This window comes from Pararobbsia alpina, from assembly GCF_902859895.1.
In the GTDB taxonomy this organism is placed as follows: Bacteria; Pseudomonadota; Gammaproteobacteria; order Burkholderiales; family Burkholderiaceae; genus Pararobbsia; species Pararobbsia alpina.
The window spans coordinates 57672-114898 of the sequence record NZ_CADIKM010000003.1; the positions used below are offsets into that span (position 1 = coordinate 57672).

Annotated in this window: 50 protein-coding genes, 1 other RNA gene and 2 pseudogenes (2 of these 53 cut by a window edge); 17 read left to right on the forward strand and 36 right to left on the reverse strand. The window is 64.0% G+C overall.

Annotated elements, in window-relative coordinates:
- A protein-coding gene (locus HV670_RS04305) for an ABC transporter substrate-binding protein (protein WP_246256982.1) crosses the window boundary here: on the reverse strand, window positions 1-182 show its beginning. 973 nt of this gene lie to the left of the window's left edge; 182 of the gene's 1155 nt are visible here — the first part of the coding sequence; the start codon lies at window positions 180-182; its stop codon lies off the left edge, out of view.
- 707 nt (window positions 183-889) lie between these two features.
- Window positions 890-1702: a formate dehydrogenase accessory sulfurtransferase FdhD gene (gene fdhD, locus HV670_RS04310; protein WP_175103418.1), complete on the reverse strand. Its 813-nt coding sequence runs from the start codon at window positions 1700-1702 to the stop codon at window positions 890-892.
- 170 nt (window positions 1703-1872) lie between these two features.
- Between fdhD and HV670_RS04315 the strand changes: the two genes are divergently transcribed.
- Window positions 1873-2343 (forward strand): nitrate reductase associated protein, encoded by a 471-nt coding sequence (locus HV670_RS04315; protein ID WP_175103419.1) that lies wholly within the window; start codon window positions 1873-1875, stop codon window positions 2341-2343.
- Window positions 2344-2419: 76 nt separating this feature from the next.
- On the opposite strand, the gene HV670_RS04320 is transcribed toward HV670_RS04315, so the two are convergent.
- On the reverse strand, window positions 2420-2821 hold the full coding sequence (locus HV670_RS04320; protein ID WP_175103420.1) for an acyl-CoA thioesterase: 402 nt from the start codon (window positions 2819-2821) through the stop codon (window positions 2420-2422).
- Between the two features lie 445 nt (window positions 2822-3266).
- Here HV670_RS04320 and HV670_RS04325 point away from each other — a divergent pair.
- The 3 genes and pseudogenes from HV670_RS04325 to HV670_RS04335 all read left to right on the forward strand — a co-directional run.
- A pseudogene (locus HV670_RS04325) lies at window positions 3267-5144 on the forward strand (ABCB family ABC transporter ATP-binding protein/permease); the annotation flags it as partial.
- Window positions 5145-5295: 151 nt separating this feature from the next.
- Window positions 5296-6273 carry a LysR family transcriptional regulator gene (locus HV670_RS04330; protein ID WP_175103422.1) on the forward strand — a complete coding sequence of 326 codons (978 nt, stop codon included), beginning with the start codon at window positions 5296-5298 and terminating at the stop codon, window positions 6271-6273.
- 148 nt (window positions 6274-6421) lie between these two features.
- On the forward strand, window positions 6422-7714 hold the full coding sequence (locus tag HV670_RS04335) for a Glu/Leu/Phe/Val family dehydrogenase (RefSeq protein WP_175103423.1): 1293 nt from the start codon (window positions 6422-6424) through the stop codon (window positions 7712-7714).
- On the opposite strand, the gene HV670_RS30850 is transcribed toward HV670_RS04335, so the two are convergent.
- Entirely contained in the window at window positions 7705-8691 is a 987-nt protein-coding gene (locus HV670_RS30850) for a class II glutamine amidotransferase (RefSeq protein ID WP_246256983.1), read from the reverse strand. The genes HV670_RS04335 and HV670_RS30850 overlap by 10 nt on opposite strands.
- A gap of 115 nt (window positions 8692-8806) precedes the next feature.
- Here HV670_RS30850 and pyrC point away from each other — a divergent pair, with 115 nt between their 5' ends.
- Together pyrC and rnpB are read left to right on the forward strand one after the other, a co-directional pair.
- Window positions 8807-9952 (forward strand): dihydroorotase, encoded by a 1146-nt coding sequence (gene pyrC / locus HV670_RS04350; protein WP_175103424.1) that lies wholly within the window; start codon window positions 8807-8809, stop codon window positions 9950-9952.
- Window positions 9953-9977: 25 nt separating this feature from the next.
- Window positions 9978-10376, forward strand: an RNA gene (gene rnpB / locus HV670_RS04355) — RNase P RNA component class A.
- A gap of 138 nt (window positions 10377-10514) precedes the next feature.
- On the opposite strand, the gene HV670_RS04360 is transcribed toward rnpB, so the two are convergent.
- Window positions 10515-10937 (reverse strand): OsmC family protein, encoded by a 423-nt coding sequence (locus tag HV670_RS04360; protein WP_175103425.1) that lies wholly within the window; start codon window positions 10935-10937, stop codon window positions 10515-10517.
- Between the two features lie 401 nt (window positions 10938-11338).
- On the opposite strand from HV670_RS04360, the gene HV670_RS04365 reads away from it, so the two are divergent.
- The 4 genes from HV670_RS04365 to erpA all read left to right on the forward strand — a co-directional run bounded on the left by HV670_RS04365 (window position 11339) and on the right by erpA (window position 13103).
- The gene (locus HV670_RS04365; RefSeq protein WP_217478356.1) at window positions 11339-11743 is read left to right on the forward strand and encodes a hypothetical protein; all 405 of its coding nucleotides are present in this window, start codon (window positions 11339-11341) and stop codon (window positions 11741-11743) included.
- Window positions 11715-12143, forward strand: a complete 429-nt coding sequence (rplM, locus tag HV670_RS04370) for a 50S ribosomal protein L13 (RefSeq protein ID WP_175103427.1) — start codon at window positions 11715-11717, stop codon at window positions 12141-12143. The genes HV670_RS04365 and rplM overlap by 29 nt, the downstream gene beginning before the upstream one ends.
- A gap of 12 nt (window positions 12144-12155) precedes the next feature.
- A complete protein-coding gene (rpsI, locus tag HV670_RS04375) occupies window positions 12156-12548 on the forward strand; it encodes a 30S ribosomal protein S9 (protein WP_175103428.1) in 393 nt (130 codons plus the stop codon).
- A 189-nt stretch (window positions 12549-12737) separates the two neighbouring features.
- On the forward strand, window positions 12738-13103 hold the full coding sequence (gene erpA, locus HV670_RS04380) for an iron-sulfur cluster insertion protein ErpA (RefSeq protein ID WP_175103429.1): 366 nt from the start codon (window positions 12738-12740) through the stop codon (window positions 13101-13103).
- Between the two features lie 142 nt (window positions 13104-13245).
- Here erpA and HV670_RS04385 read toward each other — a convergent pair whose 3' ends face one another.
- Window positions 13246-14364, reverse strand: a complete 1119-nt coding sequence (locus tag HV670_RS04385) for an anhydro-N-acetylmuramic acid kinase (protein WP_175103430.1) — start codon at window positions 14362-14364, stop codon at window positions 13246-13248.
- Between the two features lie 429 nt (window positions 14365-14793).
- Between HV670_RS04385 and tyrS the strand changes: the two genes are divergently transcribed.
- Together tyrS and HV670_RS04395 are read left to right on the forward strand one after the other, a co-directional pair.
- On the forward strand, window positions 14794-16035 hold the full coding sequence (gene tyrS / locus HV670_RS04390; protein ID WP_175103431.1) for a tyrosine--tRNA ligase: 1242 nt from the start codon (window positions 14794-14796) through the stop codon (window positions 16033-16035).
- A gap of 130 nt (window positions 16036-16165) precedes the next feature.
- A complete protein-coding gene (locus HV670_RS04395; protein ID WP_175103432.1) occupies window positions 16166-16909 on the forward strand; it encodes a histidine phosphatase family protein in 744 nt (247 codons plus the stop codon).
- An 8-nt stretch (window positions 16910-16917) separates the two neighbouring features.
- On the opposite strand, the gene ruvB is transcribed toward HV670_RS04395, so the two are convergent.
- From ruvB to HV670_RS04445, 10 genes are all read right to left on the reverse strand, one after another.
- Window positions 16918-17973: a Holliday junction branch migration DNA helicase RuvB gene (gene ruvB, locus HV670_RS04400; RefSeq protein ID WP_175103433.1), complete on the reverse strand. Its 1056-nt coding sequence runs from the start codon at window positions 17971-17973 to the stop codon at window positions 16918-16920.
- A gap of 33 nt (window positions 17974-18006) precedes the next feature.
- Window positions 18007-18585, reverse strand: a complete 579-nt coding sequence (gene ruvA, locus HV670_RS04405; protein WP_175103434.1) for a Holliday junction branch migration protein RuvA — start codon at window positions 18583-18585, stop codon at window positions 18007-18009.
- A gap of 46 nt (window positions 18586-18631) precedes the next feature.
- Window positions 18632-19174, reverse strand: coding sequence for a crossover junction endodeoxyribonuclease RuvC (ruvC, locus tag HV670_RS04410; RefSeq protein ID WP_175103435.1), 543 nt, complete (start codon window positions 19172-19174; stop codon window positions 18632-18634).
- Window positions 19175-19222: 48 nt separating this feature from the next.
- Window positions 19223-20800, reverse strand: coding sequence for a bifunctional phosphoribosylaminoimidazolecarboxamide formyltransferase/IMP cyclohydrolase (gene purH, locus HV670_RS04415; protein ID WP_175103436.1), 1578 nt, complete (start codon window positions 20798-20800; stop codon window positions 19223-19225).
- 227 nt (window positions 20801-21027) lie between these two features.
- Window positions 21028-21261, reverse strand: a complete 234-nt coding sequence (locus HV670_RS04420) for a Fis family transcriptional regulator (protein ID WP_175103437.1) — start codon at window positions 21259-21261, stop codon at window positions 21028-21030.
- On the reverse strand, window positions 21258-22325 hold the full coding sequence (gene dusB, locus HV670_RS04425; RefSeq protein WP_175103438.1) for a tRNA dihydrouridine synthase DusB: 1068 nt from the start codon (window positions 22323-22325) through the stop codon (window positions 21258-21260). The genes HV670_RS04420 and dusB overlap by 4 nt, the downstream gene beginning before the upstream one ends.
- A 250-nt stretch (window positions 22326-22575) precedes the next feature.
- Entirely contained in the window at window positions 22576-23790 is a 1215-nt protein-coding gene (locus HV670_RS04430) for a UbiH/UbiF/VisC/COQ6 family ubiquinone biosynthesis hydroxylase (RefSeq protein ID WP_175103439.1), read from the reverse strand.
- Window positions 23787-25202 carry an aminopeptidase P N-terminal domain-containing protein gene (locus HV670_RS04435; protein WP_175103440.1) on the reverse strand — a complete coding sequence of 472 codons (1416 nt, stop codon included), beginning with the start codon at window positions 25200-25202 and terminating at the stop codon, window positions 23787-23789. The genes HV670_RS04430 and HV670_RS04435 overlap by 4 nt, the downstream gene beginning before the upstream one ends.
- Window positions 25199-25942, reverse strand: a complete 744-nt coding sequence (gene murU, locus HV670_RS04440) for an N-acetylmuramate alpha-1-phosphate uridylyltransferase MurU (RefSeq protein WP_246256986.1) — start codon at window positions 25940-25942, stop codon at window positions 25199-25201. The genes HV670_RS04435 and murU overlap by 4 nt, the downstream gene beginning before the upstream one ends.
- Window positions 25943-25974: 32 nt before the next feature.
- Entirely contained in the window at window positions 25975-27069 is a 1095-nt protein-coding gene (locus tag HV670_RS04445; protein WP_175103441.1) for an aminoglycoside phosphotransferase family protein, read from the reverse strand.
- Between the two features lie 325 nt (window positions 27070-27394).
- Between HV670_RS04445 and HV670_RS04450 the strand changes: the two genes are divergently transcribed.
- The 4 genes from HV670_RS04450 to rsmA all read left to right on the forward strand — a co-directional run bounded on the left by HV670_RS04450 (window position 27395) and on the right by rsmA (window position 33267).
- The gene (locus HV670_RS04450; RefSeq protein ID WP_175103657.1) at window positions 27395-29755 is read left to right on the forward strand and encodes an LPS-assembly protein LptD; all 2361 of its coding nucleotides are present in this window, start codon (window positions 27395-27397) and stop codon (window positions 29753-29755) included.
- Window positions 29756-29886: 131 nt separating this feature from the next.
- On the forward strand, window positions 29887-31269 hold the full coding sequence (locus tag HV670_RS04455; RefSeq protein ID WP_175103442.1) for a peptidylprolyl isomerase: 1383 nt from the start codon (window positions 29887-29889) through the stop codon (window positions 31267-31269).
- Window positions 31270-31306: 37 nt separating this feature from the next.
- On the forward strand, window positions 31307-32317 hold the full coding sequence (pdxA, locus tag HV670_RS04460; RefSeq protein ID WP_175103443.1) for a 4-hydroxythreonine-4-phosphate dehydrogenase PdxA: 1011 nt from the start codon (window positions 31307-31309) through the stop codon (window positions 32315-32317).
- Window positions 32318-32463: 146 nt separating this feature from the next.
- Window positions 32464-33267 carry a 16S rRNA (adenine(1518)-N(6)/adenine(1519)-N(6))-dimethyltransferase RsmA gene (gene rsmA, locus HV670_RS04465; RefSeq protein ID WP_425511387.1) on the forward strand — a complete coding sequence of 268 codons (804 nt, stop codon included), beginning with the start codon at window positions 32464-32466 and terminating at the stop codon, window positions 33265-33267.
- A gap of 16 nt (window positions 33268-33283) precedes the next feature.
- Here the strand turns inward: rsmA and HV670_RS04470 are convergent, their stop codons facing one another.
- The 13 genes from HV670_RS04470 to glpK all read right to left on the reverse strand — a co-directional run bounded on the left by HV670_RS04470 (window position 33284) and on the right by glpK (window position 48538).
- Entirely contained in the window at window positions 33284-34597 is a 1314-nt protein-coding gene (locus HV670_RS04470) for a hemolysin family protein (protein WP_175103445.1), read from the reverse strand.
- Window positions 34598-34622: 25 nt separating this feature from the next.
- Entirely contained in the window at window positions 34623-35555 is a 933-nt protein-coding gene (locus tag HV670_RS04475; protein WP_175103446.1) for a M48 family metallopeptidase, read from the reverse strand.
- A 174-nt stretch (window positions 35556-35729) separates the two neighbouring features.
- Window positions 35730-36536, reverse strand: a complete 807-nt coding sequence (locus tag HV670_RS04480; RefSeq protein ID WP_175103658.1) for a lysophospholipid acyltransferase family protein — start codon at window positions 36534-36536, stop codon at window positions 35730-35732.
- A 16-nt stretch (window positions 36537-36552) separates the two neighbouring features.
- On the reverse strand, window positions 36553-37113 hold the full coding sequence (gmhB, locus tag HV670_RS04485) for a D-glycero-beta-D-manno-heptose 1,7-bisphosphate 7-phosphatase (RefSeq protein WP_175103447.1): 561 nt from the start codon (window positions 37111-37113) through the stop codon (window positions 36553-36555).
- Complete coding sequence (gene glyS, locus HV670_RS04490; RefSeq protein ID WP_175103448.1) at window positions 37113-39230, reverse strand: glycine--tRNA ligase subunit beta; 2118 nt, start codon at window positions 39228-39230, stop codon at window positions 37113-37115. The genes gmhB and glyS overlap by 1 nt, the downstream gene beginning before the upstream one ends.
- Window positions 39231-39260: 30 nt before the next feature.
- Window positions 39261-40223, reverse strand: coding sequence for a glycine--tRNA ligase subunit alpha (gene glyQ / locus HV670_RS04495; protein ID WP_175103659.1), 963 nt, complete (start codon window positions 40221-40223; stop codon window positions 39261-39263).
- A gap of 227 nt (window positions 40224-40450) precedes the next feature.
- Window positions 40451-42181 (reverse strand): apolipoprotein N-acyltransferase, encoded by a 1731-nt coding sequence (gene lnt / locus HV670_RS04500; protein WP_246257024.1) that lies wholly within the window; start codon window positions 42179-42181, stop codon window positions 40451-40453.
- Window positions 42182-42200: 19 nt separating this feature from the next.
- On the reverse strand, window positions 42201-43088 hold the full coding sequence (locus HV670_RS04505; RefSeq protein ID WP_175103450.1) for a CorC family transporter: 888 nt from the start codon (window positions 43086-43088) through the stop codon (window positions 42201-42203).
- 206 nt (window positions 43089-43294) lie between these two features.
- Window positions 43295-43870, reverse strand: coding sequence for a gamma-glutamylcyclotransferase (locus HV670_RS04510; RefSeq protein ID WP_246257027.1), 576 nt, complete (start codon window positions 43868-43870; stop codon window positions 43295-43297).
- A 231-nt stretch (window positions 43871-44101) separates the two neighbouring features.
- Window positions 44102-44560, reverse strand: a complete 459-nt coding sequence (gene ybeY, locus HV670_RS04515) for an rRNA maturation RNase YbeY (protein WP_175103452.1) — start codon at window positions 44558-44560, stop codon at window positions 44102-44104.
- Between the two features lie 3 nt (window positions 44561-44563).
- Window positions 44564-45622 (reverse strand): PhoH family protein, encoded by a 1059-nt coding sequence (locus HV670_RS04520; protein WP_175103453.1) that lies wholly within the window; start codon window positions 45620-45622, stop codon window positions 44564-44566.
- A complete protein-coding gene (gene miaB, locus HV670_RS04525) occupies window positions 45619-46977 on the reverse strand; it encodes a tRNA (N6-isopentenyl adenosine(37)-C2)-methylthiotransferase MiaB (protein WP_175103454.1) in 1359 nt (452 codons plus the stop codon). The genes HV670_RS04520 and miaB overlap by 4 nt, the downstream gene beginning before the upstream one ends.
- Window positions 46978-47026: 49 nt before the next feature.
- Entirely contained in the window at window positions 47027-48538 is a 1512-nt protein-coding gene (gene glpK, locus HV670_RS04530; RefSeq protein WP_175103455.1) for a glycerol kinase GlpK, read from the reverse strand.
- A gap of 650 nt (window positions 48539-49188) precedes the next feature.
- On the opposite strand from glpK, the gene HV670_RS04535 reads away from it, so the two are divergent.
- Window positions 49189-49992, forward strand: a complete 804-nt coding sequence (locus HV670_RS04535) for a ferritin-like domain-containing protein (RefSeq protein WP_175103660.1) — start codon at window positions 49189-49191, stop codon at window positions 49990-49992.
- A gap of 71 nt (window positions 49993-50063) precedes the next feature.
- Here the strand turns inward: HV670_RS04535 and HV670_RS04540 are convergent, their stop codons facing one another.
- The 7 genes and pseudogenes from HV670_RS04540 to HV670_RS04570 form a co-directional block, all read right to left on the reverse strand.
- Entirely contained in the window at window positions 50064-51854 is a 1791-nt protein-coding gene (locus HV670_RS04540) for a DEAD/DEAH box helicase (RefSeq protein ID WP_175103456.1), read from the reverse strand.
- 117 nt (window positions 51855-51971) lie between these two features.
- Window positions 51972-53270, reverse strand: coding sequence for a c-type cytochrome (locus HV670_RS04545; RefSeq protein WP_175103457.1), 1299 nt, complete (start codon window positions 53268-53270; stop codon window positions 51972-51974).
- Window positions 53271-53287: 17 nt separating this feature from the next.
- Complete coding sequence (locus HV670_RS04550; protein ID WP_175103458.1) at window positions 53288-54040, reverse strand: c-type cytochrome; 753 nt, start codon at window positions 54038-54040, stop codon at window positions 53288-53290.
- 553 nt (window positions 54041-54593) lie between these two features.
- On the reverse strand, window positions 54594-54794 hold the full coding sequence (locus tag HV670_RS04555; protein ID WP_175103661.1) for a YodC family protein: 201 nt from the start codon (window positions 54792-54794) through the stop codon (window positions 54594-54596).
- Window positions 54795-54928: 134 nt separating this feature from the next.
- Window positions 54929-55237, reverse strand: coding sequence for a hypothetical protein (locus HV670_RS04560; RefSeq protein ID WP_175103459.1), 309 nt, complete (start codon window positions 55235-55237; stop codon window positions 54929-54931).
- A gap of 560 nt (window positions 55238-55797) precedes the next feature.
- A pseudogene (locus HV670_RS04565) lies at window positions 55798-56676 on the reverse strand (cytochrome c oxidase assembly protein); the annotation flags it as partial.
- A 112-nt stretch (window positions 56677-56788) separates the two neighbouring features.
- Window positions 56789-57227, reverse strand: the 3' portion of a protein-coding gene (locus HV670_RS04570) for a hypothetical protein (RefSeq protein ID WP_175103460.1). It continues 149 nt past the right edge of the window; 439 of the gene's 588 nt are visible here — the last part of the coding sequence; the start codon falls outside the window, past its right edge — the gene reads right to left on this strand; the stop codon is at window positions 56789-56791.

A 57227-nucleotide genomic window follows, 5' to 3' on the forward strand; every position in this document is an offset into this window, starting at 1 on the left:
GCTTCCCTGAACACTGCCAGTGCACCCGCGCGTATGCCTTGACCCAATGCCGATGCCTCACCGGATTGGGCGTTGACCATCCCCAGGCGAACCTCGGTGTCGGTAACGCCCGGCTCGGCAGCATAAAGCCGACCGACGGACATTAAGCCAGTCACAAAGAAAATGAGGAATTGCCTGATCATGAATTGCCCCTTTTACTCTCCGGTTCGTCGGTCGACAAAGCCTGCCAGACATCGATCGCAACACGCACGGTCAGCCGACATTTGCCCGTATCCATTGGCAAGGGCAGAAGCCTCATTTAGATCGGATTGTCACGGTGCTGCGAAATCTGTTAATCCAGCCACTGACCCGCTCATCTGGTCGGGGAAATTCGGCGCCGTCGAGGAAATTTATTCACCGAGAATGCGCAGTCTTTACTATCTGCTACCGGAGACGGTGATTCATGGCGCCTGCAATCGCATGAATTGCCGCACACTATTTAGATGCGACCCGGCCACTTAGGGGTCTCTTTCAATATCGGCGGAATGTGCCGGATATTCATAGGGAGAAACGTTACTTGACAAGCTTGCGAAATATTGGAATTTCGACAGCGTCAACTGGAAACGACAAATGGCACAGGAGGACGTATTCTGGCGCAGAGACAATACCTGCTCCCGTTGAACACAAGTACGCCACCTTGCGCTATAACGCCGGCAACATGTATGGGGTAATCGCGGTTTTCCGAGATATTTCGGAGAGAAAGAGATCTGAGCAGCACATCATCTATCTCGCCCAGCAGAAAAAAATCCCAGTCGCGACGACTAAACTAAGTGCCTTAATTCTTTGGTAGGCAGGGCGGGACTCGAATCCGGGGCCAACGGATTAAAAGTCCGTAAAAGTTGCGCGACCTTTAGCCCGACGTGTACTCGACAAAGCCGTCGCCGCGGCAGAATGCGACGAGGCGAATACCGGCCTGCTTCGCGATATTGATCGCGAGCGAGGTCGGCGCGGAAATCGTCGCGATCATCGGCACGTCGACGCGCGCCGCCTTGCGGATGAGTTCGTAGCTTGCACGACTCGACAGGAACACAAAGCCGTCCTGGCTCGATTCGCGTGCGAACGCGATCTTGCCGATCAGTTTGTCGAGCGCATTGTGGCGCCCGACATCCTCGCAGACATGCACGATGTCGCCGGCCGCATTGCACCATGCGGCGGCGTGAACACCACCGGTCTGTTTCTGGAGTACCTGCCGCTCGGGCAAGGCCGCGGCCGCTCGTGCAACGGCCTCGGGATCGAGGCTCGCCAGGAAATGGCCCGGCTCGATCGGCTCGGCTTCGAGGTCGAGCAGTTCGATGCTTTCGATGCCGCATACGCCGCAACCCGAACGTCCGGCCAGGCTGCGCCGCTTGACCTTGAGTTCGGTAAACGCGTGCTGGACCAGTGTCATCTGGACCTCGGCGCTCTGTTCATGCCATTCGATTTCGAGTTCCACCACGTCGCTGCGCCGCGCGACCAGGCCTTCGGTCAGCGCGAAGCCGAGCGCGAAGGCTTCGAGATCGGCGGGCGTACACATCATGACGGCATGGGATATGCCGTTGCAGACGATCGCTACCGGCCATTCCTGCGCGACCTGGTCGGTCGTCGCGGCGGCTTGCCGGCCCCGGTGCCGGACGACCGGCACGATGGTGGTGGTGTGGGATTCGAAGGTAATGAGATCGCTCATGCTTCACGTCCTGTTTCGGGTCACAATGCGCTCGTGCGAGCTGTATGCATCCTCCGCGGCCTTTCATGGCTGCGACGGCCGAGATGATCGAGACTGCGGTGGCGAGCGCGATTTGCGCGATTAGCACGATAGTCCAGCCGTATGAATGCCCTACATTTTAGACGCCGATCATGACTTTTGCTTCCCAGCCTTATCTGTTCTCTTTCGAAACAGCGCATGCCGAACCCCTGGCGTTCATCCCGCTAGGCGTACGCTTCTATCTCGACCGCTGCGGCATGCGCCTGACACTCGCTCAATGGCAGGCGCTGCCGGAGCCTGCCCGGGCGGCGCTCGCAAGTCCCGAACCGTCGCTCGACGACGGCGCCGCGCGAGCCTTCGAGGATCTGCTCGAGGTCCATGTGCGCGCTCATGCGCTCGGCGTCGTCGAACGTCAGCCACCCGCCGCCCTCGATGAACTCTCGCCGCGCGCGGTGCCTGAGTCCGTCGTGAGCCAGGCCGCCCAGCACGGGCAAGAACGGCCGTCCCAGGCCGCCTGGGACGGCCTGTCCGTTGCGCAGCGCTATGCCTTGACCAAGCTGGCCCGCAAGGCACGCCGCAGCGACGATTTCGCCGCGGCCGCACATGAATTCGGCATGAGCTGATTCACAAGGCCAAGGCCAAGGCCAAGGCCAAGGCCAAGCCCAAGCCCAAGCCCAAGCCCAAGCCCTGGCCCCGGGCTTAGGCGAGCGGCGGAAGTTCTCGCGGGCGGCGGTTCTCACCGGTCGCGACATAGGTCAGCGTTGCTTCGGTGACCTTCACGACGTCGTTGGCAAGACGCATGCGCTGCGCGAATACCTCGACCTCGACCGTGATCGACGTGCGTCCCGTTTTCAGAATCGTTGCGTAAAAGCTCAGCAGATCGCCGACGAACACCGGCTCGCGAAACACGAAGGAATTCACCGCGACGGTCGCGACACGCCCGTTCGCGCGCCGGCTCGCCGGAATCGAGCCGGCGATGTCGACCTGCGACATGATCCAGCCTCCAAAGACATCGCCATGGACGTTCGAGTCGTGCGGCTGCGGCATGACGCGCAACGCGGGTTCCTGATGTGTGGGGAGCTGAGTCGGAAGCGTGTCCATCGATACCTTCTTCAATAAAATGCGTTCGCGGTGCTGCCTGTCGCGTCAACGCGCAGGCGAACCCCGCGGGGAGGATTGTCGAAACGGAACCGCGAAGCGGCGATCCCGCGCGACCCGACGCCGCTTCTGCGACAATGTCGGTGCCTCGCGATTGTAAGGGAAGCTGGTATTTGCTGCGCTGCACGATCAGGACCGGGTTCCGATTGCAGCGTTGACCGGAGGGCTTAGAGCCGATCTCCGGACAGGTTGTCCAGCAGACTGTCTGAAAATCCGGGCGGCCGGCTCCGGTCAGAAAGGCGGCTTTGCAAAGTGGCTTCAAAGGCGGCTTCAAAGAGGCCACTCATCCAAGCCCCTGCGACCCGCCATCCGACAGCCCATGCACCCATCCTTCGCCTGTCGTCCGATTCTTCGGCCCCTGTCTCGTGTTTTCTTTTCCTGGCTTCTCATGCGTCGTGTTTCCGCACCTCCCGAGCCTGGCATCCCGGCTACCCCCGGCGCCCCGCGCAATGACTGGCAGACCATCCGCGCGCTGCTGCCCTATCTCGCCGACTATCGCGGCCGGGTCGCGCTCGCGCTCACTTGCCTGATCGGGGCGAAGCTCACGAACCTCGGCGTGCCGATCGTCATGAAGGCGATCATCGACCATCTGTCGGCCGCGCGGCACCTGACCGATCTCGCCCGCACCCAGCACCAGTCCAGCCTGAGCGTCCTCGGCGGCCTCGGCGCGCTCGTCATCTCCTATGCGGCTGTGCGCCTGTCGACCTCGCTGCTGACCGAACTGCGCGAAATCCTGTTCGCGAAAGTCACGCAGAGTGCCGCACGCAAGATCGCGCTCCAGGTGTTCGAACACCTGCATGCGCTCTCGCTGCGCTTTCATCTCGATCGGCAGACGGGCGGCATGTCGCGCGATATCGAGCGCGGCACACGCGGGGTGCAATCGCTGATCTCGTATTCGCTCTACAACATCCTGCCGACGATCGTCGAAGTCACGCTGGTGCTCGGCTTCTTCATTTTCAAATACGAGCCGTACTACGCGATCGTCACGTTGATCGCGCTTGCCGCGTATATCTTCTTCACGATCCGCGTGACGGAATGGCGCACGCATTTCCGCCGCACCATGAACGAGCTCGATTCGAAAGCCAACGCACGTGCGATCGATTCGCTGCTGAACTACGAGACGGTCAAGTACTTCGGCAACGAGCGTTACGAGGCAGAACGCTATGACGTGAACCTGCAGCACTATCGCCGCGCGGCTGTCCAGTCGCAGCAGTCGCTGTCGATGCTGAACCTCGGGCAGCAGGCAATCATCGCGCTGTGCATGGTGCTGATCCTCTGGCGCGCGGTGAACGGTGTGATGGCCGGTCATCTGACGCTCGGCGATCTCGTGCTGATCAATACCTTCATGTTGCAGTTGTATATTCCGCTCAATTTCCTTGGTGCCGTCTATCGCGACCTCAAGCAGAGCCTGACCGATATGGACCGGATGTTCGGTCTGATCAACGTCGCGCGAGAAGTGGCCGACAAACCCGATGCGCCGGCGCTCGCCCTCGCGGGCGGGACGGTGCGTTTCGATCGTGTGAATTTCTCGTACGAACCGGCGCGCAGGATTCTCAAGGACGTCGACTTCACGATCGCCGCGGGAACGACGACCGCGGTCGTCGGTCACAGCGGCTCGGGTAAGTCGACGCTCTCGCGGCTGCTGTTTCGCTTCTACGATCTCGATCTCGATCGCGCAAGCGGCGGCGGCATTATGATCGACGGCCAGGACATCCGCGACGTCACGCAGGATTCGCTGCGCGCGGCGATCGGCATCGTGCCGCAGGACACGGTGCTGTTCAACGATACGATCTACTACAACATCGCCTACGGACGCCCGTCGGCGACCCGGGACGAAGTGATCGCGGCCGCGCGTGCCGCGCATATCCACGATTTCATCGAGGGCCTGCCGGCCGGCTACGAGACGACCGTCGGCGAACGCGGCCTCAAGCTGTCCGGGGGCGAAAAGCAGCGCGTCGCGATCGCGCGCACGGTGCTCAAGAACCCGTGCATTTTGATCTTCGACGAAGCGACTTCGGCGCTCGATTCAAAGTCGGAACGGGCGATTCAGCATGAACTCGGCCACATCGCGCAGAATCGCACGACACTGATGATCGCGCACCGGCTGTCGACGATCGTCCACGCCGAACAGATTCTCGTGATGGATCACGGCCGCATCGTCGAGCGCGGCACGCATGACACGCTGCTCGCGATGGGCGGACTCTACGCGCAGATGTGGTCGCTCCAGCAGCGCGCGCAGGCGGCGACGGAGCAGGCCGTGGAAGCGCTCGAAGCGGCGGGGGAAACGTTGGGTGGTGAGTCGGCGGCCAAGGAAGGGGATGCCGGCGCAAAGGTTGCCAGCAAGAAGGCTGCGGACCAGGCCGCGGATGCACGGACCAGCCCAGTGATCGAAGCCGGCGTCGGGCGATGAGGGTGCGATGGAACTGAAATGGCTCGAGGACTTCGTCTCGCTTGCCGAGACACGCAGTTTCAGCCGCTCCGCGGCGCTGCGCCATGTGACACAGCCTGCCTTCTCGCGCCGGATCCAGGCGCTCGAGGCATGGGTCGGCACCGAGCTGATCGACCGCTCGACCTTTCCGACTCGGCTCACGCAAAGTGGTGAGGTCTTCCACGCGCAGGCACTGAGCATCCTCTCGCAGGCTCACGAGGCGCGTGCGCTGTTGCGCAGCCAGGAGGGCACGCCCGCGGCGACGATCGAGTTCGCCGTGCCGCATACGCTCGCGCTCACGTTCTTCCCGCAATGGCTCTTGGGAATCGAAGCTGAGTTGGGCCGCCTGCATACGCGGCTGCGCGCGCTCAATGTGCACGATGCCGTGTTGATGCTGGTCGAGGGTGGCGTCGATCTCGTAATGGGCTATCACCATCCGGGCCAGCCGAGGCCACTCGATCCGGCGCGCTATGAGTCGGTCGTGATCGGCATGGAGCACGTCGCGCCGTTCAGTGCGCTCGATGCCTCGGGCAAGCCGCGCTTTACCTTGCCGGGGACGCCGCAGGCGCCGACGCCATACCTGTCGTACACACCGAACGCCTATCTCGGCCGGATGACACAACTGCTGCTCAGTAAGGCCCCCGAGCCGATCTATCTCGACAAGGTCTACGAGACCGATATGGCCGAAGGTCTCAAGGCGATGGCGCTCGCGGGGCACGGCGTCGCGTTTCTGCCGCATAGCGCCGCAGCTGATGCGGTCGCGAGTGGCCGGCTCGCGTCGCTCGACTACACGGATTCGGGCACGGCGGCCCCGAAGCCGGTCGGCGGTTTGTCGTTGACGATGGAGATCCGCCTGTATCGCGACAAGCTCGCGGTGCCGTCCGACGAGAGTCGACGCACGCTGGTGGACAAGCTCTGGCGGCAGGTGGCCGCGGCGCATGGCGAACGCTATGCAGAACTGACATAGCGATATGTAGAAACAGCATTGGCTTTGCACGACCTGGGTTCTCACAATGCGTTGAGCCGTCGGATTCGTTCGACTGAAAAGCGCGGGCGCGCCGTGTCGTCACCTATCGAGACGATGCGGGGTCGGCCCGAGACACCCGGAGAAGCGAATGTCCATCGAACAACAACATGCACTGCCGTCCTATCTCAGGCCCGACCATCTCGGGCCATGGGGCATCTACCTTCAGCAGGTCGATCGTGTCGCCCCGTATCTCGCACCGCGTCTGCAGCGCTGGATCGAGACGCTCAAGCGTCCCAAGCGCGCGCTGATCGTCGATGTGCCGATCCATCTCGATAACGGCACGGTCAAGCATTTCGAGGGATATCGCGTCCAGCACAATACGTCGCGCGGTCCCGGCAAGGGCGGTCTTCGTTTTCACCAGGACGTGACCTTGTCCGAAGTGATGGCGCTTGCCGCATGGATGTCGATCAAGAACGCCGCGGTCAATGTGCCTTACGGCGGTGCGAAGGGCGGCGTGCGTGTCGATCCGCGCCAGCTTTCACTGAGTGAGCTCGAGCGGATGACGCGCCGCTACACGAGCGAGATCAATGTGATCATCGGGCCGAACAGCGATATCCCCGCTCCCGACGTCAACACCAATGAACAGGTGATGGCATGGATGATGGATACCTACTCGATGAACCTCGGCCATTCGTCGACCGGCGTCGTGACCGGCAAGCCGGTCTCGCTCGGCGGCAGCCTCGGGCGGCGCGAGGCGACCGGGCGCGGCGTGTACGTGATCGCCTGTGAGGCGGCGCGCCAGATCAATGTCGAGGTCGAAGGCGCGCGCATCGCGGTGCAAGGTTTCGGGAACGTCGGCAGCACGGCCGCACGGCTGTTCGTCGAGGGTGGCGCGAAGCTCGTCACGGTCCAGGATCATACGGGCACGGTGATGAACCTCGGCGGGCTCGACGTCACGGCGCTGAGCAAGCATGTCCTCGACACCGGCGGCGTCAGCGGCTTTGCCGGCGGCGAGAAGATTCCCGACGCGGACTTCTGGTCGATCGAGACTGAGTTCCTGATCCCGGCCGCGCTCGAGGGGCAGCTCACCGAACTCAATGCGCCGAAGATCCGTACGCAGATCGTCGTCGAAGGCGCAAACGGACCGACCACCCCCGAGGCCGATGACATCCTGCGCGAGAACGGCATCCTCGTGATTCCGGACGTGGTTGCGAACGCGGGTGGCGTGACCGTCTCGTATTTCGAGTGGGTGCAGGATTTCTCGAGCTTCTTCTGGAGCGAAGACGAGATCAATCTGCGTCTCGACCGGGTGATGCGTGAAGCCTTCGCAGGTGTCTGGCAGGTCTCGCAGGAGAAGAGGGTATCGGTGCGGACCGCGGCGTTCATCGTCGCGTGTACGCGGATCCTGACCGCGCGGGATATGCGCGGGCTCTATCCTTGAACGGTGATCGTGCCGGCCGCGCAGAGATCTTGCGCGGCCTTGGCACGCACGGCGGCCGGCACGGGCAGATTGACCTTGCCGGCGGCTTCGCCGTCCTGGAACATCACGAGGTCGCCGGGTTCGAGACGCGTCCAGACTTCATTGTCCGTCAGCGGCTGGGTGGCGATGACGGCGACCCGGTCTTCGGGTGTCGTGTAGTTCGCGAAGTCGACCGTCATGTCTTCATCGATCAGATGCGCGGTCGAGAACGGCCATTGCCGCACGAGGTAGTACAGGTGCGTCGAGCAATGGGCGAACAGCGCCTGGCCATTCGAGAGCAGGAAGTTGAACACGCCGTGGCGCGACACTTCGCGCGTGAGTTCTTCGATCGCCTTGAACAGCACGGGCAGCGCCGGCTGCGCATCGGGAAACCGCTCGCGCAGGCCCTGCAGGATCGCGCAGAACGCATACTCGCTGTCGGTGTTGCCCACGGGCTGGAAGACACCGGAGAGGGCCGGCTTGAATTGAGTCGGCTGAACGGTGACGACGGGGGGCGAAGCCGAGGTCGATGGTGCTGACGTCGAGGCCGTATTCGACATCGGGTTACGCTCCGCGCTGTCTTCCACCCTCCCGCCTTCGGGGAGATCCGCGAGTGGTTCGCGTTGCAGGTCGCCGTTATGCGCGAAGATCCAGTGCCGTCCCCACAGCTCACGCTGGAAGGGGTGGCAGTTCTCGAGCAGGATGCGCCCCTGCGTCGCCTTGCGGATATGCGCGATGGTGTTTTTGGACTTGATCGGGTAGCGCTTGACCAGTTCCGCGATCGGCGAGGTCGCCGACGACTCGTGGTCGATGAAGAGGCGGCACGCCTTGTCTTCAAAAAACGCGATGCCCCAGCCGTCCGCATGATGGTCGGTGACGCCGCCGCGCTTGGCAAAGCCGGTGAACGAAAACGTTACGTCGGTTGGTGTCGCGCAATTCATTCCTAACAGTTGGCACATGATGCAGGCGGGCGAGTCGCAAACGGTAAAGAGGCGATTGCGAGCAAATCGAAACCGATTGCGGGCAAGCCGGTAAAATATGAGTTTGTCCGAGCATAGCATCCGACCGAACCCCATGAGCACGATCTTTACGCCCCCCGTCTCGCCAGCTACGCCGAGCGCGAGCGATACCGCCGCATCGGTCCAGACCCTGACCCTTGCGCGTCCCGACGACTGGCACTTGCACCTGCGCGACGGCGCGACGATGGCCGCCGTGCTGCCGCATACCGCACGGCAATTCGGGCGCGCGATCGTGATGCCGAACCTGAAGCCGCCGGTCACGACCGTCGCTATGGCCGCTGCCTACCGTGCGCGGATTCTCGCTGCACTATCGGCCGCACCTTCAGGCGCACCCTCGGTCGCGACTTCAGGCGTCCCGTCGTTCGAGCCGCTGATGACCCTGTATCTGACCGACAACACCCCGGCCGACGAAATCCGTCGTGCCGTGGAGTCGGGCTTCGTGCACGGGGTGAAGCTTTACCCGGCCGGCGCGACGACCAACTCGGATGCTGGCGTGACAAGTCTCGCCAAATGCGCACCGGCCCTCGAGGCGATGCAGGAACTCGGCCTGCCGCTGCTCGTGCACGGCGAAGTCACCGATCCCGCGATCGACCTGTTCGACCGGGAAAAGGTCTTCATCGACAAGGTCATGATTCCGTTGCGGCGAGACTACCCGGCACTGCGCGTGGTGTTCGAACACATCACGACCGCCGAGGCGGCCGCCTACGTCCGCGACGCGGAGGCGACACCGGGGCAGCTTGGCGCGACGATCACCGCACACCATCTGCTCTACAACCGCAACGCAATCTTCCAGGGTGGCATCCGGCCGCATTATTACTGCCTGCCCGTGCTCAAACGGGAAACCCACCGGCTCGCGCTCGTCGAGGCGGCGACCTCGGGCAATCCGCGCTTTTTCCTCGGCACCGACAGTGCGCCGCACGAGAAGGGCACCAAGGAAAACGCGTGCGGCTGCGCCGGCTGCTACACCGCGTTGCATGCGCTCGAACTCTATGCCGAGGCATTCGACCACGCCGGGGCGCTGGCCCGACTCGAAGGCTTTGCGAGCTTCTTCGGCGCGGACTTCTACCGATTGCCGCGCAGTCGCGAACAGGTCACGCTGCGCCGTGAATCGTGGGCCTTGCCGGCCGAAGTGCCGATGGGCGAGGGCGCCAAGCTCGTGCCGCTGCGCGCGGGCGAGCAAATAGCCTGGCGGCTCGCCTGACGCTGCGTGCTAAACTCGCGTCCGCAGAGTGGGCCAGGCAGTCGCCGCCTTCGCAAGAAGGGGGAGGAAAGTCCGGACTCCAAAGGGCAGGGTGATGGCTAACGGCCATCCGTGGCAACACGCGGAACAGGGCAACAGAGAGCAGACCGCCGATGGCCCCGGGCGCAAGCCCGGTGGATCAGGTAAGGGTGAAACGGTGCGGTAAGAGCGCACCGCGTCTGCGGCGACGCAGACGGCACGGTAACCTCCACCCGGAGCAATTCCAAATAGGCAGGCACGCACCCTCGCGGTGCAGGACGGGGCCCCCGTTCGTCTGCGGGTAGGAAGCTTGAGCGCGTCAGTAATGGCGCGTCTAGAGGAATGACTGCCACGCGTGCCGGTAACGGCGCGTGCACAGAATCCGGCTTACCGGCCCACTTTGCCTTTTCGATTCAGACTGCCGCGACCCGCTTTTCGAGCGGGTCCTTGATCGGCTTCTTCGATTTTCTTCTTTGACCCGCTGGTTCGATCTGCTTTCGCGACCCGCTTCTTCGGTCGACTTCCCTGACCCGCCTGATCCGATTCAGCCTTCGACGATCTCGAACGAGTGCGTGAGCTCAGCCGTCTTCGCGAGCATGATCGATGCCGAGCAATACTTGTCGTGCGAGAGATTGATCGCGCGTTCGATCGTTGCCGGATTCAGATCATGGCCGGTCACCACGAAGTGGAAGTGGATCTTCGTGAATACCTTCGGGTCTTCCGAGGCGCGATCGGCCTTCAGCGACACGGTGCAGCCGCGGATATCCTGCCGGCTCTTCTTGGCGATCATCACGACATCGTAGGCGGTGCAGCCGCCCGTGCCGAGCAGTACCATTTCCATCGGCCGCGGCGCGAGGTTGCGGCCGCCGCCTTCCGGCGCGCCGTCCATCGTGACGAGGTGACCACTGCCCGTCTCCGCGGCGAACGCCATGCCGTCCTTGCCCATCCAGCTGATCTTGCATTCCATTTCTTCGACCCCTGCGTGTGTCCAGGCAGGCATTGTAGCGGGGCTGCGCAAGCCGGGTGCGCGAGCCTGGTTTGGTGCGTTGCGTCATGACACCGCACTGCGGGGTTTCCCTTGCCTTCTGGCTGCCCCGTCGGTGGTGCGGCGCAACCAGCACGAGGTCTTCTCGTTGAATTCGGCGATTTTGATGGGCAATGCGGAAGAATCCACTCGCCGGTAATTATCCTGCTATGAAAATCAGAATTCGTAAACTTGGTCATCTTGCATCGCACAACGCGGCTCTTTATAATTCCTTCCATTGGTTGGCGCAGCTTGCCACCTCCGCATGTCTCCTCCACCCTCCTCCAAGAGTGGATTAAGCCCGAACCCCGCGTTTGGGCTTTTTTTCGCCCATGCGCACGGCATTGAGCATCCAGGCCGCTGTTGGCTCGATGTCGATCCCTGGCATGGGATGTCGTGCGGAAATCGCGATTCAAGCCGTGGTTTTGCGACCGCCGCAAGGCGAAACCATTGTCCGCAAGCAGTTTCGGCTTGCTCCAGACGGCCAAATTCCTTTAGAATTCAGGGTTTTCCGCAAATGCCCGCGGAAAAAGTTTCAGGGAGAGCCTGCGCGGATCGCGAGCGCGACGCTCCGAAACGCCCGATTTCCGCGGTATCCAGCCGGACCTAAAAAGTCCGCGCAAGGTTGCCGGACGGGAGCCGGGCAGATCGGAAGACGTTTAGCCGACGGCCACCAACAAGCAGGAAGCAAGCAGGGCACTGACTTATTTTGGATCGATCATGAAGACTTTTTCCGCCAAGGCACATGAAGTGCAGCGCGAATGGTTCGTGATTGACGCGACGGACAAAGTTCTCGGCCGTGTCGCCAGCGAAGTGGCACGCCGTCTGCGCGGCAAACACAAGCCTGAATTTACCCCGCACGTCGATACGGGCGATTTCATCGTCATCATCAATGCCGGCAAACTCAAAGTAACCGGCAACAAGACGACGGACAAGAAGTACTACCGCCACTCGGGTTACCCGGGCGGTATCTACGAAACGACGTTTGGCAAGATGCAGGAACGCTTCCCGGGCCGTGCGCTCGAAAAAGCGGTCAAGGGCATGCTGCCGAAAGGCCCGCTCGGCTACGCCATGATCAAGAAGCTCAAGGTCTATGCTGACGCGACCCACCCGCATTCGGCTCAACAGCCGAAAGTGCTCGAGATCTAAGGGAGCCCCACTGTGATCGGTAATTGGAACTACGGTACGGGCCGCCGCAAGAGCGCGGTAGCGCGTGTCTTCATCAAGGCAGGCAAGGGCGACATCGTCGTCAACGGCAAGCCCATCGCTGACTATTTCTCGCGCGAAACGTCGCTGATGATCGTGCGCCAGCCGCTCGAACTGACGAGCCACGCGACCACGTTCGACATCAAGGTCAATGTGACCGGCGGTGGCGAAACGGGTCAGGCAGGTGCGGTTCGTCACGGCATCACGCGTGCGCTGATGGACTACGACGCTACGCTGAAGCCGCAACTGTCGAACGCCGGCTTCGTGACGCGCGATGCGCGTGAAGTCGAACGTAAGAAGGTCGGTTTCCACAAGGCACGTCGCAGGAAGCAGTTCTCGAAGCGTTAATCGCTTCGGTCGCGCAGGTTCCCGCGCCGGCTGGCGGGTTCCTGGCAGCGAAACGAAAAAAGCCGCAAGTTCAAAACTTGCGGCTTTTTTTTGTGACTGACACAGGGGGCCTGCACTTGAAAAACCCCTTTGCCGACATGACGTTGCGATAAAGCCTACAATGGTGTCCAAAGCCTCTGGGAGAAGTCCATGAATGCAGTAACCGATACCGCTGTCGCGGAAATGCCGATGCCGCTGGTGTTCACCGATAGCGCCGCTGACAAGGTCAAGCAGTTGATCGATGAAGAAGGCAATCCGGCACTGAAGCTCCGCGTATTCGTCCAGGGTGGCGGCTGCTCGGGCTTCCAGTATGGATTTACGTTCGACGAGGAAGTCGGCGACGACGATACCGTCATGACGAAGGCCGGCGTCCAGCTGTTGATCGACTCGATGAGCTACCAGTATCTGGTCGGCGCCGAGATCGACTACAAGGACGATATCAACGGTGCTCAGTTCGTCATCAAGAACCCGAATGCAACCACGACCTGTGGCTGCGGTTCGTCGTTCTCGGTTTAAGAACAAGTCAGTGGTTGAGTGGGGATGACGACGCGCTTTCGTCATCAGTCACGTTAAAAAAACGCCTCTCGACGAGGCGTTTTTTTGTTAACTGTCAACTGCTGCTTCGCCTCTCCTGTATCCCTCTGCCTGCGGCTCGCGGCTAGCGGGGATAAAGCGCACCGAGCACGCGTGGACCTCTTGCGCCCGTGACCGTCACGAGGTTGCCCGGCTCGCGCCGCGTGAACCGGTAAGCGAGCCATGCGAACGCAAAGGCCTCGACATGATGGGGCGGCACGCCGAGCGCGGCGGTCGAATTCACCTCGGTACGCAAGCCCTTGCGGTTCAATGCTTCGTCGAGCATCGCCATCAATGCGGCGTTGTGTGCACCTCCCCCGCATACATAAAGCGCCGTGCAACCCTCCGCGTGGCGCGCGACATCGTTGGCAATCGTCTCCGCGGTCAATGCCGCGAGTGTGGCCTGGACATCGGCCGGCTCCGGCAGCACGGCGACTTCGCCGAGCCGCTGTGCAAGCCAGTCGGGATTGAAAAGATCGCGTCCCGTGCTCTTCGGCGGCGTGGCAACGAAATACGGATCGTCGAGCAAGGCGTCGAGCAGGTCCTCATCGACCGTGCCGCTTGCGGCAAATGCGCCGCCCTCGTCATAGGGCGTGCCGCGATGCTTCCCGACCCAGAAATCCATCAAGGCATTGCCGGGGCCGCAATCGAAGCCGGCGACCGAGCCGTCGGCGCGCAGTACCGTGATGTTGCTGATGCCGCCGATATTGCAGACCACACGCGTCTCGCCCTTGCGGCCAAACATCTTCGCGTGGAAAGCCGGTGCGAGAGGTGCGCCGTGACCGCCAGCGGCAACGTCGCGGCTGCGGAAATCGGCGATCACGTCGATGCCGCAGAGTTCGGCCAGCAAGGCGGGATTGTTGGTCTGCCGCGTGAAGCCGAGTTCAGGCCGGTGACGGATGGTCTGCCCGTGGACGCCGACACCGCGCACGTCGGCGGCGGCGAGGCCTGTCTTTTCGAGCAAGGCATGGCAGACCGCCGCATACCGTTCGGCCAGAGCATTGGCGGCTCTCGCCTCGTGCTGGATTTCATCCGGCCCCGGGGCCTGGAGGCGATGCAGCAGGGTCTTGAGGTCCGCTGGAAAATCGGCGAAAGCTTCCGCCAGCACACGCGGATGCGCCGCATCGGCAAAGTCGACCGCGAGGCCGTCGACGCCGTCGAGGCTCGTTCCCGACATCAAACCAAAAAACACCTGCTGGGCCATGGCTGCTCCTGGGAGTCGATCATCGGCGGAGCCAGGGCGCGCATCAGGGCGATCTGCCCGGTCAAGCGTTCGGTCTGCCGACGCAATGTTCGTCATTGTGCATCGCCCGGCGCGCCCTGCGCGAGGATTTCGGGGTGCAACGGGTCGATCGGCTGGTCGCTGCGGTGTACCTTGAAGTGCAGGCGCTGGCCGGTCGCCCCGCACATGGCATACTACGCAGCCGGGCTCGACAAGGTCGATCGATGAAGCACGAAGCGAACCCGTGCGCAATTGCGCACCCGACTCGCCGCCGCTACCACCGGTGAGCCATCGCAAAAAACGTGCGGCACCGGGCCATGACCGGCCCATGCACGAAGATCGTCGCAGTGTAGCGAGCGCTTTCGCCGCAAAACGTCAGCCGATTTCCAATTCCTTTCAGTCAATCTCAGCATGACCAGTCCGCAATCGTCCGCCCCCATTTACCCCCTGACCGATGAAGTCCGCCACGCGCTGAACGTCGCCAAGCGCGGCTGCGACGAACTGCTGATCGAAGACGAATTCGCGCAGAAGCTCGCCCGGAGCGCGGCCACAGGCAAGCCGCTGCGCATCAAGCTGGGCCTCGATCCGACTGCACCCGATCTTCATCTCGGCCACACGGTCGTGCTCAACAAGATGCGGCAATTGCAGAATCTCGGCCATCAGGTGATCTTCCTGATCGGCGACTTCACCTCGTTGATCGGCGATCCGTCGGGTCGCAACGCGACGCGGCCGCCGCTCACGCGTGAGCAGATCGAGGAGAACGCGAAGACCTATTTCGAGCAGGCGGTCATGGTGCTCGACCGCGAGAAGACCGAGATCCGCTACAACAGTGAGTGGTCGCTCCCGCTCGGTGCGGACGGAATGATCAAGCTCGCCTCGCGCTACACAGTGGCGCGCATGCTCGAACGCGACGATTTCACCAAGCGCTATCAGGGTGGTGTACCGATCTCGGTGCACGAATTCCTGTACCCCCTGATGCAGGGCTACGATTCGGTGGCGCTCGAATCGGATCTCGAGCTCGGCGGCACCGACCAGAAGTTCAACCTGCTGGTCGGTCGCGAATTGCAGAAGCAATACGGCCAGGAGCCGCAGTGCATCCTGACCATGCCGCTGCTCGAAGGGCTCGACGGCGTCGAGAAGATGTCGAAGTCGAAGAACAACTACGTCGGCATCAAGGACCGTCCCGAGGACATGTTCGGCAAGCTCATGAGCATCTCGGACGTGCTGATGTGGCGCTATTTCGAACTGCTGTCGTTCCGCGACAGCGAGGAGATCGCGGGCTTTCGGCGTGAAACCGAAGCGGGCCGCAATCCGCGGGACTTCAAGGTGCTGCTCGGTCAGGAGATCGTCACGCGTTTCCATTCGGCGGCTGATGCCGCGGCTGCGCTCGAGGCATTCGATCGACGCGCGAAAGGCGGCATTCCCGACGATATCCCTGAGCTCAGCCTGAACGGCGCGCCGCTTGCGATCGGCGCCTTGCTCAAGCAGGCGGGCCTCGTGCCCTCGACGAGCGAGGCAATGCGCAATATCGAGCAGGGCGGCGTGCGCATCGACGGCACGCCGATCGCCGACAAGGCGCTCAAGCTTGACGCGGGCACCTTCGTCGTCCAGGTCGGCAAACGCAAATTCGCGCGCGTGACCTTGTCGGCTTGAACGAAGGGGCCGCCGCGCGTGCGCTTCGAGTACGTACACGTGGTGGCGCCCCGCGTATGCCATGTACCTCGCTTGCCTGATGTACTTCCGCGCTGATTCTTATTGACCGTACAACTAACCGGACTCCTGCATGCCGACCACGATGATCCTGATTCGCCACGGCGAAACCTCATGGAACGCGATCAAGCGGATTCAGGGATTCACGGACATACCGCTCAATGAACTGGGCTTGCGTCAGGCCGCTGAACTCGGTGAACGGTTTGCGCGATCGAGGGCGGCCGGCAGCGACCTGTCGGACTCACTCGCTGCGAGCCTCAACGAAGCCGATGCGGGCGGAGGGCTCGATCGGAAGCCGGTTGCCGCGATCTATGTGAGTGACCTCCAGCGCGCGCGCCAGACCGCTGCACCGGTTGGCCGCGCGCTGGGTCTCGTGCCGGTGCCGATGGCGACGCTGCGCGAGCGCAATTATGGCTGCTTCGAAGGACTCGATCCGAGTGAGATCGAGAGCCGCTATCCCGAACAATTCATTGAATGGCAGAGTCGCGATCCCGAATTCGGGCCCGACAATGGGGAATCGCCGCGGGTCTTCCATGATCGTGTGGTAGCGGCATTGCGCGGGCTTGCCGCGCGTCATCCCGACGAACGGCTGGTCGTGGTCGCACATGGCGGGGTGCTCGATAACGCGCGGCGTTATGCCTTGTCATTGGCGCTTGGCCGCGAACGAGACTACCTGCTGCTGAACGCGAGCATCAACATCGTCAAATTCACCGCAACCAGTGCGCAGGTGATTCGCTGGGCCGACGTTTCGCATCTCGAGGGCAGCGAGGCCCGCGACGATACGCGAGCGGTGCAGGTGGATACGCGGGTGCTTTGAAGTACCTGTCAGGTCAGGTTCCAGAGATCCTTGATCGGACCCGCGTCGGGAGCTGCGAGGCCGAAATGCCGGTACGCGAGCAGCGTGGCCACGCGGCCGCGCGGGGTGCGCTGCAGGAAGCCCTGCTGAATCAGATACGGTTCGAGCACATCCTCGATCGTGTCGCGTTCCTCGCCGATTGCCGCGGCGAGATTGTCCACGCCGACCGGGCCGCCGTCGAACTTCTGCAGGATGGCTTCGAGCAGCTTGCGGTCCATCAGGTCGAAGCCCACCGCATCGACATCGAGCATCTTGAGCGCCGCATCGGCGACGGAGGCGCTGATCCGGCCGTCGGCCTTCACCTCCGCATAATCGCGCACGCGCCGCAGCAGCCGGTTGGCGATCCGCGGCGTGCCGCGCGAGCGCTTCGCGATCTCGAACGCGCCATCTTCAACGATCGAGGCGCCGAGCAACTGCGCGGAACGCAACACGATGCGCGTAAGCTCCGTGGCGTTATAGAACTCGAGCCGCGCGACGATCCCGAACCGGTCGCGTAGCGGATTGGTCAGCATGCCGGCCCGCGTGGTCGCCCCGATCAGCGTGAACGGCTGGAGGTCGAGCTTGACGCTGCGCGCCGCCGGGCCTTCGCCGATCATGATGTCGATCTGATAGTCCTCGAGCGCCGGGTACAGGATTTCCTCGACGACCGGCGAGAGCCGGTGGATCTCGTCGATGAACAAGACATCGTTCGCTTCGAGGTTGGTCAGCAGCGCGGCGAGGTCGCCGGCGCGTTCGAGCACGGGGCCCGACGTCTGGCGCAGGTTGACGCCCATCTCGCGCGCGATGATGTGCGCAAGCGTCGTCTTGCCCAGACCCGGGGGGCCGAACAGCAGCACGTGATCGAGCGCTTCGCTGCGACCGCGCGCTGCCTGGATGAAGATCTCGAGCTGGCTACGGACTTTTTCCTGGCCGACATATTCATCGAGGAGCCGAGGCCGCAGCGCGCGCTCGAACGCTTCCTCGTTCGGCGACGTCGGGGTGGCGGCAATCACGCGCTCGCCGGCGAGTTTGTCGGTTTCGATCATGGGGACGATTGTACAGTGGCGGCCCGCGCGCTTTTATTTCGACAGCGCCTTCAGCGCATGCTTGATGCCATCGGAGACACCCGTGCCGGCTGGCACGGTCTTGACGGCGCTCAATGCTTCTTTTTCGGAATAGCCGAGCGCGAGCAGGGCATTGAGCACGTCGCTCGCATGATCGGTCGCGGGCAGGCCGCCGGCGGCGACACCGAGATCGGCGCCGAGCTTGCCCTTGAGTTCGAGCATCAGGCGCTCGGCAGTTTTTTTGCCGATGCCGGGCACGCGGGTCAGGCGCGCGGCATCCTGGAGCGTCACGGCCTGTGCGAGTTCGCCGACGCTCATGCCCGACAGCACCGAGAGCGCCATGCGCGCGCCGATTCCGGTGATCTTGACGAGCTCGCGAAACGCCGCGCGTTCGTTGGCGGTCGCAAAGCCGAAGAGTTGATGCGCGTCTTCGCGAATGATCTGCTGGGTCAGCAGCACGATGCGCTCGCCGAGCGGCGGCAGGTTGTAGAACGTGCTCATCGGCACGTCGATTTCATAGCCGACGCCGTTGCAGTCGACGAGCAGATGCGGGGGATTCTTTTCCAGCAGGACGCCGGCAATTCGACCGATCATGGCGAGGCAGCAGAAGGTAAAGCGCGAGTGTAGCTGAAGCGACCCATTAGCCGATCAGACGGCCGCCTCGCACGCGATACCCCTTCTTTGCGAGTCCCGGTGCAAGCTTGCCGATTGCCGCGACCGTGTCGGCGCTGTGTGCATGGCAGATCGCCACGCCGAGCGCATCGGCCGCATCGGTCGTCGGCGTGCCCGACAGCACGAGCAGGCGCACGATCATGTCCTGGACCTGCGATTTCGTCGCGCGTCCCGTGCCGACGATCGCCTGCTTGAGCTGGAGCGCCGTGTATTCGGCAACCGGCAAACCGCCGGCCACCAGGCCCGCGATGGCCGCACCGCGCGCCTGGCCGAGCAGCAGGGTCGATTGCGGATTGACGTTGACGAAGACCTTCTCGATCGATGCCTGATCGGGCCGGTGCTGTTCGATCAGCGTCGTGATACTGCTGAAGATCGTGCCGAGCCGGCTTGGCAAGTCGCCCGTGGCTGTCCGGATGACACCCGAGGCGACATAGCTGAGCTTTTGCCCGTGCTTGTCGATGACGCCGAACCCCGTGACACGCAGGCCAGGGTCGATCCCGAGGATACGCAAGGTCGGCGACTCTCGATGAAGGGGGCGGAAGGAGGACGAACGCCTGGCTCAGTGCCGGAAGTGCCGTGTGCCCGTGAGCACCATCGCAATCTTGTGCTCATCGGCAGCGGCGATCACTTCCTCGTCGCGCACCGAACCGCCCGGCTGGATCACGCAGGTCGCACCCGCGGCGACGACCACATCGAGACCGTCGCGGAACGGGAAAAACGCATCCGATGCGACCGCCGAACCGTTGAGCACGAGGCCCGCATTCTGCGCCTTGATGCTCGCGATGCGCGCCGAGTCGACCCGGCTCATCTGGCCCGCACCGACGCCGAGCGTCATGCCATCCGCGCAGAATACGATCGCATTGGACTTCACGAATTTGGCGACGCGCCAGGCGAACAACAGGTCTTCCATTTCCTTCGGACTCGGCTGACGCTGCGTCACGACACGCAGCTCGCTTGCCTGCACATTCCTGGCGTCGGCCGACTGCACGAGCAGGCCGCCGCCCACGCGCTTGAAGTCAAACGGATTGTGCACATCGCGATCGGCATCGCTCAGCGGGATCTGCAGCAGGCGCACGTTCTGCTTGGCTGCGAACACGGCCTTCGCGGCCGCGCTGAACGAAGGTGCGAGCAACACTTCGACGAACTGCTTCGCAACGGCCTGCGCCGCGGCTTCGTCGACTTCGACATTGAAGGCGATGATGCCGCCGAACGCCGAGGTCGGATCGGTCTTGAACGCCTTCCCATAGGCCTCGAGCGGGTTCGCACCGAGCGCGACGCCGCACGGGTTCGCATGCTTGATGATCACGCAGGCCGGTCCCTGCATCGTCTTCACACATTCCCAAGCGGCATCCGCATCGGCGATGTTGTTGTACGAGAGTTCCTTGCCCTGCAACTGCGTGTAGTTCGCGAGCGAACCGGAAGGCACCACGATATCGCGATAGAAGGCTGCCTGCTGATGAGGGTTCTCGCCGTAGCGCAGGTCCTGGACCTTGTCGAAGGCGAGGTTCAGCGTGGCGGGGTAGGCATTGCGGGTCTGGTGCGCGCGATCCTCACCGAGGCTCGTCAGGTAGTTCGTGATCGCGCCGTCGTACTGCGCGGTGTGCGCGAACACCTTGGTCGAGAGGCGGAAGTTGGTCGAATAGCCGACCGTGTTGCCGTTCGCGCGCATTTCATCGAGCACGACCGCGTAGTCGGCGGGGTCGACGATGACCGTCACGTCGCGATGATTCTTCGCGGCCGAACGCAGCATCGCCGGACCGCCGATGTCGATGTTCTCGATCGCGTCCTCGAGTGTGCAGTCGTCCTTCGCGATGGTCTCGCGAAACGGGTAGAGATTGACGACCATCAGGTCGATCGTCGGGATGCCGTGCTCTTCGAGCTTGGCCATGTGCGCGGGCAGGTCGCGCCGCGCGAGAATGCCGCCGTGCACCTTCGGATGCAGCGTCTTCACCCGCCCGTCGAGCATTTCCGGAAAACCGGTGTAGTCGGCGACTTCCGTCACCTTGAGGCCCGCATCGGCGAGCAGTTTGGCGGTGCCGCCCGTCGAGAGCAGCGATACGCCCAGGGCGGAGAGCGACTTGGCAAACTCGACGATGCCCGACTTGTCGGAAACGGAAATAAGCGCTTGCTTGATCATGGCGATGAGGAACGCAAAAGGGAAAGCGGGCGGATAAGTGGCCGGTCGGGGGACCGGTTGAAATATCATTGAAAGATCGACTGAAGGATGACCTGGGGATCGCTGAAAGACCGCCAGGGACCACCCGTAGGCCGGGTAAGCCGCCGCAAGACGAACCGTACTGCGAATCGGGTCGCCGCGATACTCGGCAACGCCAAGTGGGCCGCGGTTCGCGGTTTACTCGGGGCTTACAACAGCCCGTGCTGCTGCAGCTTCTTGCGCAGCGTATTGCGGTTAATGCCGAGAAACTCGGCCGCGAGCGACTGATTGCCGTTTGCATGCTCGAGAACGAGTTCGAGCATCGGTTTCTCGACGATCGAAATCACCATTTCATAGATATCATGCGGGCGCGAGCCGTCCAGGTCCTGGAAGTACACGCCAAGGCTGTCGCGCACGGATTGTTCGATGTTGTTCTTGCTCATGCTGCTAGTCGATCGAGATTGTCGGGTCCGCCCTCGGTGTCGCCCGCTGCCACGTCACTGTAGATCAGTCGGTCCGAGAACTGCTCCTGCTCGTCAAAGAATGCATTGACGGCGGCGAGTTGTTCACGGGTGGAATCGAGCGTATTCATCCGGTGGCGGAATCCCTGTGCGCCGGAAAGGCCGCGAGTGTACCAGCCGATGTGCTTGCGTGCCGTGCGCACGCCCGTAAATTCACCATAGAACGCATAGTGATCTTCGAGGTGATGGTTCATCACCTGGCGGATCTCGTCGATCCGCGGCGCGGGCAGCAATTCGCCATGCAGCAGGAAATGTTCGATCTCGCGAAACAGCCAGGGGCGGCCCTGCGCGGCGCGGCCGATCATCAATGCATCGGCACCGGTCTGTTCGAGCACGAATTTGGCCTTGGCCGGCGTCGTGATGTCGCCGTTCGCGACGACCGGTATCGACACGGACTGCTTGACCGCGGCGATCGTCTCGTACTCGGCGGCGCCATGATAGAGGTCGGCCCGCGTGCGGCCGTGCACGGTCAGCATCGAGATGCCGGCCTGTTCGGCAATGTGCGCGATGCTCAGCGCATTGCGGTGATCGGGATGCCACCCGGTACGGATCTTCAGCGTGACCGGTACGGCGTCGGGGCCGGTGCCTACCGCGCCGACGACCGCCTCGACGATGCGCTGGACGAGCGGTTCGTTCTGCAACAAGGCTGACCCGGCCGCGACGTTGCAGACCTTTTTCGCGGGACAGCCCATATTGATATCGATGATCTGCGCGCCGCGATCGACATTGAAGCGCGCGGCTTCGGCCATCATGGCGGGATCGGCGCCGGCGATCTGCACCGCGATCGGTTCGACTTCGCCTGTATGGTTCGCGCGGCGCAAGGTCTTTTCGCTATTCCACAACTGCGCGTTCGAGGCGACCATTTCGGACACTGCATAACCCGCGCCGAGCCGCTTGCAAAGCTGCCGGAAAGGGCGATCCGTGACGCCGGCCATGGGGGCGACGAACAGATTGTTGCGCAGTGTATGACGGCCGATCGAAGGCATGGCTAAGGCGCGGACACCCTCGTTGAAGGGCAGGTTAGCGTGGAAAGATGCGTATTTTACAGGCAAACAAAACTCAACTTGAATCGCCTCACGCTTAAATCTTCAAGCGCGCAAAATATTCCGATTCGACAAGCGGGCGTGGGTCGCCACTCGCCGAAATCGGTCAGGCCCCGGCTCCTCCGCCGACACACAAGTCTTGCCATGGACCCTGCTGCTTGCATTGATGTACTGATAAGCGATAAGCGAGGGCCTAGCGACGCTGACCAAACATCATGTGCCGTGCGAGCGCACGCTTTGCCGATGGTGCGAGGTCGAGCGCGGCAAGTGCGAGTCCGCGCAGCCCTGCAAGCGGTCCGAGATCGATCGTGAACGCACGTGCCATCGTATCGGTGAGGCCAATCGTGAGGCGGCGGTCGAGCGTGCGGCGTTTGGCGAAATCGGCGAGCGCCTCGGGCGTCGCGCCATGCTTCGCAAAACTGTCGACCAGGGTATGCGCGTCGCGCAGACCGAGGTTAAGGCCCTGACCCGCGACCGGGTGCAAGGTTTGCGCTGCGTTGCCGATCGCGACTGTGCGACCGTCAACCGGTTGGGCAAGCGCGATCAGTCCGAGCGGGAACGCGGCGCGCCCCGCGATCGAGGTGAAGCGGCCCATGCGTGCGCCGAACGCCTCGCCGAGTTCCGCGAGAAAGGCTTCATCCGACAGCGCGAGGCGGCGTTGCGCGTGCTCGGGTTCGCCACACCAGACGAGCGCGTACTTGCAGCGTGCGGCGTCCGTGCTGTCGTCGAGCGGCAGCAGGGCGAGCGGGCCCGCGTGGGTGAAGCGTTCCCAGGCTGTATGGCGTTGCGGTGCGCTTACGGTGACGACACCGACGATCGCGGTCTGCTCATAGTCACGCTGGTGTTTTGCGATGCCGGACGCGAGGCGCCGGGGTACCGGCTCGGACGTTCGGAACAGGCCGCCCTCCGCGTTGACGAGCACGCGCGCGTTGAGCGTCTTGCCCGCACCGTTTGCATCGAGCGTCAGCGTCACGCCTTGCGCATGCTGCGCGGAGGCCGTCGCGCTCGCCAATGTCACATCGACACCTGCGCGCGCGGCACCGTCGGCGAGTGCACCGACCAGCGCGCCATAACGCACGACATAACCGAGCGCGGGCACGTCGTGTTCGTCGTGCTCGATCAGCGCGCGGCCGAAGCTCCCGCGTTGTGACACATGGATGCGTTCGATCGCCGTGGCCTGGCGCGGCCAGCCCACCGGCTCGAGCAGGATGCGGCTGCCGTGCGACAAGGCGAGCGCGCGCGGATCGTCGAGCGCCGCATGCGGTGGGCGCGCATCGAGCAGGCAGACCGACAACTGCGCGGTCGCGCCGCGCCGCGCGAGCCAGCTCGCCAGCGCGAGCCCCACGGGGCCCGCGCCGACGATGGCGATGTCGCAATCGAGACTGGAATGGAGATCGGAAGCGGTCATCGGTTCAACATCAGGTGTTCGATCTCGTCGATGGCGACGGGGACATCGCGCGTGAGCAGTTCGCAGCCTTGTGCCGTCACGACCGCGTCGTCCTCGATCCGGATGCCGATGTTCCAGTACGCTTCAGGCACGTCCTCCGCCGCGCGCACGTAGAGGCCGGGTTCGATCGTCAAGGTCATGTCCGGCTCGAGCGGGCGCCGTGTGCGTACGCGCTCGGGGACCGGAGTACGCGATGTAGAGGCGCCGGGCTCCAGCGGTGTGAAGTAGTCGCCGACGTCATGCACGTCCATGCCGATCCAGTGGCTCGTGCTGTGCATATAGAAACGCCGGTAGGCCTTCTGTTCGATCACATCGTCGAGGCGGCCGACCGTGTTGCTTTCGAGCAGGCCGGTATCGAGCATGCCCTGCGCGAGCACCCGGACCGCCGCATCGTGGGGCGCATCGTAGCTCACGCCTGCGCGCGTCGCGTCGATGGCGGCCTGCTGGGCCGCGAGCACGATCGCATAGAGCTCGCGCTGCGGGCCGGTGAATCGTCCGTTGGCGGGGAATGTGCGCGTGATGTCGGAGGCATATCCATCGAGTTCGCAGGCCGCGTCGATCAGGATCAGCTCGCCGTCGCGCGCGGCGGCATTACCCGCGGGGTAGTGGAGCACGCATGCATTCGCGCCGCTCGCGACAATCGAACCGTAGGCGGGACCCTGCGCACCCTGGCGGCGGAATTCATAGAGCAGTTCGGCTTCGAGTTCGTACTCGCGGATCCCCGCGCGACTCGCGCGCATTGCGCGGACATGAGCAGCCGCGGAGATGCGGCCGGCACGGCGCATGATGGCGAGCTCGTGCGCATCCTTGCGCAGGCGCATTTCGTCGATCGGCTTGCGCACGTCGCAGGCCACGGCCGGGGCGATCACGCCGACGCGCGATCTCGCACGCACCGCATCGAGCCATTGCCGTACGCGGGCATCGAGTTCGGCCGACGAGCCGAGTGCATAGTGGAGCGATGAAGCGTGCTCGAGCAAGCCGGGTACCTGCGTATCGAGTTCTTCGAGCGGATAGGCGGCGCTGAACCCGAACTGCTCGCGCGCCGCTTCGGGCCCGTAGTGGAAGCCTTCCCATGTCTCGCGCTCGACGTTCTTCGCGCGGCAAAATAGCGTTGTCTCGCGCGTCGTACCGTCGAGCACGACCCACGCGTCGGGCTCGGTGAAACCGGTCAGGTAATAAAACGAGCTGTCGTGCCGGTAAGGATATTCGGTATCGAGATTGCGGATCGCGGTCGGCGCGGTGCGCAGGATCGCGATGCCGCCGCTCGTGGCGAGGTGATCGAGCAGGCGCTCGCGGCGGGCGCGGCAGATCTCGGCGGTGCGTATGCGCGTGCCGGCGAGGTCCGCGAGGGCGGGTTCGGTGGCGATGTTCATGGTGGAATTGTAGCGCCCGGGCCTTCGGCCGCACGCAGCAGCGCGTCGATTTCGGCGAGATGCGCGGGCGTGCCGACATTGCGCCACAGCCCGTCATAGCGCTCGCCGCTGGCGCGGCCCTGGGCGATCGTGTCGAAGAAATAGGGCGTCAGCGCGTGCTGGGTGCCGGGCACGATCGTGTGGAACATGCGGCTGTCGTACACGCCGATACTGCCAAAGGTCAGCCGAGGCCAGCGGGGCGACTCGTCGGTCACGAGCCAGCCGTCCTCGCGCAGCGTAAAGTCGCCGCGCGGATGATAGGGCGGATTCGGCACGACGACGAGGTGCATGCCCGGTATCGCCTCGCCGGCCATGCGTCGCGCGGTCGGCAGCAGGCTGGCATAGTCGAACGCGGTATAGAGGTCGCCCGCGATCGCGACGAAGATGGACGGGGTGCCGGCCGGTTCGAGCAGGGGCAGCGCCTGTGCGATGCCGCCTGCCGTTTCAAGTGCGCTGTGTTCGGCCGAGTAGCGCAGGGTCACGCCCCATTGCGAGCCGTCGCCCAGGCGCGCCTCGAACTGTTCGCCAAGCCATGCGTGGTTGATCACGATGGTCTTGAAGCCCGCACGTGCGAGGCTTTCGATTTGCCAGACGATCAGCGGCTTGCCGCCGGCTTCGAGCAGCGGTTTCGGACAGTGGTCGGTCAAGGGGCGCATCCGGTCGCCGCGGCCCGCGGCAAAGATCATTGCAAGGGTCGTCATCTCTTAGTCCTGCAGCGCTTCATCGCCGGTCTTCAGAAGGTATATCCAACCGCGGGCGCCTGGCCTTCGAGTTGGTCGAGCAGGCGCGCGAGCGGCGCGAGCGGACGGTAGCGCAGGGCGACCTTGCGCGCATAGGCGATGAAACGCGGCAGGTCTTCGAGGTAGCGCGGCTTGCCGTCGCGATACGCGAGCCGCGCGAACAGGCCGAGGATCTTGATGTGGCGTTGCAGGCCGATCCACTCGAGCTCCCGGTAGAACTCGCCGAAATCCGAGCGCACCGGCAGGCCAGCCTTCTTCGCCTGTTCCCAGTACCAAACAAAGCAGTCAAGTTCGACCTCCTCGTCCCAGCTGATGAACGCGTCGCGCAGCAGCGACGCGACATCGTAGGCGATCGGGCCCTCGACGGCGTCCTGGAAGTCGAGCACGCCGGGGTTGGGCGTGCAGACCATCAGATTGCGCGGCATGAAGTCGCGCAGCATGAAGCACTGCGGCTGGGCGAGCGCGCTGTCGGCGAGCGCCCGGAACACCGGCGCGAGCGTGGTGCGATCGGCGGCCACCTGGGCCTCGCTGCGGCCCAGGTGGCGCTCGAGGTACCACTCGGGAAACAGATTCATCTCGCGTTGGAGGAACGCGTCGTCGAACAACGGCAGCACACCGGGCCGGGAACTGGCCTGCCAGCGGATCAGGGTGCCCAGCGCGTCGCGCAGCAGCGGCACCGCTTCGGCCGGGCGGGCGGGATCGAGGACATCGATGTAGGCCGTCCGACCGAGGTCGGTGACCAGCATGAAGCCTTGCTCGAGATCGCTGGCGAGCACGTCGGGCGCATGAACGCCCGCGTGCGCGAGCAGGCCCGCGATCTGTACGAATTCGCGGCACTTTTCGGGGGGCGGGGCATCGACCGCGATGACACTTTGTTGCGTGCCTTTATTACCGGACCTTCCAGCCTGGGTTTCAGCCTGCAGTTCGGCGTGTAGCTCGGTCTGTGACGCGCAGTCGAGCCGGAAGTAGCGGCGCGCGCTCGCATCCGCGGAAGCCGGCGCGAGGGTCGAAACCTGCAGGCCGCGCGGCGCGGCGAGGCCCGCCAGCCAGTCGCGGAGCTGGTCGAGTCGTGGATCGGGAGCAGGCATCGGGATGAACGGACTTGAAAGAAGTAGTGGACAAAAAAAAAGGAAACAGCGGAGCAGCGACGCCCAAACCGGAGGCAAAAGACGCAAAAATGAGACGCAGAAAGCCGTCGCAAGGAGGTGTTACGACAAAGTCGGGGCCTTGTAGGCGTTGCAAGGCCGCCATCAAAACGTCTTGCCATATAATACCCCACGACTTTTTACGCGCGACCCGCGCAAGCTTCGCTTCGCTTCTGCCCGTGTGCCGCCGTAAAGGCGCCCCGGCTGGCCCGGCCACCTAGGCGGCGACTGCGAAGTGCCGACGCGGTTCCGCTTGCCCATTGCGTTCATGCCGCTGAGAAAGACCCGCCGAACGAAACCCCGCCGCTGCTCGCCGTTGCACGCCACGCCGCTTTTCGCGGCGATCGTCGCGACAGCGAGCTGGTCGCCCCACGCGCATGCGCAGCTCAGCGCCAAGGCGGCGATCCCGACGCCGGTCGATTCGCCCTGGGGCCTGAAGCTCGCGCCTCAGGTCGAGGAACACCTACTCGGACCGGACGAGAAGCCGGCCCGGTTCACGATCTCGGACTACGCGGCCGGCACGCTCGACCAGGACATCTCACTGACCGGCAGTGCCGAAATCCGGAACACGACGACCGTCATCAAGGCGGAGAACCTTCACTACGATCAGGACACCGACCGCGCCGATGCGTATGGCAACGTCAGGCTGGTCAACAACGGCAACACCTTTACCGGGCCCGAAGCGCACCTGAAGGTCGAGGCGAACGAAGGCTTCATCCTGACGCCGACCTACCACTTCAACTCGACGAGCGGCAATGGCCACGCCCAGCAGGCCAACCTGCTCGACCCCGAACGGACCAAGATCGACCACGGCACCTATACCGCCTGCAAGTGCGCTGACGATCCGGCGTGGTATGTGTCGGCCAGTCAGGTCGATCTCGATTCAGGATCGAACTTGGGGGTTGCCCATAATGGGGTGCTGTTCTTCGAGCACGTGCCGATCTTCGCGAGCCCGATCATGACGTTTCCACTGACCGGCGATCGCCAGTCCGGCCTGCTGCCGCCAACGGTCGGGATCAGTTCGACCACCGGCCTGGACTATACGCAGCCGTACTACATCAATATCGCGCCGAACCGCGACCTGACGGTGGCACCGCGGATCATGACGGATCGCGGCGTGCAGCTTTCCGCGACCTATCGCTATCTGTCCCCGACTTATTCGGGGACCTTGACCGTCCAGGACCTGCCGCATGACATGCAGACCAAGACGAACCGGTGGGCAATCTATTTCAACCATACGCAGCAGCTTGGCGACGGCGTGAGCGTCTATGCGAATTACAACAAGGTCTCGGATGCCACCTATCCGGAAGATCTCGGATCGAACGACCTGTTCACGACCGGCACTCAGGTGCTGTACCAGCAGGAAGCGGGGCTGACCTACAACAAGGGCGACTGGTCGATTCTCGCGCGCGTGCAGAACTGGCAGACGCTGCCGCCGTCGACGGCGCCTTATGGCCGTGAGCCCCAGCTCAACGTCAAGTGGTCGAAGTACGACGTCGACGGCTTCGACTTCGGCGTGGAGGGCGATGCGACGCGCTTCACCGTCACGACGGGCGACATGACCGAGGGCGACCGGCTGTACCTGAACCCGTATCTCAGCTACTCGCTGATCGGGCCGGGATACTTCGTGATTCCGAAGATCCAGGAACACTTCACCGCCTACAACCTGACCTATATCGCGTCGACTGCGCCGGCGGGGCAGCCGCGCCAGTTGAGCTCGGCGATTCCTACGTTCAGCCTCGATTCGGGGCTCGTCTTCGAACGGCCGGTGCGCCTGTTCGGGATGGACTATATCCAGACGCTCGAGCCGCGCGCCTACTACGTCTACACGCCCTATCACAATCAGAACTTCCAGCCGCTGTTCGACACGGCCGAAGCCGACTTCGGGCTCGCGGAGATCTATACGGAAAACACCTTCGTCGGAAATGACCGGATCGCCGACGCCAACAAGGTGACGCTCGGCCTCACGACGCGCTTCATCAATGCGTCGACCGGCGATGAACGTGCGCGCTTCACGATTGCGCAGCAATACTATTTCCAGCAGCAGCGTGTGACCCTGGTGCCGGATGAGACGCTCGACTCAGCGAACCATTCCGACCTGCTGCTCGGGGCATCGATGAAGCTTGGCGCGACATTTGCGACGGGGGTGGCGTTCCAATATAACCAGAGCCTCAATGAGCTGATCCGTTCGAACATCGGTTTTGCGTGGAGCCCGGCGGAGCGCGAAGTGCTCAACGTCTCATACCGCTACACGCGCGCGACCGAAACGCTCGACAATGTGCCGATCAACCAGTTCGTGGTTTCCACACAATGGCCGATCACGGCCCATCTCTACGGGGTCGCGCGTGTGAACTACGACTTCATCGCGCACCAGGTCGTCGACGGTGTGATCGGCATGCAATACGACGCCGAATGCTGGACGCTCGGCCTCGCGGTCCAGCGCTATGCGAACGGCATCGAAACGACGGGTGTGCCCGGTACCGGGACGCGTATCCTTGCCCAACTGGAACTCAAGGGCTTTTCGAAGATTGATAACGGCCTGGTCGAGCAGTTCCGTGCGAGCGTGCCGGGCTACACGCCGACGCCGGGATTGCCGCCGCCCAATTCGCGCTTCACCAATTATGAATAGCACCGGCGCAGCCGCCTCGATGCGGTGAGTTCAATACGGGCTGGCCGCGCCGTCGAAATTGCAACCCTGCTGCGCGCCCCGAACGCGCGTCACGTCGAAACAGCATTAACACGGAGTCTTTGTTGGGAACTATGAAAACCGTAAAACCCGTTTGCTGGCGCCTGTCGACCGCGCTCGTCGTCCCGCTGCTCGCGCTGACCGCCCTGTTGTGCACCGTCCAGTCGGCCCGGGCACAAGCCCTCGATGGTGGCACGTCCGTCGACCCGGTCGACCGTGTGGCCGCGGTCGTGAACAATGGCGTGATCACGCAGCGCGAGCTCGACGACCGCACCGCCCTGATCCAGAACCGCCTCAAGCAGCAGAACAGCGCGCTGCCGCCCGAGGCCGATCTCAAGCGGCAGGTGCTCGACCAGATGGTGCTCGAGCGCATCCAGATCGAGAAGGCACAAGACGACGGCATCACGGTCGACGATGCGATGGTCCAGCGCACACTCGAGCGGCTTGCCGCAACGAACCACATGACGCTCGACCAGTATCGCGATCGCCTGACGGCGGAAGGGGTACCTTGGTCGACGTTCCAGCGCGACGCGCGCAACGAGCTGCTCCTGAGCCGGCTGCGCGAACGTGAAGTCGACAGCAAGGTCCAGGTCTCGGACACCGAAGTGGTTGCCTACCTCGCGAGCCAGCGCGGCCCGGGCGCACCGCAGAACGACCTGCATGTGCAACTGATCGAGTTCAAGGCGCCGGCCAGCCTGGCGCAGGGCGAACTCGACGCGATCCAGGCCAAGGCGCAGAGCGTGCTCCAGCAGGCCAGCGCTTCGGGCGCCAATTTCGGCAAGCTTGCGCAGCAGTATTCGCAGGCCGACGATGCCGCGAAGACGAGCGGAGACCTCGGCTTCAAGTCGCCGGGCTCGCTGCCCGACGAGGTCGTGGCTGCGACGTCGTCGTTGCGTCCGGGGCAGGTCGACACGGAGATCGTGAAGGGCGACGGCGTGCTCTATATCGTCAAGCTGGTCGATCGCCGACCTGCGCAGAGTTCGGGGGCCGACGCGCCGAAGATGGTGCAGACGCACGTGCAGCACATCCTGTTGCGCGTGGGCGGCAGCATGTCCGAGCCGGCGGCGCGCCAGCAGTTGCTGGACATCAAGCAGAAGCTTCTCGCGCATAACGGCGACTTCGCGACCTATGCGCGCACGTATTCGCAGGACGGGTCGGCCCAGCAAGGCGGCGACCTCGGCTGGATCAGCCCCGGCGAAACCGTACCCGACTTCGAGCGTGCGATGAACAACCTCAAGGTCGACGAGATCAGCGATCCCGTGCGTACCGAGTATGGCTATCACCTGATCCAAGTGCTCGGCCGCCGCGATGCGGATGTCAACGTCCAGAAGCAGCAGGATCTCGCACGCCAGGCCCTGGGCCAGCGCAAGGCCGAGCAGGCCTATTCAGACTGGCTGCGCGAGCTGCGTGATTCGTCGTATGTGCACTACGAGACGATGCCGAACGGCGCGAATTGAGACCTGCCTCCGGCATCGACGAGATGAACACGCACTGATGAACGCCCACTCGCTCCAGATCGCGATCACCACTGGCGAGCCCGCCGGTGTCGGTCCAGAACTGACTGTGCAGGCGCTGGCACATGGGCTTGGCGAGCCTGCTGCACAGCCGCGCTGGCCGGGTGTTCATTTCGTCGTGCTCGGCGATCGCGGCCTGCTCGAGGAGCGTGCCGCGCGGGTTGGCATCGACTTGCAGCCTCTGCTGGCGAGCGGTGCGGTCGGCATCGAACATCATCCGCTCGGGCGACCCGCCCAGGCTGGCACGCTCGATCCGGCCAATGGCCGCTATGTGCTCGACCTGCTCGATACCGCGATCGATGGAGCGCTCGACGGGCGCTTCGCGGCGCTCGTGACCGCGCCGCTCCAGAAAAGCACGATCAACGACGCGGGTGTGCCGTTCACCGGCCATACCGAATATCTTGCCGAGCGCACCGGTACGCCGCGCGTCGTCATGATGCTCGCGGGTTCGGGCGAGCATCCGCTGCGGGTGGCGCTCGCGACGACCCATCTGCCGCTCAAGGACGTTTCCGCGGCGCTGACGATCGACGGTCTCGTCGAAACGCTGACCATCATCGACCGTGACCTGCGCGCCTCATTCGGTCGTGAGGCACCCGCGATTCTCGTGACCGGTCTCAATCCGCATGCCGGCGAAAACGGCTATCTCGGCCGTGAGGAGATCGATGTGATCTCGCCCGCGCTCGAACGCGTGCGCGCGGCAGGCATCGATGCACGCGGCCCCTATCCCGCCGATACGTTGTTCCAGCCCCGCTACCTGCGCGATGCCGACTGCGTGCTCGCGATGTTCCACGACCAGGGCCTGCCGGTGCTCAAGTATGCGACCTTCGGCGAGGGCATCAACGTGACGCTCGGCCTGCCGATCGTCAGAACCTCGGTCGATCATGGCACCGCACTCGACCTGGCCGGTACGGGTCGGGCCGATTGCGGCAGCCTGATCGCTGCGATCGATGCGGCGGTTTCCATGGCGCGGCATCGTTCGCATTGCGCTTGATGGCCAGGGCATGGTGGCTCCGCTTGGTGGCTCCACTTGATGGCTCCACTTGAGTGAGCCGTACGAGCGACCCTTTTAATCAGACAGGCTGCGTGATCCCGCGCTGCCGTCGAGTGCGGCCCTGAGGGGCCGCGAGTCCGTCTATGATGAAGCTGAAATCCCACCAGGGCCACGTCGCGCGCAAGCGCTTCGGCCAGAACTTCCTGACCGATCACGGCATCATCGATTCGATCGTCGATGCGATCAACCCGCAGCCGCGCGACCGCATCGTCGAGATCGGCCCGGGTCTCGGTGCGCTGACGACGCCGCTCGCCGCGCGTGTCGAGCAGCTCCATGCGGTCGAACTCGATCGCGACCTGATCGCGCGTCTGACGCAGACCTTCGGCGACAGGCTCGTGCTCCACTCGGGCGATGCGCTCGCATTCGACTTCCGGCCACTCGCAGACGTCGTCGGCGCGGTGGGGCCGCGCAATCTGCGCATCGTCGGCAACCTCCCATACAATATTTCGAGCCCGCTGCTGTTTCACCTGACCGCCTTTGCCGATGTCGTGATCGACCAGCACTTCATGCTGCAGGACGAGGTGGTCGAGCGGATGGTCGCGGAGCCGGGGACCAAAGCCTTCAGCCGGCTGTCGGTGATGCTCCAGTACCGGTATTGGATGGACAAGCTGTTCGACGTGCCGCCCGAGTCGTTCGAGCCGCCACCGAAAGTCAATTCGGCGATCGTGAGGATGATTCCACGCAATGCCGACGAACTGGCCGACGTCGACGTGAAGGTGCTTGGCGAACTCGTGACCGCGGCATTCAGCCAGCGCCGCAAGATGCTGCGCAATACGCTGGGCGCCTATCGCGACCGAGTCGATTTCGAGGCGCTGGGGTTCGACCTCCAGCGTCGTGCCGAAGACGTGCCGGTCGATGAATATGTCCGTGTCGCACAAACACTGAAGTAGCGAACTCAGCGACCGCTCAATCGGCAAGCTCCGACGCTTCATCCTTCGGCGTCACGACGACCGTGCCGATGCGCGGCCCGATCAATTCCTTGACCGTGATCGTCGCGGCATCGAAGTCGACGACATGTCCGGGCAGGGGCAGCTCGCCGATCCGGTCGAGAATCATGCCGCCGACCGATTCGGCCCGTTGCTCTCCGAAGTGAACCCCGAGCTCGTGTTCGAGCGAAACGATCGTGAGGCTGGCCTGGCCCTCGACGCTGCCGTCGGGCAGCCTTTCCCATTCGACTTCGGTCGTGCGCACGTCATCCTTGATCTGTCCGACCAGGGCGCTGGCGAGATCGGCAAGCGTCACGAAGCCGATCGGCGCGAGTCCCGGGCGTCCGACCACGGCGAAGTGCGGCGCACCGCCCCGAAAAAGCCGCAGGAGTTCGAGCGCGGGCATCTCGGGCAAGGTGTGGAGCACCGGCCGCGCCAGCGCGCGCAGACCCCCGTCGCGCGCGGCATCGACATGCGCGAACAGCACGTCTTTCAAATCGATCATGCCGATCACCGAATCGCCGTCTTCGCCGTAGAGCGGATAGCGGCTATAGCGCTTTTCGCGCGCGACGCGCATGACCGTCTCGAGTGTGTCGTCGACCTCGAAGCCGACCGCGTCGCGCAGCGGCCGCATCAGGTCGCTTGAACTCAGCTTGCCGAATTCGAGCGAATGCGAGAGCGTGTTCCATTCGTCGCGCGTGAACTGCCGCGGCGGCCGGCTGCCGCGCAGGATCAGACGGATCTCGTCTTCGCCATAAGGCGTATCGGCATGGCCGCTGTCCGCGAGGCCGAGCAGCCGGAGGATTCCGTTTGCGCTCATATTGAGCAGCGCGATCGCCGGGTACATGAGCCAGTAGAACAGGTAAAGCGGCGCCGCCGTTATCAGGCCCGCGCGCTCGGGCATGCGGATCGCGAGCGACTTCGGTGCGAGTTCGCCCGCGACGATATGCAGGAACGAGATCAGCACGAACGCGAGCACCAGCGAGATCGTGCCGCCGAACCGGGGCTGGACGTCCAGCGCGCTGAACACCGGCTCGAGCAGATGCGCAAAGGCGGGTTCGCCAAGCCAGCCAAGGCCGAGCGAGGCGAGCGTGATGCCGAGCTGACAGGCCGACAGATAGGTATCGAGACGGCTGTGCACGCGCCGTAGCAGCCGGCCGCGCCAGCCGTGCTGCTTGGCAATCGCGGCGACACGCGTGCCGCGAAGCTTGACGAGCGCGAACTCGGCGGCAACAAAAAAGCCGTTCAGCAATACCAGAAGTAGTGCCGCGGCCAGCGATAGAAGAGTATCCATTCAGGTCTGGCGTGGCCCGGTGTGGTCAGAGTGCGGGAAGCAGTTCGGGCGGATGATTCTTGAGCGTGTGACGTGCCTCGCGAAATTCCGGGAAGATCGATGCGACCGTTTCCCAGAAGCGCGCACTATGGTTCATTTCGCGCAGATGAGCGAGCTCGTGCGCGACGACGTAGTCGATGATCGACATCGGAAAATGGATCAGCCGCCAGTTGAGCCGGATCCTGCCGTCACTCGTGCAACTGCCCCAGCGTGTCGCGGCCGACGACAGGCCGAACTTCTCATAGCGCACACCCAGTCGCTGCGCATAGTGATCGAGCCGCGGTCCGAAGATCCGCTTGGCCTCGCTTTGCAGCCAACTCTGCACCCGGTCCTTGACCTGTTGCGCATCGATGCTGACCGGCAGGCCGAGCTCGAGCAGGCCCGAGCTTTCATCGAAGCACAGGCTGCCCGATGCAGAGCTCACGGCGACCCGGATCGTCTTGCCGAGATAGGGCAGTTCGGCGCCGTCGATCCAGTCGATATCAGGCAGGGCGCGGCGTTCGGCACGGCCCTGCCATTCCGTGAGCTTGCTGATGATCCAGTTCTGCTTGTCCGAAATCGCCGTCTCGATATCGTGAAGCGTGACCCAGCGCGGCGAGGTGACCGTCAGGCCGCTGCCGTCGATCACGAAGCCGATCGTACGGCGCGCCGAGCGCTTGAGCCGGTAGGGCAGCACATGCTGGCCGAGCACGAGATGGCGCAGGCGCGATCCATCGGGCAGCGTGGTGGGCGCCGGCACGCGCGGCTGGGCGGGCGGTGGCGTGTCACGCGCCAGCGGGGGCCAGGGTGAAGCAGGAGACGACGAGGGCGATGATGCAGGGGGTGATGAAGGGGGCAGCAGGTCCGGTCCGTCGAACAACGGCAGGTCGAGTTGCCGGGTGTCGAGCGCTGCGGTGCGCGGTGAGGGGGCCTGAGGCATCTTAAGCGGTACTCCGGGACGCCCGTGTCGATATCGCGGCGGGCGCAGTCTGCGTTGGAGGCAAGTGTAGACGATTTATGAAAAAGGGGGGCCATGAGCCGGGTATCACCATGCGGCAAGCTGCCGTGACGGGTCCGCCGGCCTCCCCGGTCAAGCGTATAGGCGATTGAGCGTCTACGCTCCGGCTCCCGAGTCTCCAGCTGCCCGCGTGCGTGCGCGGCGCGGCGCGCTGCCTTTCGCATCGGGTACATAGGGGCCGTCATACGCGTTTGGATCGAGGCGGCGCATCTCGGTCTCGATCCATGCCTCGACTTCGCGGTTCACTTCGTCGATCGAACGGCCGGCGGTCGGGATCGGCTTGCCGATCGAAACCGTCACGAGACCGGGGTACTTGATCCACGCATGCCGGGGCCAGACATGCCCCGCGTTGTGCGCGATCGGCACGATCGGCGCTTCGGCGCCGACCGCGAAGCGCGTGCCGCCGCTCTTGTATTTGCCCTGCTGCCCGACCGGAATCCGCGTACCTTCGGGGAACATGATGACCCATGACCGGTCGGCGAGCCGCGCGCGGCCCTGCCGGAGCACCGAGGCGAATGCGGCGTTGCCCTGCTTGCGGTCGATCTTGATCATCTTGAGCATGCCCAGGGCCCAGCCGAAGAAGGGCACATAGACCAGCTCGCGCTTGAATACGAAGCACAGCGGCTTGGGCATCAGCGCGGGCAGTGCGATCGTCTCCCAGGCCGACTGGTGCTTGACGAGCAGCACGGCCGGTCCGTCGGGCAGGTTCTCGCGGCCCTCGACGCGGTAGTCGATGCCGTTGAGCCGACGCAGCACGCCAACCGTGACCTTGCACCATCCCGCCGCGACCCAGTAGCGCCGGTGCGCGTTCAGGAACGGAAAGCTCAGGAAACAGAAGATCGCATACGGCACCGTGAACACGGCGAAGTAGAGCAGTGCGAGGACCGAGGTCACGCGCATCATCAGCGTTACTTGACGCTCACGCATGTTTTTCCTCGCGCAACCAGTAGCGCGCAAACGCGAGCAGGTTCTCATGCACGATCGTGCCTTCGGGCATGCCGCCGGCATCCATCGTCGAACGCCCCTTGCCGGTCAGCACGAGATGGGTCGGAAAGCCTTCGGCCGCGCCGGCCTGCAGGTCGCGCAGCGAGTCGCCGACCACGGGCGTATGGGCGCGATCGATATCGAAGCGCTCGGCGATCATCTTGAGCATGCCCGAACGTGGCTTGCGGCAGTCGCACTGGTCCTGCTTGGTGTGCGGGCAGAAGAAGACCGCATCGATGCGTCCGCCGACCGTTGCGAGCGCCGTATGCATCTTATGGTGCATCGCGTTGAGCGCGGCCATGTCGAACAGGCCGCGACCGATGCCCGACTGGTTCGAGGCGACCACCACGCGATAGCCCGCCTGGTTGAGCAGCGCGATCGCCTCGAGGCTGCCCTCGATCGCGACCCACTCGTCGGGCGACTTGATGAACTGGTCCGAGTCGACGTTGATCACGCCGTCGCGGTCGAGCACGATGAGCTTGCGTGCGACGGTCATCAGGCGGCCAGCTTCGAGATGTCGGCGACGCAGTTCATCTGCGTGTGCAATTGCGAGAGCAGCGCGAGCCGGTTCGTGCGTAGGGCCGCATCGTCCGCATTGACCATCACATCGTTGAAGAAGGTGTCGACGGGGTTGCGCAGGCTGGCGAGCGCGGTCAGCGCGCCCGCATACTCGCGCGCGGCGAGTTGCGTCTGCACCATCGGCGCGACGCTCGACAGCTTGTCGTAAAGCGCGCGCTCGGCCGTTTCGCCGAGCAGGCTCGCGTCGACCGTGCCCGTCGAATCCTCCGACTTCTTGAGGATATTCGAGATCCGCTTGTTCGCGGCGGCAAGCGCATCGGCTTCGGGCAAGGCCGCGAAGGCGCGTACCGCGTCGAGCCGCGCGACGATGTCGTCGATGCGAGTCGGCTGTTGGCTGACCACGGCCTCGATCTCGTTGGCGCTGTAGCCGCGCTCGCGCAGCAGACCGCGCAGGCGATCGAGCAGGAAGGTGTAGATCGCCTCGACCGAATCGGCCACATGCGGCTGCGTCGCGAACTGTGCGTAGCTCAGTTGCAGAAGCTGCCGGATATCGAGCGGCAGCGTGTTCTCGAGCAGGATCCGCAGCACGCCGAGCGCATGGCGGCGCAACGCGAACGGGTCTTTCTCGCCGGTCGGGGCGAGGCCGATGCCCCAGATGCCGGTCAGCGTCTCGAGCTTGTCGGCGAGCGCGACGACGGTGCCGGTCTGCGTCCTGGGCAGCGCATCACCCGCATAGCGCGGCTGGTAGTGTTCCGCGCAGGCCTGTGCGACGTCCTCGGGTTCGCCGTCGTGCAGGGCGTAGTAGCGGCCCATCGTGCCCTGGAGCTCGGGAAACTCGCCGACCATGTCGGTCAGCTGGTCGGCTTTCGCGAGGTGGGCGGCGCGCTTGGCGAGCTCCAGGTCGGCCGCCATCAGCGGCGCGATCGTCGCGGCGAGCGCTTCGATGCGCTGGACGCGCTGGAGCTGCGAGCCTAGTTTGTTGTGATAAACGACGTTCTTGAGCAGCGGTACGCGCTCGGCAAGCGTCTTCTTCTTGTCCTGCTCGAAAAAGAACTTCGCATCGGCGAGCCGCGGCCGTACGACACGTTCATTGCCTTGGACGATATCGCGCGGGGTATCGGTCGCGAGATTCGAGACGATCAGGAAGCGCGAGCGCAGCTTGCCGCCCGCGTCGGTCAGCGCGAAATACTTCTGGTTGGTCTGCATCGTCAGGATCAGGCATTCCTGCGGCACGGCGAGGAAGCTTTCGTCGAACGCGCACTCATAGACGACCGGCCATTCGACGAGCGAATTGACCTCGTCGAGCAGGGCGTCGGGCATCACGGCCTGGTCGCCGGCGGCCTTCGCGAGGAGCGCGGCGCGGATCTGCTCGCGACGGCGCGTGTAGCTCGCGACCACACTGCCTTGCTGCGCGAGTTGCGTCTCGTAGTCGTCCGCCTTGGCGATTTCAATCGTGCCCTTGGACAGGAAACGATGGCCGAGCGTGGTGCGGCCCGCCGTCAGACCGAGTGCGCGGACCGGTACCACCGCATCGCCGTGCAGTGCGACAAGGCGGTGGGCGGGGCGCACGAACTGCACGTCTTCGCCGTCCGGGCGCTGGTACTTCATGACCTTCGGGATCGGCAACTTGGCGATCGTTTCGTCGAGCGCGGCCTGGAGTCCTTCGGCAAGGGAGGCGCCGGGCGCCGTGTAGCTCAGGAAAAAGGCCTCGGCCTTGCCGTCCTGCGCACGTTCGAGATCGGCGAGCGTCAACTCGGCAAAGCCGAGTGCGGCGAGCTTCTTGGCGAGCGGCGCGGTGGGATTGCCTTGCGCGTCGAGCGCGACCGAGACCGGCAGGACCTTTTCGCGGATCGCGCGCGCGGCGGCCACACTGCGCACGCCCTTGACGAGCACGGCGAGCCGGCGTGGCGTGGCAAAGGCCTCGAATGCTTCGGACAGTGCCGCGCCGGCGCGCTCACCTTCGAGCAGGCCGCGTGCGGCGAGACGTTCGGCGAGACCCTGCGCGAACGCGTCGGACAGGCGCGCGAGCGCCTTGGGGGGGAGTTCCTCGGTCAGCAGTTCGACGAGCAGCGAGGCGGTGGAGTGTTCAGTCATGGTGCTCAGCGTGGCGGTGTCGGGTACGGGTCAGGCGGCCGAAGAAGACGCAGACGGGGCGGAGGCATGGGCGGGCGTCGCGCGTTGTGTCGCGCCCGCGCCATGCAGCATCGGAAAACCGAGCCGTTCGCGCGATTCGAAATAAGCCTGCGCGACCAGCCGCGACAGGTTCCGGATCCTGCCGATATAGGCGGCCCGTTCGGTGACGGAGATCGCACCGCGTGCGTCGAGCAGATTGAAAGTGTGAGCCGCCTTGAGAATCATTTCGTAGGCCGGCAGGGCAAGCTGTGCTTCGAGCAGACGCTTGGCTTCGCTCTCGTAATTCGTGAAGAAGCCGAACAGCATGTCGGCGTTCGCGTGCTCGAAGTTGTAGGTCGATTGTTCGACCTCGTTCTGGTGATAGACGTCGCCATAAGTCAGCACGCGGCGCTCGCCGTTTTCTTCCCATTCGGTCCAGATCAAGTCGTAGACATTCTCGACGCGCTGAAGGTACATCGCGAGTCGTTCGAGGCCATACGTGATCTCGCCGAGCACCGGCTTGCAGTCGATCCCGCCGACCTGCTGGAAGTAGGTGAACTGCGTGACCTCCATGCCGTTGAGCCAGACTTCCCAGCCCAGGCCCCAGGCACCGAGTGTGGGGTTTTCCCAGTCGTCCTCGACAAAGCGCACGTCGTTTTGCTTCAGATCGAAGCCAAGCGCCTCGAGCGAGCCCAGATAGAGATCGAGGATGTCTTCGGGCGCGGGCTTGAGCACGACCTGATACTGGTAGTAATGCTGGAGGCGGTTCGGGTTTTCGCCGTAACGGCCGTCCTTGGGGCGCCGTGACGGCTGCACATAGGCCGCGCGCCAGGGCTCCGGGCCGATCGCGCGCAGGAAGGTCGCGGTATGCGAGGTGCCCGCGCCGACTTCCATGTCATACGGCTGCAGCAGCGCGCAGCCTTGCGCATCCCAGTAGGCCTGGAGCTTGAGAATGATTTGCTGAAAGGTGAGCATCGTGTGTTCTGTACTGTCGTCCCGCGGGAGACGGGCCATGCGCCGGTGCCGCGCGTGAGCCGCAGCACTGGTCCGATAAGCGAAACGCTGAATTTTACCCGGAGTTGGGCGCGAAGCCGCATTTCGGGCGCGCGACGGCTATCCGGTCCGGCTTGCGTCGTATCGCATTCATCGCTTGAGCATGGCGCGCCGGGTCCGGGTCGGGTTCCGGACCCGGCATGCCGCGCTCAGTGTGTCTGTTCTGATACCGACGCGGATTCCGGCGCCGGCCACCGTGCGGCGCGGCGATTGCGCCAGACGAGCGCGAGCAGCAGCACAAGGGACGCCGTCACGATCGGCCAGTTGCCGAACAGGATGTAGGGCGTCACGCCATCCATGCCCTGCACGGTGCCCGTCAGCGAGCCGACCGTGAACGGCTGGAGGCTGCCGGCGACCGTGCCGTTCGCCTCGATCATCGCGGTGATCCCGGTGTTGGTCGAACGCAGCATCGGCCGCCCGGTTTCGATCGCGCGCATGCGCGCCATCTGCAGATGCTGGGGTAGGGCGATCGTGTTGCCGAACCAGCCGAGATTGCTCGTATTGACGAGGACGCCGGCGCGCGGCGTCTGATGGCGCAGCGTGTGCGCGATCTCCTCGCCGAAGATGTCCTCGTAGCAGATGTCGGGCGCGACCGCCGTGCCCTTGACCTCGAACGGCGGCTGCGCGGGCGCGCCGCGATCGAAGTCCCCGAGCGGGATGTTCATCAGCCGGACGAACCAGTGAAAGCCCTGCGGCACGAATTCGCCAAACGGCACGAGATGGTGCTTGTCGTATTGGTAGACATGCCGTTGGCCCGGTGTCAGGCCGTAGAGGCTGTTGGTGAATTGCCTCGGGCCCTGGTTCGTCATGACATCGCCGACCGCGCCGAACAGGATCGCCGACTGCGTGCGGTCAGCATATTGACGGATCGTTTGAGCGAAGGCGTCGGGCACGTCCTGGATCAGCAGCGGGATCGCGGTCTCGGGGGTCACGATCAGGTCGGCCGGGCTGCCGGTGATGAGTTCCTGGTACAGGGCAATCGATGCGTCGACACCCGTTTGTGAGAACTTCATGTCCTGTTTGACATTGCCCTGGAGCAGCCGGACACGTACTGGCTGGCCGGACGGGTGAGTCCACGACACGCTTTCGCCGACGATGCCCGCGACGAGCACGAGCAAGGCGAGGATCATGGGGGCGAGCCGTGAGCGTGAAGGACGCGGCGCCTTGCGACGGTCCGCCACGGCGGCAACCGGGGCGGAATGCGCCGGCGATGCCGGCGTGGCGATCGTCATGCTGTACGGCGAGGCGGCTGCCTTGCGCGCTCGCCGGGCGGCCATGGAACGAGACTCGCGCGGCGCGGGGTCGGGCAGCATTCGCCAGCCGAGCACGGTCTGTACGAGCAGCGCACCGACCAGCGCGACCGTGAAGCCGACGCCGTAGACGCCGACCATCGGCGCGAAGCCCGCGAGCGGGCCATCGACTTGGGGATAACCGCTGGCGAGCCACGGAAAGCCCGTGAACACCAGCCCGCGCAGCCATTCGCCAAGCGTCCATGCAGCCGCGAACGCGAAGCTCGAGCGCCAGCCGATACCGCCCACGACGCGGTACCAGATGGCGCCCGCGAGCGCGGGGTAGATTGCGAGATACAAGGTGAACAGTACGACCGCCGCACCCGCGAGCGGCGCGGCCATGCCACCGTAGTCGTGCATGCTCACATAGAGCCACCAGACTCCGCTCACATAGTTGCCGAAGCCGAACGCGCCAAGCCGTAGCGCGGCTCCGCGCGTGCTGCGCGAAGCTTGCAGAACGATGAACAGCGCGACGATGACGAGCAGTTCGAGCCAGCCGCCACCGGGTGTCGGCGCAAACGAAAAGGTATTGAGCACGCCGAGCAGCGCGGCGCAGGCGAAGGGCATCCAGCCTGAGCTCAGCACCTGCATGCCTCCCTCGGCGGTGAGATCAGAGGTCGTCGTCGGTTGCATCGGCGGCCCGGTTGTTTTGCACCAGCTCGCGGCGGACCAGTAGCATATGGATCTGTCGCGCGTCGCCGCGCAGGATTTCGAACGAAAGGTTGTCGATGCGGACCTTTTCACCGCGATGCGGCACGCGGCCGAAGCGATGCGTGACGAGGCCACCGATCGTATCGACTTCATCGTCGCTGTAGTGCGTGCCGAACACCTCGTTGAACTGAGCGATCTCGGTCAACGCGCGCACGCGGTGCGCGCCATTAGGTGCGGCGATGATGTTGTCTTCTTCTTCGTCGAAGTCGTATTCGTCCTCGATATCGCCGACGATCTGTTCGAGCACGTCTTCGATCGTGATGAGGCCTGCGACGCCGCCGTACTCGTCGACGACGATCGCGATATGGTTGCGGTTCACGCGGAAGTCGTGCAGCAGGACGTTGAGCCGCTTCGATTCGGGAATGAACACCGCGGGACGCAGCATGCCGCGCACGTCGAATTCGTCTTCCGCGTAGTAGCGCAGCAGGTCCTTTGCAAGCAGGATGCCGATCACGTTGTCGCGATTGCCGTCGAACACCGGGTAGCGCGAGTGCGCTTTTTCGAGCACGTACGGGATGAACTCCTCGGGCGTGTCGACGATGTTGATCGTGTCCATCTGTGCGCGCGGCACCATGATGTCGCGCGCGCAGAGTTCGGCGACCTGGAACACACCTTCGATCATCGACAGGGAGTCGGCGTCGATCAGGTTACGGCCGTGCGCATCCTGCAGGACTTCGAGCAGTTCGGCACGCGATTCAGGTTCGGGGGAGATGAGGTCGGTCAGGCGTTCGAGCAGCGAACGCGGTTTTTCGTTTGATCGTCGACTAGGGGGGTGAGGGTCGTTCATGTCTCGGCGTCCCGGGCGGGCCGGCGCGCTGTGGCGGAATGCACAGCATACACCATGGACATCACGTCAAATTGCGCTGCGCCGGAACCCACGGCTTCCTGAAGAGGGGGGCGCCTTGCCTGTGGCCCCGCAGTTTCAGGGGTTTTAGGCGTTTCCTATTGTTTGGTACAGCTTGCGCGACTTTCCTGCTTTTTTCGCATTTCCGTTCACGACCCACACCGCCGCAGCAAGTCTTCGAGCGCGCGGTCGGGCATGCCGCTCTCGCGCAGCGCGGCAACGGTGCGGGTCACGTAATCGTAGGTGGTGCCGTAGCGGCCGCTCGCGCATTGCATCACATGGCGGATCAGTTCGTCTGGCAGCTTGCCCGTGTAGGTCAGCGCCTCGCGCCGCATCACGAACGACAGTGCCGATACGCGCCGGCCATCATCGAGCGAGCACGGCAGCCACGCGGGGCGATATGAACCCATGGCCATCTCACGTTGCCAGAGCGCTTCCAGATGCGCTCGCGCGCCGGGCGTGGCAAGCCGGAACGCGACGCCGGGGCAGGAGCCGCCGCGATCCAGGGCCAGCACGAGGCCCGGTGTTTCGGGTGTGCCGCGGTTCACGCGCGACCACAGATAGAGGCCACGGTGATAGCCATGTATCCGGGCGCGGACGCTTTCGATGGCCGGCATGCCGGGGTTCCAGATCAGCGAACCATAGCCGAACAGCCAGAGATCGGCGACACCATCCTGGCAGGCCAGTGTCTGCTCGAGCGACAGCCGGAGTTCGTCGTCCGTCAGGTAGCGCGCTTCGCCGAGCGCAGGCGGATAGCCGGGATAAGCCGAAAGACCGGATGCGTTGGCGCTGCTGCCGGCATTGGGTCGCTCATTGGGCGCGAGAGGTTCACCAGCATGGGAACGAGCGGAAGGCGCGAAGGGCGCGTCGGCATCGGGACGATTCGGGGCGCCCGGACGCTCGCCGGCCCCGGATCGATCGACTGGGTCCGAACCGCTGCCGGTGTCCATGGCGGCTTACCGGTACGGATCCGGAAATCCGAGCGCGGCAAGCACCTCGGTTTCGATGCCTTCCATTTCCTTCGCCTCGTCCTCGTCCTCGTGATCGTAACCTTGCGCATGAAGCACGCCATGCACGATCAGGTGTGCGTAGTGCGCCTCGAGCGGCTTGCCCTGTTCGCCCGCTTCACGTTCGACGACCGGACAGCAGAGCACGATGTCACCGCTGACCGGATCGTCTTCCGACTCCGCGTAGGCGAAGGTCAGGACATTGGTCGCGTAGTCCTTGCCGCGATAGCTGCGGTTGAGCGTGCGACCCTCTTCGGCGTCGACGAAGCGCAGTGTCAGTACCGCGTCTGCGAACAGTGCCGCCTTGACCCAACGCAGCACGGTCGCACGCGGCAGCAAAGCCTTGTGTGTCGCGAACGACTTGGCCGCGAACTGCTGCGACAGCGTGAGACGGGGCGCGCTTGCCATGGCTCAGCGTCCTTCGGCCTTGTTCTGGTGCGCCTCGTACGCATCGACGATCCGTGCCACGAGCGGATGGCGTACCACGTCGGCGCTCGTGAAATGCGTCATCGCGATGCCGCGGACCTTCTTCAGCACGTCCTGGGCCTCGATGAGGCCGCTCTTCTGCCCGCGCGGAAGATCGATCTGCGTCGTGTCCCCGGTGACCACGGCTTTCGAGCCGAAGCCGATTCGCGTCAGGAACATCTTCATCTGTTCTGGCGTCGTGTTCTGCGCCTCGTCGAGAATGATGAACGCATGGTTGAGCGTGCGGCCGCGCATGTAGGCGAGCGGCGCGACCTCGATCATCTGGCGTTCGAACATCTTCGCGGTCTTGTCGAAACCGAGCAGGTCATACAGCGCATCGTAAAGCGGGCGCAGATAGGGGTCGACCTTCTGCGACAGATCGCCGGGCAGGAAGCCGAGCCGCTCGCCGGCCTCGACGGCCGGCCGGGTCAGCACGATCCGCTTGACCTGGTCGCGCTCGAGCGCATCGACCGCGCACGCGACGGCGAGATACGTCTTGCCGGTGCCCGCGGGGCCGATGCCGAAGGTGACGTCGTGCGCAAGCACGTTCTTCAGGTACTCGCGCTGCGCGGGCGTGCGACCGCGCAGGTCGGCACGGCGCGTATAAAGCGTCGGCGCGGCTTCTTCCGACTCGTCGTCGGCGGCGTCGAACGGATGGTCCGGATCGTCGCCGATCGAATCGGACAGCTCATGCGCGCGCCGGGCCGAATCGTCGTTGCGGCTCGCACGCGGCCGCGCGGCCGGGTGCCGCGATTCGACCAGCGCGAGCTGCACGTCGTCGACCGAGAGCGGCAGGCGCGAGCGGTTGTAGAAGTCTTCGAGCGCGGTGACGGCGACTTGCGCGGCGAAACCGCGCACCGTGATCCGGTGGCCGCGACGCGTCAGCGTGACGTCGAGCGCCTGTTCGATCTGACGCAGATTTTCGTCGAGCGGTCCGCAGAGATTCGCGAGTCGCGCATTGTCGTCCTTGGGGGCGGTGAATTCCAAATGCGGGATGGGTTTCATGCAGCCGGGTCGCACCGTACGATGGCGCCGCGCAGCGAGTGCGGGAAGGCGTGGTTGATTTCGATATCGATCATCTGGCCAATCAGTCGCGCATGCGACGAAATGGGAGCGGGGAAGTTGACCACCCGATTGTTCTCGGTGCGGCCGGACAGTTCGGACGGATCCTTGCGCGACGGACCTTCGACAAGCACGCGTTCGATCTTGCCGACCATCGACTTGCTGATCGCGAACACGTTTTCCTCAATGGTCGCCTGGAGCTTCTGGAGCCGCCGCAGCTTGACCTCGTGGGGCGTGTCGTCGCTCAGGTTCGCAGCAGGCGTGCCCGGGCGCGGGCTGTAGATGAACGAATAGCTCGTGTCGTAGCGCATCTCGTCGACGAGTGCCATGAGCTTGTCGAAGTCCGCATCGGTCTCGCCCGGAAAGCCCACGATCACGTCGGTCGAGAGCGACAGCTCAGGCCGGATGGCGCGCAGCTTGCGCACGATCGATTTGTATTCGAGCACGGTATAGCCGCGCTTCATCGCCATCAGCACACGGTCGGAGCCGTGCTGGACCGGCAAGTGCAGATGATTCACGAGCTTGGGCACCTTCGCATAGGTGTCGATCAGCCGCTGCGTGAACTCCTTCGGATGCGAGGTCGTGTAACGGATCCGCTCGATGCCCGGGAGGTCCGCGACATATTCGATCAGCATGGCGAAGTCGGCGACTTCGTCGGAACCGTCGCCGAAGTGGCCACGGTAGGCATTGACGTTCTGGCCGAGCAGCGTGACTTCGCGCACGCCCTGGTCGGCGAGGCCGGCGATTTCCGCGAGCACATCGGGCAGCGGTCGCGACACTTCGTCGCCGCGCGTGTAGGGCACGACGCAGTAGCTGCAGAACTTGCTGCAGCCTTCCATGATCGACACGAAGGCCGTTGGGCCGTCGACCTTGGCGGGCGGCAGGTGATCGAACTTTTCGATCTCGGGGAAGCTGATGTCGACCTGCGGGCGGCCGGTCTCGCGCCGCTTGCGGATCATCGCGGGCAGCCGGTGCAGGGTCTGCGGACCGAACACGAGATCGACATACGGCGCGCGCGAGATGATCGCGGCGCCTTCCTGGCTCGCGACACAGCCACCTACACCAATCACGAGGTTCGGATTGGCCTCCTTGAGTTCGCGTACGCGTCCGAGGTCGGAGAAGACTTTCTCCTGGGCCTTCTCGCGTACCGAGCAGGTGTTGAACAGGATCACGTCCGCATCGTCGGGCGTGTCCGTCTTGACGAGACCTTCGGCGCTGCCGAGTACGTCGACCATCTTGTCGGAGTCGTACTCGTTCATCTGACAGCCGAAAGTCTTTACATAAACTTTCTTGGGCATACGGTCGCCGATCACAGTGGTTGACCTGGGGGCGTGGGGAAGAGAGAGATTATAGCCCGTCGCCGTCCGCCCAGACCTTGGCCGCGTTGACCGCGCGGTGCCAGCCGTGCAAGCGGCGCTGCGCTTCGTCGGGCGGGATCGCGGCTGCGAAATGGCGCTCGGGCTGCCATTGCTCGGCCATTTGTTCGATGCTCGACCAGTAGCCGACCGCGAGACCCGCGAGATAGGCCGCGCCGAGCGCCGTCGTTTCGATGACCTTGGGCCGGACCACGTCGATGCCGAGCAGATCGGCCTGGATCTGCATGAGCAGATCGTTGGCGACCGCGCCGCCGTCCACGCGCAGTTCGGTGATCGGCTGGCCGGCATCCGCCTCCATGGCCCGCAGCACGTCGATTGACTGGAACGCGATGCTATCGAGCGCCGCGCGCGCGAGATGGGCGGCGCTGGTGCCGCGGGTCGCACCGAATAGCGAGCCGCGCGCGCGCGCATTCCAGTGCGGTGCGCCGAGTCCGGCGAAGGCCGGGACGAGATAGACACCATCGCTGTCGGGCACCGAGCGCGCAAGCGTCTCGATGGCGGCCGCATCGCGGATCAGCCCCAGTCCGTCGCGCAGCCACTGGACCACCGCGCCGCCGATGAAGATGCTGCCTTCGAGTGCGTAGTCGACGCGCTCGCCGATCTGCCAGGCGATCGTCGTCACGAGACTGTTGTTCGACTCGATCGGCGTGCTGCCGGTGTTCATGACGAGAAAGCAGCCGGTCCCGTAAGTGTTCTTGACCATGCCGGGGCGGATGCACATCTGGCCGAACAGCGCCGCATGCTGGTCTCCGGCGATGCCCGCGAGCGGGATCGGCGCGGCGAACAGCGAGGGATGTGTCATCCCGTAGACCTCGGACGATGCCCTCACATCGGGCAGCAGCGCGCGCGGAATGTCGAGTGCCGCGAGCAGTTCGTCATCCCAGGCGCGCTTGTGGATGTCGAACAGCATGGTCCGCGACGCATTGGTCACGTCGGTGATGTGCAAGGCGCCCTGCGTCAGATTCCAGACCAGCCAGCTGTCGACGGTGCCGAAGGCGAGTTCGCCAGCCTCGGCGCGCTCGCGCACGCCGTCGACGTTATCGAGGATCCAGCGGATCTTGGTCGCCGAAAAGTACGCATCGACCGGAAGTCCGGTTTTCGCGCGGATCGACGCCGCCAGTCCGCGGCGCTGCAAGGTTTCGCAGAGTGCTGCGCCGCGCCGGTCCTGCCAGACGATTGCGTTGTAGACCGGCTGGCCCGTCCTGCGGTCCCACACGACGGTCGTCTCGCGCTGGTTCGTGATGCCGATCGCGGCGATTTCGCGCGGACGGAGTCCCGCTCGGGTGACCGCCTCCGCGGCGACGCCCGCCTGGGTCGACCAGATTTCGAGCGGATCGTGTTCGACCCAGCCGGGCTGCGGATAGATCTGTCCGAATTCTTTCTGCGCACTGGAGACGATGCTGCCCTGCTGATCGAAGACGATCGCGCGCGAGCTGGTGGTGCCCTGGTCGAGCGCCAGGATATAACGGGCCACGTCCGACATGCGATGTCATCTCCTCGTAATTCGATCGTTAGTTTTTGGATCCGTACCGGAGAAGGTAACAAACTCATCCGGCCTTGTCTTGGTCCCCTTTCTTGGTCCCCTTGTCCCAGTCATCTTTCTCGGTCCAATCTTCACCGGTTCTCCCGTCCCACGTCCTTGCCCTGATCTGTCTCAAAAATAGGCGACGACTACCGGACATCCGAGCGTCATGCGCGCATCATCGAACGGCCCGGTTTGCCGAGCTGGCAGGGCGTCGACCCATGGCGCGCGGGTATGACTCCTGCTGTCTGCACGGGCACGCGTGTCCGCATAGAATGTCGGCCCTGCTGTGAACGATTTGTGTTTAGCCAATAATAGGCAAGAAATGACACGGAACTGACACGCTTGATACGGGGTCAGTTGTTGGAATGCGAACAAGTCCGTATTGTGTCTGACTGATGAAAGCGATTTGACAGCCCCGCGGGCGCATTCGATGTGAGGAACCCATGCGGGGTGGCGATCTGCTTGCCGAACTAGGCTTATCGCCTCGGACGGCGTCTCGTGCCCCTTTTCTGCCAATGGGCCCAGGGTCCTGCAGACCAGCGCGATGGCGTTACGAGGCTTCAGCGCGACTGGAGGGCGGGAAAGTGCAAACTGAAAATATTATTGCGATGCCTTGGAGGATCGAGGACATCGATTTGTCGAAGATCGATCGTATGGCCGCGGCGGCCGATGAGGATCTGTTGTTGCTGTTGTGCGCGTCATCGTTTATCGAAAGCGGTTCCGACCTCTATGCGGCGAACCTGTCGGAGTATTTCAACGACGATCCGGAAGTGTCGGGCTGGCTCAACGGCCATTGGGAACATGAGGAGCTTCAGCATGGCCGTGCGCTACGTGCCTACATCGCCCATGTATGGCCGGAGTTCGATTGGGAAAAGGCATTCGCCAACTTCTTCGCTGAATACCGGCTGACCTGCTCGATCGAGGAGTTCGAGAAGTCGCGCGCGCTCGAGATGGTGGCGCGCTGCGTGGTCGAAACCGGGACGGCCACGCTCTATCGAGCGATCAACGAATTGTCGAGCGAGCCGGTACTCAAGCAACTGACGGACAATATCCGGACCGACGAGGTGCGTCACTACAAGAACTTCTACCGGTTCTTCAAGAAGTACAACGAGGTCGAGGGCAAGGGCCGATTCGCCGTGCTGGGCGCGCTGGCAAGGCGGGTCATGGAGATCAAGAGCGAGGACTCGGAAATCGCGTTGCGACACGCGTTCGAGACTCGCTATCCGGAGCGTGCCGGGGACAAGGAGTATTTCCGGCAAAAGTGCGCGCGGGTCAATGCCCTCGTGCGCCGCAATCTGTCCGCCGATATGTGCGTGAAGATGCTGCTCAAGCCGCTGGACCTGCCGGCCCGGATCTCACCGGGCGTGCACTACCCCTTGGCCAAGATCACGCAGCATGTGTTCTTCCGCTGATGCCTGGTGCCTAGGGCGTTGATCACTGAGCCCGCCTGCCCGGTTTTCGCGGGCAGGCGGGCTCGCTCGTATCAGTCGACGCTCGACTTTTCACCGGTGCGCGACGAAGCAGGGCGTGCATTGCCCGTTGTGCCGCCGAGGATGGCGGCGCGACGATTGCCCTGACCCGCGCTGGCGTTCGCTGAACGTCCGTTGCCATTTCCCGTGGCGTTGCCGCCATTGCCGTTTCCGCCGGATGGCCGACCGCCCGCGTTGCGGTCGTTGCCGCTGCGCGGCGCGCGATTGCCGTCGACGTCTGCCGAACGGCCCTGGCCGTTGCCCGAGTTCGGTCCGCGATGGTTGCCCTGGCCCGGACGAGCAGCCCCCGCGCCGGCCGAACGGCCGTTACCCTGGCCGCCCGCATTGCCCCCGCGATGGCCATCCGCGCCTTGGCCGCGGGACTGACCCTGAGCTTGCCCTTGGCCTTGCGGCCTTCCCGCGCCCGGAGCCGATGCGCCGGCACGTGCGCTATTGCCGGCAGGGGCACGGCCTGATCCTGAGCCCGAGCCTGCGCGGCTGCGCTCGCCGGACGAGCCCGAGTTCGAGCCTGAGCCCACTCCCCGGCCGCCCGCATTGCCCGCCGGCGCACCCCGGCGCTGACCGCCACCGCCGCCATTGCCGCCGCGCGGCGCGCCGTCGCGCTGTCCGCTGCGGCGCAGGATGGGTTCGGGCTTCTGGGTCGGATCGGGTTCGAAGCCCGCTACGACTTCCTTCGGCAGTGCGCGCTTGATCAGCCTTTCGATATCGGCAAGCAACTGGTGTTCATCGACGCAGACAAGCGAAACCGCTTCACCCGTCGCACCTGCACGGCCCGTGCGGCCGATCCGGTGCACGTAGTCTTCGGGGACGTTCGGCAGGTCGTAGTTGACCACGTGCTCGAGCTGGTCGATGTCGATGCCGCGCGCGGCGATATCGGTCGCGACCAGCACCTGCAGGCTGGTGTCCTTGAATTCGGCGAGCGCGCGCGTACGAGCCGACTGGCTCTTGTTGCCGTGGATCGCCATCGCACTGATGCCGTCCTTGCTGAGCTGCTCAGCCAGGCGATTGGCGCCATGCTTGGTCCGCGTGAAGACGAGGACCTGGAACCAGCTGTGCTCCTTGATCAGGTGCGTCAGCAGTTCACGCTTCTTGTCGCGGTCGACCGGGTGCACCTTTTGCGTGACCAGTTCGGCTGTCGTGTTGCGCCGCGCGACTTCGATCATCGCGGGTGAATTGAGCAGATCGTCGGCGAGCTGCTTGATCTCGTCGGAGAACGTCGCCGAGAACAGCAGGTTCTGGCGCACGCGCGGCAGCACGGCGAGCACGCGGCGGATATCGCGGATGAAGCCCATGTCGAGCATCCGGTCCGCTTCGTCGAGCACAAGGATTTCCACGTGGGACAGATCGATCGTCTTCTGTTGAAGATGGTCGAGCAGGCGCCCTGGCGTCGCGACGACGATGTCGACGCCGCGCCGCAGCTGGTCGATCTGCGGATTGATCCCGACGCCGCCGAACATGATCATCGACTTGAGCTTCAGGTACTTGCCGTAGTTGCGTACGCTTTCCTCGACCTGCGCGGCGAGTTCGCGCGTCGGCGTGAGGATCAGCGCGCGAATCACGGGCTTGCTGCCCGGCGCGTGGTGAGTGTTGGTGGCCAGCCGATGCAGGATCGGCAAGGTGAAGCCTGCGGTCTTGCCGGTACCGGTTTGCGCGCCGGCGAGAAGGTCACCGCCGGCGAGCACGGCCGGAATGGCCTGGCGCTGGATCGGAGTGGGGACTTCGTAGCCAAGGTCACGGACGGCCCGCACGAGTTCTTCGGCGAGGCCCAATTCTGCGAATGACATGTAATGCCTGGGGATTGCGGTCGCGCTCCGCCTGGATGGGCGGCGCGGAGGAAAGAAAGCAAAGGGCGCGTCCGACCGGAACGCGCCCTTGCGGTACGACTTGGCAGTTGCCGACCCTTAGTCGATTGCTGCCGAGCGAAGATCGTTGACTTGCTGCGGCGACACCGGCGTGCCGTGGTTACCCCACGACATGCGCACATAGGTGACGACGGCGGCGACTTCCTGGTCCGACAGGCGCTGCGCGAACGGCGGCATGCCGTGCGGTGCAGGGTTGCCGGTAGTCGACGGCGGATAACCCCCATTGAGCACCATGCGGATCGGGTTCACGGCCGACGGCATCTGGATCGACTGATTGTTGGCGAGCGGCGGGAAGCCCGGCGGATGGCCAAGACCATTCGCGGCGTGGCAGGAGACGCACTCCTTCGTATAGATCTTTTCGCCCTGGGCCAGCAGCTGCGTGCCGAACTGCGGCGACGTTTCGAGCTGCAAGTTCTCGGGCGCATCGCTCTTCTGCGGCAGCGACTTCAGGTAGACGGCCATCGAACGCACGTCGGTGTCGCTCATGAACTGCAAGCTGTTGTGCACGACTTCGGCCATCGGGCCATACACTGCGCCACGCTGTGAGACACCGGTCTTCAGCAGGCTCGTGATGTCCGCGATGTCCCAGTCGCCCAGGCCAGCTTCCTTGTTCGAGGTCAGCGACGGCGCGTACCAGTTCTGCAGCGGAATCAGGCCGCCCGCAAAGGCCGCGTTCTGGTTCGCCGCACCGAGCGCGTTGATGCTCGTATGGCACATCGAGCAGTGGCCGAGACCCTGCACGAGGTAGGCACCGCGGTTCCATTCGACCGACTTGGTCGGGTCCGCCTTGTATTCGCCTTCAGTGAAGAACAGCGTGCGCCAACCGATCAACGTATTGCGGTTGTTGAACGGGAACGGCATCTCGTTCGGCTTGTTGGGCTGATGAACAGGCTGGACCGAGCGCAGGTAGGCGTAGATTGCGTCGCTGTCGGCGCGCGTAACTTTCGTGTACGACACGAACGGGAACACCGGGTACAGCAGGCTGCCGTCCTTCGCGCGGCCGGTGTGCATCGCGCGGTAGAAGTCGTCTTGCGACCAGGTGCCAATACCGGTTTCGTCGTCGGGCGTCAGATTCGGCGAATAGAGCGTGCCGAACGGCGTGGCCATCGGCAGGCCGCCGGCCAAGTTCGCACCGCCGCGCGTGGTGTGGCAGGCGATACAGTCACCGGCGCGCACGAGGTATTCGCCCTTCTTGACGAGATCGGCGGTTTCGACAGGCGTCGTTGCTGCTTCGACGATGCCCTGATGATAGCTGTCGCTCGGCCACAGCACGGGGACCAGCGCTGCACCGCCGACGATGACGGCGGCCGCTAGCGCGAAAAGGCTTTTGCGTTTCATGGTTCTCTCCTGATCGCTCACTGCGGTTCGCTGCCGCAGGCAAGCGGCGTCTTCATCGAACCGGCGGGGGCCGGCACGGGGTTCTGCGGCGCCGGTTGCGTGGAGAGCCAGGCGGCGACGGCGCCGATATCGGCATCGTCGAGGCGGGTGGCGATTGCATGCATGCAGTCCGGCGCGAGCGCGTGACGGGTGCCCGAACGCCAGGCGCCCAACTGGGCGCTGATGTAGTCGCGGTGCAGGCCGACCAGACCCGGGATCGCCGGCTGCATGCCGGTGAGACCGTTGCCGTGGCAGGCGATACAGGCCGGCACATTCTTCGATGTGTCGCCCTTGAGTACGATGTCCCGGCCGCGCGCCATCTGCGAGTCCGGCAGCGTGGCTGCGGCCGGCGTCGGATACGGCGGACGCATTTGCGAGAAATACGTGGCGATCTGATGGAGGTAATCGTCCGAGAGGTACGTCACCAGGTAATTCATCGGCGGGTACCGGCGGCGCCCTTCACGGAAGTTCTGTAGCTGATTGAACAGGTAGTCGGCTGGCTTGCCCGCGAGGCGCGGGAAGTAGTCATTGTCCGTGCCCTGGCCCTGCGCGCCGTGACAGGCTGCGCACGCGGCCACGCGTGCCTGCATCGTATCGGGCGCCGGCGAGTTCGGCGAACTGCTCTGGCTATCGGCGGCGTTTGACTGAGACATCACGCCGACGCCGCCGGCGATCAGCAGAACAGCCAGCATTGAACGATAAATGCGTCGTGAAGACACGCTTTGCTCCAATTTCGGGGACTCATCGATTGCCTGACCTGTCGCAATGCCTGGCCGGCCCTTCTTGTTAATCCTGTTCAACCCCATTGCTGCCCGCCCGCAGGCCCTTCAGCAGACTCCCCCGGTAAGAGCCCGTTGGCGAAAACGGACCACGCTGGACGGTGAAGCGGGCGTGGCGCACGTCGGTCGAGCCTCAAGAGCCGACCGGCGATTTCCTGCAGCGCCGCATTCTAGCACTGGCCCCATCGACGAAGCATGCGACGCGAAGGGCCGGTGTTAGCCCGAGATTATGCAACGATTCACTCCCGAGCGGGAGGGTTAACGCCGATTTGTTGGGGTGCTGGATGCATTTGCACGTCGCTTTTTCGACTCGGACTGGACCGGGGCTCGCCATGTGAGTCAGCTTTTGCGACAGATCCGGGTTGCACCGCAACACATTGAAAACAAAATGAAAGGGCGGGGCCTGCCGGGAGGGCGGATCGCGCGGACGAAAAAAAAGCCGGGAGATCCCGGCCCACATTCGGCGTCATGGTTACACGCTTGCCGCCTTAGGTCCGCCGGCGGCCTAGGCGGCCGCCGGCTCCTCCACGGGTTGCACCATGTCTTCGTGGAACATTTCCTGCCGCAATTCTCCCTGCTGGTCGAACCATTGGCAGATCAGCCAGATGCCAGGCGCGAAGACGACCGGTCCCGTGTGATTCACGGTCATCGCCTGGCCGCCGGATTTCAGGCGAACCACGTCACCGATTTCGTAGCGTGTTGTCATCGTATTCCCCCTCGATCCTGCAGGTCTTTCTCTGGGTTGTTTTCTGCTGTCCGTGCGCGCGGTGTTGGCGGCACGGGCGCTGAAGGGGCGGCGAATCTGCCGTACCGGCTCGAGCGCGCGAATCGCTGTCTGGATCATTGCTGCTGGTATCGGAGATTGCTATACAAGGCCGACGCGCCGAAGTAGGCGAGCACGCAGCCGAGCACCTTGCCCTCGAGAATCGGCCAGGCCATGCGCGCGAGCGTGCCTTCGGACAGCAAGTCGGCCAGTTGCGGCAGGCAGAACAGGCAGGCCAGCCCGATGTACAGCGCACTCAGCGTACTGCGGCGCACTGAATGGCTGAGCCCCACGCTCAGCGTCGCATAGCGAATGGCCAGGAAGGTGAACAGTGCGCCGACCGTGCTTTGCTCACGCAGAAGATAGTCAGGAAGGAAGTCGTTCATTGCTTGCCGCCATTGGATCGCGCTGGATGATTTCCAATAAGCAAGCTTTGGGCCTGCGTGGCGGTCCTTGCGGCAAGGTCCTTTCGTCCTCGATAAGCCTCTGTTTTAGATGGGTTTTGTGAGCATGCGTACGCGCGGGACTGGGCTGAGCAGGCGCGGCAGCGGGTCGGCGAGCGCGGCTCGGCCAAAAACGTTACGGGATCGAAACGTGACGTTTACCGCAGCCAACGTAACACGCGGGCCTTGGCCGGCATCGAGAGACCGGGCCGCGCTCACAACGGGGGCCAGGCTTCACGCACAGCGGTTGGCGTGACGATGATAAGCAAGGTGGCCAGCCTGTTGCACAATTGAAACATGGCCGGACTCGAGGATCAGCGACTCGCGGTCCGGGTTGGGCCGTCCGCGGTGGCGACGATTGCCGGCGCGGTCGAAGCGGTGCTGGCGGACAAAACCGGCGAGGAGGCGGAGGACGAGATCGGCGGTGCAACGGAGGACGCGGCGGAGGACGGCCCATGGGACGCCATCGGCAGGGCGCTCGCGGACCCGGCCGGCAAGGCGCCACCCCGTGCGGGCCGGCGTGCCGGCGTGCGACGCCGCGGCTTGGGCAGTCGATTGCGGCTGGACAGCTGCATCCAGTTGCGCAGCGCGATCAGGCCGCCGACTGCTTCGAGCAGGGCGGCCGGCACCCACATCACGAGCCCGCCGATGGCCTGGTCGGTGGCCTGTGAAATGCCACCGAACGCACGGCCGCACAGATCGAACACCGGATAAAGATCGTGCTGCGAGAACGTGATGAACGCGCCGGCGAGGATCTGCGGCGTCATCGTGATCGCTGGGGACAGCACACGCATGCCCGCTTTCATCCGTGCTGGCGGCGCGGGGCGATGATCGAGCAGCATGCCCCAGTAGAGCAGGCCGGTAATCGTCACCGACCAGTTCATGAAGTGATAGAGCCGCCAGTCGAGCATCGAGATGAACTGGATCGATGGGACAAGCCAGATCAGCACGGCTGCAACGAAGGCCAGGGTAACGAGCGTCGGATTCAGGACCACCGCCGCCAGCACGCGCATGGCGGGGCGCCGCCCGAATGCACGCAGGCGCATGCGCGTGCGAATCGGCAGCCCGGCCCACATGACAGCCCCCGGAAAACCTGACATCAGGATCAGCGGCGCGAGGTGATGCAGCACGAGATGCTGGATGCGATGAATGAAAAACTCGTGCTCGGCGTAGTAGTCGAGGCGGGTATGGAGCGACAGATAGAGGATGACCACGCCGATCCAGAACGACATCTGGCGCGCGATCGACACGCGCCGGCGCAGCGTGCCGCGTAGATATAGCGCAATGCCCGCGATGAACAGCACGACGAGCGGCGCGGACGGTTCCCACGGAATCAGGTAAGACAGCAACGGAACCTCGAGCTTTCGGGCGCCGCCGGGCATGGAGCGCGGGCAGCGCATGCGACAATCTTCACCCGCAGCGTAGGCGGCAATGTCCGCTTATGTTACCAGCGTCCCCGCGCTTGCTGCATGGCACGCGGCCGGCCCGGGACGGTCAGCCAATCGGGTCGAGATCCCGGACGACCCAGGAAAGCTGGTAAAAGAATGTGAAGATCATGAATGCCGCATGAAATCGGCGGTTTCCCACCGACATTGCAATCAGGCAAAGCAGGATCAGCATGGTCGTCCGAATCGGATATTCGAGCCCCAGCGCCTCGAAATGCTCGATGCCCTTGACCAGCGTGTCGACCATATCGGCACCGAAATTCAGCGCAAGGATCCCGAAAAACCATCGGCGTCTCGAAAAGAAATAGCTTTCGTAACCGCTGTAGTCGTCGGTCGAGTCGGGAAACAGTAAGGCGCACAGCAGGAAAAACAGCACGGCATAGAACACCACGAAGAAGTAGAGTTGAAAGTTCCAGTGAGAGATGCCGGCAAGCCTGAACTCCCACCACCAGAAATGCACGACCATCAGCAGCAGGGTCAATGCCCAG

Excerpts from the sequence above, each read along its gene's own strand:
- fdhD (WP_175103418.1), bottom strand. The coding sequence starts at position 1,702 with ATGAGCGATCTCATTACCTTCGAATCCCACACCACCACCATCGTGCCG.
- HV670_RS04315 (WP_175103419.1), top strand. The coding sequence starts at position 1,873 with ATGACTTTTGCTTCCCAGCCTTATCTGTTCTCTTTCGAAACAGCGCAT.
- HV670_RS04320 (WP_175103420.1), bottom strand. The coding sequence starts at position 2,821 with ATGGACACGCTTCCGACTCAGCTCCCCACACATCAGGAACCCGCGTTG.
- HV670_RS04330 (WP_175103422.1), top strand. The coding sequence starts at position 5,296 with ATGGAACTGAAATGGCTCGAGGACTTCGTCTCGCTTGCCGAGACACGC.
- HV670_RS04335 (WP_175103423.1), top strand. The coding sequence starts at position 6,422 with ATGTCCATCGAACAACAACATGCACTGCCGTCCTATCTCAGGCCCGAC.
- HV670_RS30850 (WP_246256983.1), bottom strand. The coding sequence starts at position 8,691 with ATGTGCCAACTGTTAGGAATGAATTGCGCGACACCAACCGACGTAACG.
- pyrC (WP_175103424.1), top strand. The coding sequence starts at position 8,807 with ATGAGCACGATCTTTACGCCCCCCGTCTCGCCAGCTACGCCGAGCGCG.
- HV670_RS04360 (WP_175103425.1), bottom strand. The coding sequence starts at position 10,937 with ATGGAATGCAAGATCAGCTGGATGGGCAAGGACGGCATGGCGTTCGCC.
- rplM (WP_175103427.1), top strand. The coding sequence starts at position 11,715 with ATGAAGACTTTTTCCGCCAAGGCACATGAAGTGCAGCGCGAATGGTTC.
- erpA (WP_175103429.1), top strand. The coding sequence starts at position 12,738 with ATGAATGCAGTAACCGATACCGCTGTCGCGGAAATGCCGATGCCGCTG.
- HV670_RS04385 (WP_175103430.1), bottom strand. The coding sequence starts at position 14,364 with ATGGCCCAGCAGGTGTTTTTTGGTTTGATGTCGGGAACGAGCCTCGAC.
- tyrS (WP_175103431.1), top strand. The coding sequence starts at position 14,794 with ATGACCAGTCCGCAATCGTCCGCCCCCATTTACCCCCTGACCGATGAA.
- HV670_RS04395 (WP_175103432.1), top strand. The coding sequence starts at position 16,166 with ATGCCGACCACGATGATCCTGATTCGCCACGGCGAAACCTCATGGAAC.
- ruvB (WP_175103433.1), bottom strand. The coding sequence starts at position 17,973 with ATGATCGAAACCGACAAACTCGCCGGCGAGCGCGTGATTGCCGCCACC.
- ruvA (WP_175103434.1), bottom strand. The coding sequence starts at position 18,585 with ATGATCGGTCGAATTGCCGGCGTCCTGCTGGAAAAGAATCCCCCGCAT.
- purH (WP_175103436.1), bottom strand. The coding sequence starts at position 20,800 with ATGATCAAGCAAGCGCTTATTTCCGTTTCCGACAAGTCGGGCATCGTC.
- HV670_RS04420 (WP_175103437.1), bottom strand. The coding sequence starts at position 21,261 with ATGAGCAAGAACAACATCGAACAATCCGTGCGCGACAGCCTTGGCGTG.
- dusB (WP_175103438.1), bottom strand. The coding sequence starts at position 22,325 with ATGCCTTCGATCGGCCGTCATACACTGCGCAACAATCTGTTCGTCGCC.
- HV670_RS04430 (WP_175103439.1), bottom strand. The coding sequence starts at position 23,790 with ATGACCGCTTCCGATCTCCATTCCAGTCTCGATTGCGACATCGCCATC.
- HV670_RS04435 (WP_175103440.1), bottom strand. The coding sequence starts at position 25,202 with ATGAACATCGCCACCGAACCCGCCCTCGCGGACCTCGCCGGCACGCGC.
- murU (WP_246256986.1), bottom strand. The coding sequence starts at position 25,942 with ATGACGACCCTTGCAATGATCTTTGCCGCGGGCCGCGGCGACCGGATG.
- HV670_RS04445 (WP_175103441.1), bottom strand. The coding sequence starts at position 27,069 with ATGCCTGCTCCCGATCCACGACTCGACCAGCTCCGCGACTGGCTGGCG.
- HV670_RS04450 (WP_175103657.1), top strand. The coding sequence starts at position 27,395 with ATGCCGCTGAGAAAGACCCGCCGAACGAAACCCCGCCGCTGCTCGCCG.
- HV670_RS04455 (WP_175103442.1), top strand. The coding sequence starts at position 29,887 with ATGAAAACCGTAAAACCCGTTTGCTGGCGCCTGTCGACCGCGCTCGTC.
- pdxA (WP_175103443.1), top strand. The coding sequence starts at position 31,307 with ATGAACGCCCACTCGCTCCAGATCGCGATCACCACTGGCGAGCCCGCC.
- rsmA (WP_425511387.1), top strand. The coding sequence starts at position 32,464 with ATGAAGCTGAAATCCCACCAGGGCCACGTCGCGCGCAAGCGCTTCGGC.
- HV670_RS04470 (WP_175103445.1), bottom strand. The coding sequence starts at position 34,597 with ATGGATACTCTTCTATCGCTGGCCGCGGCACTACTTCTGGTATTGCTG.
- HV670_RS04475 (WP_175103446.1), bottom strand. The coding sequence starts at position 35,555 with ATGCCTCAGGCCCCCTCACCGCGCACCGCAGCGCTCGACACCCGGCAA.
- HV670_RS04480 (WP_175103658.1), bottom strand. The coding sequence starts at position 36,536 with ATGATGCGCGTGACCTCGGTCCTCGCACTGCTCTACTTCGCCGTGTTC.
- gmhB (WP_175103447.1), bottom strand. The coding sequence starts at position 37,113 with ATGACCGTCGCACGCAAGCTCATCGTGCTCGACCGCGACGGCGTGATC.
- glyS (WP_175103448.1), bottom strand. The coding sequence starts at position 39,230 with ATGACTGAACACTCCACCGCCTCGCTGCTCGTCGAACTGCTGACCGAG.
- glyQ (WP_175103659.1), bottom strand. The coding sequence starts at position 40,223 with ATGCTCACCTTTCAGCAAATCATTCTCAAGCTCCAGGCCTACTGGGAT.
- lnt (WP_246257024.1), bottom strand. The coding sequence starts at position 42,181 with ATGCAGGTGCTGAGCTCAGGCTGGATGCCCTTCGCCTGCGCCGCGCTG.
- HV670_RS04505 (WP_175103450.1), bottom strand. The coding sequence starts at position 43,088 with ATGAACGACCCTCACCCCCCTAGTCGACGATCAAACGAAAAACCGCGT.
- ybeY (WP_175103452.1), bottom strand. The coding sequence starts at position 44,560 with ATGGCAAGCGCGCCCCGTCTCACGCTGTCGCAGCAGTTCGCGGCCAAG.
- HV670_RS04520 (WP_175103453.1), bottom strand. The coding sequence starts at position 45,622 with ATGAAACCCATCCCGCATTTGGAATTCACCGCCCCCAAGGACGACAAT.
- miaB (WP_175103454.1), bottom strand. The coding sequence starts at position 46,977 with ATGCCCAAGAAAGTTTATGTAAAGACTTTCGGCTGTCAGATGAACGAG.
- glpK (WP_175103455.1), bottom strand. The coding sequence starts at position 48,538 with ATGTCGGACGTGGCCCGTTATATCCTGGCGCTCGACCAGGGCACCACC.
- HV670_RS04535 (WP_175103660.1), top strand. The coding sequence starts at position 49,189 with ATGCCTTGGAGGATCGAGGACATCGATTTGTCGAAGATCGATCGTATG.
- HV670_RS04540 (WP_175103456.1), bottom strand. The coding sequence starts at position 51,854 with ATGTCATTCGCAGAATTGGGCCTCGCCGAAGAACTCGTGCGGGCCGTC.
- HV670_RS04545 (WP_175103457.1), bottom strand. The coding sequence starts at position 53,270 with ATGAAACGCAAAAGCCTTTTCGCGCTAGCGGCCGCCGTCATCGTCGGC.
- HV670_RS04555 (WP_175103661.1), bottom strand. The coding sequence starts at position 54,794 with ATGACAACACGCTACGAAATCGGTGACGTGGTTCGCCTGAAATCCGGC.
- HV670_RS04560 (WP_175103459.1), bottom strand. The coding sequence starts at position 55,237 with ATGAACGACTTCCTTCCTGACTATCTTCTGCGTGAGCAAAGCACGGTC.